Origin of the sequence: Nocardia arizonensis (genome assembly GCF_001310275.1) — a bacterium.
GTDB lineage: Bacteria > Actinomycetota > Actinomycetes > Mycobacteriales > Mycobacteriaceae > Nocardia > Nocardia arizonensis.
In genome coordinates this window covers 172,722-230,392 of sequence record NZ_LGYZ01000088.1, presented here as the reverse complement: position 1 = coordinate 230,392, position 57,671 = coordinate 172,722, and the positions used below count along the sequence as shown (strand labels likewise).

Genomic DNA, 57,671 nt, shown 5'->3' with positions numbered 1-57,671 from the left:
TATCGAATTGATATCGTCGGCGTGTCGCGGGCACGTGTCGCGCGGATTACGCGTGCGCTGGTCGTAGCGTAGGTGATCACAGTTACGTGTGAGACGCCTGCGTCACGACGAGGACGGCGCCGCCCCGGCCGCGCCGTCACGAACCCTGATCGGCGTCATCGAGGAGTTGATGATGGGAGCCTACTCGACCACCCCGCAGCGCTCCGCAACCCCGCAGCGGCCCGAGAACCTCCATGACCCGGTGGATTCGGACGTCGAGGCGCCGGTCGCGGAGTTCGGCCCGCCCGCCGAGGCGGCGCCCGCCCGCACCCTGTCGGCGATCGCGTCGAAGGCGTCGGCCTGGCTGTTCTTCGTCGGCGGCATCGTCGGGGCCGTGCTCGGCATCGCCGGACTGCACGTCGAAATAACCGTCGCCGGACTGATTCTGGCCTGCACCGCCGGACTCGTGCTGCTCAAGCTGCGCACCGAGGGCCAGAACACGACCACCGACTGACCCGAAAGGGCTGGCGCACACCGCATTCGACGCGCGCTACGGGGAAATCCGCACGGGCGTGCGCATAGTGTGGTCGTATGCGGATCGCGATCACCGACGACATCGCCGAATTCGGTCGGCGCGCCGAACCCCTCCTGCGCCGGGATCCATTGCGGCACACCGTGCTCGCCACCCTCATCGCCAATTATCAAAGCGCGCCGGACAATCCGGTCGACTCGTCACAACTGCTCACCGTGCACGCCGGCGACGATTCGGTCCACGGCGTGGTCAGCAGACTCGCGGGCCGCGACATCTACGTGAGCGCGCTCCCGGAGGACGCCGTCGACGACGTGGTGCGCGCCTTGGCCGCCGGTACGCCGCGTCCGGGCGGGGTCGAGGGCGCGTCCGATATCGCCCCCGTCTTCGCGAGTCGCTGGGGTGCGCTGTGCGGGGTCGGGTACCGGCGCGCGTTCGTCAATCGCCTGTACCGGCTCGACGCGCTGAACGTTCCCGCGGTCGCCGGATCACCGCGGCGTGCGACCGAGGCCGACACCGCGCTGTGCGCGCGATGGGCGCACGCCATGCGGGTCGACGCGGGTATCGGGGGGCCGGGCTGGGACGCGGTGACGGTGCGCCGCCGGATCGCCGCGGGTCGCTGGTGGCTCTGGGAGCGCGACGGTCGCCCCGTCAGCCTGGCCGCCCACCAGATCCCGGCGCACGGCTGGGTCCGCATCGGACCGGTCTACACGCCACCCGCCGAACGCGGACACGGCTACGCCTCGGCCGTCACCGCCCACGTCGCGCATTCGCTGCGGACCCGCGGCCTCGGAGTCTGCCTGTTCGCCGACGTCGACAACCCCACCTCCAACAAGATCTACCGCGCCCTCGGGTTCCGGCCCGCGGGCGAGTACCCGCACTACAGCTTCGGCTGAGCGGGACGCCGGATCACCCATTCGAAGGCCGCGGCCTCCGAGCGCGCGCCCTCGGCCGTCCGCGAGCGGTTGGGTTCGTCGAGTTCGGCGAGCAGGCCCTCGGTGAGATCCACCATCGCGGCCAGCGTCGCGGGGGTGAACCACGGCGGCCGGGTGGCGAAGAGTATGTCCTCGCTGGAGGTGTTGCCGCCGGCCCCCGGCGCGAACGGGCAGCCGCCGAGTCCGCCCAGCGAACCGTCCACCATGTCCGCGCCCGCCGCGATCGCCGCGAGGGTGTTCGCGACACCCATACCCCAGGTGTCGTGGCCGTGGAAGACGATGCGTCGCGCGGGGGTGCTCGCGGCGACCGCCGAGATCAGCGCGGACACCTGCGCCGGATGCGCTTGGCCGAGGGTGTCGGCAAGGACGATGTCGTCCGCGCCCTCGGTGCGCGGATCGCGCGCAATCGCCAGCACCCGCTCCGTGTCGACCGGCCCCTCGAACGGGCAGGTGAAACTGGTCGCAAGGCACAGCTGGATCGCGCCACCCACCTCCCGCGCCGACCGGATGGCATCGGGCATCGCGGCGACGCTCTCCTCGGCGGTGCGGCCGATATTGGCCTTGTTGTGCGCGTCCGACACCGACAGGCAGTACTGGAAATTGCGCACACCCGCCGCGGCGGCCTTGTCCACGTGACGCGGCGTCGCGACCCAGACCCAGCAGCGGCTCAATTCCTCCGGGGTGAGCGCGTCGATCAGCTCGAGGGTATTGGACATCGGCGGAACCAGATCCCCTCGCGCCATCGAACCGATCTCCAGCTCCGGCACGCCCAGCGCGAGCAGGGCGCGGACCAACTCGACCTTGCGCGGCACGGGCAGCGTCTTGCCCGTGAGTTGCAGACCGTCGCGCAGGGTCACATCGCGCAGCACCGTCATTTCTCCTCCCGCGCCTGCCGGGGCACACACATCACGCCCGCCCACGCCTTGCGGTTGGTGCCCGCCGGATTCGGGTGCACCGTCGGCCGCCGCGGCGACGGGAACCGCGGCTCCCACCGGCCCCGACCCTGCGGCCTGCGCTGTTCGGGACGCCGCCGCCTCATGCCGGCTCCAGCACGGAGTCGATCTCGGCCTCGCTCATACCGAGCACCTTCGACAGCACCTCGCGGGTGTGCTCGCCCAGATCCGGTCCGACATTGCGGATCGGCAGCGACTTGCCGCCGATCACCGGCACGATGCCCGGAAATCCGACCACCTTTGGCTCGGCCGCGCCGACATCCACCGAGAAGGGCTGGATCATGTCGCGCGCACGGTACTGCTCGTCGGCGACGATATCGGCGGCGGTGTAGATCGGGCCGCACGGAATGCCCGCGCTCTCCAGAATTGCCAGCGCCTCGTCCCTGTCGTGGCGCACGCTCCACTCGGCGATCGAGGCGTCGAGGCGTTCGCGGTGCCGCCACCGGCCCGCGTTGTCCTGGAGTTCCGGGTCGGCGGCCAGATCGGGTCGCTCGATGACCCGCATATAGCGCTGGAAGATGGCGTCGCCGTTGCCGCCGATGATGATGCTCGTGCCGTCCGCGCACGGATAGGCGTTACTCGGCGCGATGCCCTCCATGCGGCCACCGACCCGCTCGCGATTGATTCCGTAGGCCAGATAGTCCGGCACCAGCGATTCCATCACCGACAGGATCGCCTCGTTGAGCGCCACGTCGATGACGCGCTCGGACAGCGCCAGTGGATCGCCGCCGCGCCGGGTCCGCTGGAACAACGCCATCACCGTGCCGAAGGCGGCGTAGATGCCCGCGATGGAATCGCCGATGGACACCCCGACCCGCACCGGCGGGCGATCGGGATCCCCGACGAGTTCGCGCAGTCCGCCGACCGCCTCGGCGACCGCGGCGAAGCCGGGACGATCCGACAGCGGGCCGGTCTGGCCGTAGGCCGAGATGCGGGTGATCACGAGTTCCGGATTCGCCGCGTCGAGCGCCTCCGGGCCGAGGCCCCATTTCTCCAACATGCCGGGACGGAAATTCTCCAGCAGGACATCGGAGTGCCGGATCAGGTCGAGGGCGATGTCACGCCCGCGTTCGGTGCGCAGATCGAGGGTGATCGACTTCTTGTTCCGGTTGATGGTGCGGTACAGCATCGAGGTGTCGCCGCCGTACAGGCGCCAATTGCGCAGCTCGTCGCCCGCTCCGGGCCGTTCCACCTTGATGACTTCGGCGCCGAAATCGCCGAGGATGCGTCCGGCGGTCGGCGCCGCGATGTAATTGCCGAGCTCGAGGACGCGAACTCCGTCCAACGGGCGAATACTCATGGGACCAGTGTGGACTATCCGGTCCGCGCCGCCGGTGCGCGCCTCGCCGCGTCGGGACGGCGCGGCGGCCGCGGTGATCTTCGCCACGACGATGGCGGATTGTCGTCCGGCCGATCGGACGGGTGCGCGGCCTCAGCCGACGTGCGCGCGCAGGTAGGCCAGATCCTCGGCGATGCCTTCGGCCGGAGTCTCGAGGACGACCGGCGCGTCGGCGGTGCGGCATACCTCGACCAGCAGTTGCGGATCGATGGTGCCGTCGGCGAAATTGGCGTGCCTGTCGGCGCCGGAGTCGAATTCGTCGCGCGAGGAGTTCAGGTGCACGAGATCGATGCGGCCGGTGATGGCCCTGATCCGTTCGACAACGCCGACCAGTTCCTCGCCGCCCGCCCAGGCGTGACAGGTGTCGAGGCAGAATCCCGCGCCGAAATCGCCGACCGCGTCCCACAGCCGCGCGATCGAGTCGAAATGCCGCGCCATGGCGTGATTGCCGCCCGCGGTGTTCTCGATGAGGATCGGCACGGCGAAACCGCCCTTGTCCTGCTGGCGCTCGAACAGCTTGCGCCAGTTCACGATGCCCTCGTCCACCTCGGCGTCGGACCGCACGTGCCCGCCGTGCACGACCAGGCCGAAGGCGCCGAGATCGGCCGCGGCCTTCGCCTGTTGGGCCACCGCGTTGCGCGACGGTATGCGCAGCCGATTGTTCGGACTCGCGACATTGATCTGATAGGAGGAGTGCACCACCACATCGATGGGGCTGGTCAGGATCTCCTCGGTCCGCGGATGCGGGGTCGGTTTGTCCCAACTCTGCGGATCGATGACGAACATCTGGATCAGGTCGGCGCCGAGTTTCTCACCGAAGCCGATCGGATCGCTGTCGAGCCGGACGTGTGCTCCAATGCGCATGGCCGCCAGACTAGTGACCGCCACCGACATCTCGCCGGAGACCGGGAATCGCGCATCGTCGGGCCGGTACGGGGATGGATAATGAAATGTTGCGTCCCCGTGGTCCGACGAGATACATCGGTAGGATCCACGTGCTCGACCTCGAGGGGGGTGAACTCCACCGTGTTGCGAACAGGCGAGACCTTCGCCGGATACCTGATCAAGCGTGTGCTCGGTCAGGGTGGCATGGGCACCGTGTATCTCGCTCAGCATCCGCGGTTGCCGCGGCTCACCGCGTTGAAGCTGCTCGAGCGCGATCTCTACGGCGATGTCGAGATCAGATCCCGATTCGAGCGCGAGGCCGATCTGGTGGCCCGGCTCGACCACCCCAATATCGTCACCGTCTACGACCGCGGCGCCGAGGACGACCAGCTGTGGATCTCGATGCAGTTCGTGCCCGGATCCGATGCCGCCGCTGTCGACGTGAACGTGCTCGCGCCGTGGCGGGCGGTGCAGATCATCGCCGAGACCGGCGCCGCCCTCGACTTCGCGCACGCCAACGGCGTGCTGCACCGCGACGTCAAACCCGCGAACATCCTGCTGGCCAAGGCCCCGATCGGACAGCCGGAACGGGTGCTGCTCACCGATTTCGGCATCGCGGGCATGCGCGACAGCGACACCACCCTCGGTTCGGCGGGCACCATCACCGCCACGTTGGCCTACGCATCGCCCGAACAGCTGAGCGGCCACACCCTCGATCACCGTTGCGACCAGTACTCGCTGGCCTGCACGCTGTTCTGGATGCTGACCGGCACCGCGCCCTTCAACGGCGCCAGTCCGGCCGCGGTCATGAACGGGCACCTGTACGGGCAGGTGCCCGCACTTGGTCCGCTGCGCGCGGGCATTCCGCCCGCCCTCGACGCGGTGCTGGCCAAGGCGCTGGCAAAACGCCCCGAGGATCGTTTCGACACCTGTACCGAATTCGCCCGTGCGGCGCGCCGTGCGCTCGCGCCGACCGGCCCGCAGCGGGCGCCGACCGGCCCGCAGCGGGCGCCGACCGGCCCGCGACCGGTCGCGCAGCCGCCCCGGCCCACCGGATACCCCTACGCCCCTCGGCAATATCCCGGTCCCGGCCCGGTATACGGCCTACCGCCGACCGGGCATCCTCCCGTGCCCCCGCCCGTCCGGCCGCAGCCCGCACCGGGACCCGGCAATCCGCGAACCTCCACACCACGCGGCCCGGTCCAGCGGCCACAGGCCCCCGCGCCCACCGGCGCGATGCCGCCGGGATACGGCGAACCGCCGCGACATGGTCCGCCGCCGCGTCCGACGCCCCATCCCGCAGCCCCTCCGCCGGGTGTCGCGCCGACGAGTGGTACGTCGCACAGTGTCGTTCCGCCGCATCCGGGGGCGGTTCCGTCGAGTGGCGCCCGGCCGTCTCATGGTGGGCCGGGTGTCGCGCCGACGAGTGGTACCTCGCATAGTGTCGTTCCGCCGTATCCCGGACCCGTTCCGCGTCATTCGAGCGCGACCAGACACGGCACCGTGCCACCGCCGCACTCGCCACCGGTTCAGCCTCAGCAGTCACCGCCGCCGCAATCACCGCAGGTCCAGCCGCCTCGGGTTCGGCAGGCGGGTTCGGCGCCGACGAGCGAGCCGGTGTCGCCCCCCTCGCGGGCGGGCGGTGCGTCGCATGCCGTCGTCCCGGACTCGCGCGCCGCCGATGTCGAGGGCACGGTTCCGTACGGTTCGCGAAGTGCGCGGGCGCCGTCGCCCAACCGGCGCGACCTGCCGTTGTCGCCGGAGTACGCGGAGCCGACCATCCAGGGCGAAACGGTCGACGCCGAGCCGACCGTCCAGGGCACGACGGCGTCCGACACGCAGGAAGCGGCCACGCCGTCCTCCGATTCCGCGGGCGCACGGGGTGATTCGGCGCCCGTCGGCGCCGCGCGTCCGGTGGCCGGGAAGCGGCCGGTTCGGCCGATCACGATCGATCTGCCCGAGCCGAGGAGCCGCCGGGTTCCGCCCGCGGGCGGTTCGACACCCGGTGGCAGGCCCGCCGCCGATCCTCATCCGCCGCCCTGACGTCGAGCGCGGATGTCGCACGCCCGATGTCGGATGTAACGGGCGACCCGGGAGCATGCGACTACTGCTAAAGTTTCGATGTTTTCCGTGGTCGGGCATTGCTCGGGCGCGTTCTTATGCTGTACGCCTGATCACCGGTGGGTCCCGGTGACGGCGGGAAGTGGAGCAGACAATGCTGGCCAGCGGTGACGTGTTCGCCGGCTATGTCATCGACCGGCAATTGGGCCGCGGTGGCATGGGCTCGGTGTATTTGGCGAAACATCCGCGGCTGCCGCGGATGACGGCGCTGAAGCTGTTGAACCGGGAGATGTTCTTCGACAAGGAGGTGCGGGCTCGATTCGAAAGGGAGGCGGATCTGGTCGCACGCCTGGATCACCCGAATATCGTCACGGTCTACGACCGGGGTCTCGACGACGAGCAGCTGTGGATCTCCATGCAGTACATCGACGGTATCGACGCCGCCTCGGTGGATCCCAAGACGCTGCCGCCCGAACGCGCGGTGCAGATCATCAAGGAGACCGCCGACGCGCTCGACTACGCCCACGGCATGGGCGTGCTGCACCGCGATGTCAAACCGGCCAATATCCTGTTGGCCCGCTCCGGCGGCGGCCGCGGTGAACGAGTATACCTCACCGACTTCGGCATCGCCCGCCTGCGCGACGACACCGGACATCTGACGCAGACCGGCACCTTCACCGCCACGCTCGCCTACGCCTCGCCCGAACAGCTCACCGGCGCGGCCCTCGATCACCGTTCCGACCAGTACTCGCTGGCCTGTTCGCTGTTCTGGCTGTTCACCGGCAGCGGCCCGTTCGCCGCCACCAATCCGGCGCAGGTGATCCAGGGTCATCTCCAGTCGCCGCCGCCCGCGCTGAGCAGCGTGCGGCCGGGGCTGTCCTACGCGCTCGACGGCGTGCTGACCAAGGCGATGGCCAAGCGTCCCGAGGATCGCTACTCCTCCTGTTCGGAGTTCGCCGCCGCCGCGCAGCACGCGCTTTCCAATCCCAGCGCGCCCGCCATGCCGGTGGTCGGCGGGCCGGTGACGGGTCCGCCCGTTCCGGTGAGCGGCCAGAATCCGCTGACCGGTGCGCCGTATCCGATGACCAGCGGTCCGCATCCGATGGCAGGCCCGACCATGGCGAATACCTCGACGCCCAACAGCATGGCGCCGCACACCGTGGGACCGAGCACCGCCGCAACTCCGATGGCGCCGTACCCCACCGGGCCGACCACTCAGCAGCCCGCGCCCACTTCGCCCTACGGCCAGAACACCGCCTACGGCGCGCAGCAGAACACCTACGGATTCGCCCAGCAGCCGCCCGGCCCGCCCACGGCGGGCGGCGGGCCGTACGGCCCCGTACCGCAACCGCCCCGCAAATCCAATACCGGGCTGATCATCGGCATCGCGGTCGCCGCGGTGATCCTGGTCATCGTGGTGCTCGGCATCGTCGGCGCCGTCGCGAGCGACAGCGGCTCCGACACTCCCACCACCACGGCGGCGGCCTCTGGCCGTCCCTCGTCGAGCGCGCCGACGAGTCCGGGCGCGAACAACTCCGGTTCGGTGACACCCGACGCGGACGCCATCACCAAGGAATTCCCGCGCATGGTGCCCGCGTCCAAGTCCGGTGACACCGGCTACAACGGCGCGACCTGCGGCGCGTACAGCTCGAGTTCGCCGTCCACGCCCACCTCCGGCACCCCCGACTTCGGCAACTGGGTCTACCAGTGGGATTGCTTCGGCGGCGGCGGCAACGACGATCCGTTCTACACCTTCTATATCTACCGCTCGTCCTCCGACGCGCAGAACGCACTGCACAATCTGCCGAGCGACGCGGTGAAGTCCACCGACAGCAATGGCGGCAAGAGCTACACCAACTACAAGTTCAACGATAGCGGTCCGAAGATGGTCACCGTCTTCACCGGCGACAGCGGCCGCGGCCAGATCCTCATGTACACCGACGGAATCGTCGGCAGCATCGATGAGGTGCTGCGTTGGTGGCGTTCGGCTCCGCTGAACTGACCGACCGCGCAACGGCATTCGGCCCCGCCCGGGAAGATCCCCGGCGGGGCCGAATCGTGTGGCCTTGCCTTGCCTTACAGCAGCCCTTCGACAGCCGCCCGCAGTTCGGGCGCCTCGGGGGCGGTGCGCGGGCGGAAACGTCCGGCGACCGTGCCTGCGCGGTCGATCAGGAACTTCTCGAAATTCCACTGGATATCGCCCGCGGCGCCTTCGGCGTCGGGAGTGCCTACCAGTTCCTTGTAGAGCGGATGCCGGTCGTCACCGTTGACGTCGGTCTTCTCCAGCAGCGGGAAGTCGACACCGTAGGTGGTCGAGCAGAACTGCTGGATCTCCTCGGCGGTGCCGGGCTCCTGACCCATGAACTGGTTGCACGGAACCCCCACCACACTGAAGCCCTTGGGGCCGTAAGTCTGCTGCAATTCGACCAGACCCGAATACTGGGGCGTCAAACCGCATTTCGAGGCGACGTTGACCAACAGCACCACATTGTCGCCGACCAGTTCGGCCAGGGTGGCCTCGTCGCCGGACAGGGTGCGCAGCGGAATATCGCGAATGCTCACTCGTCTATACCTGCAATTCCGGATCCCCGTGATCCGTCCCCAACCTACCGGAGGGTCTGTCGACATCCCCCGGTAAGACTCGGGGCAATCCCCGATGGCGCAGCGCGCCGCGTCCCGTAAGACTGGAGGGCATGACTTCGCACGCAGTGGGTACCGACCTCGCCGAACCGGTGGTTCCAACCGACGTCGCTGCCCGCGCCATCGACGTGAGCAAGATTTACGGATCGGGAGACACGCAGGTCACCGCGCTGGACAAGGTGTCGGCGGAGTTCGCGGCGGGGGAGTTCACCGCGATCATGGGCCCGTCGGGCTCGGGTAAGTCGACACTCATGCACTGCCTGGCCGGACTGGACAGCGCGAGCTCGGGCACCGTCAAGATCGGTGACACCGACCTGACGAATCTCACCGACAAGCAGATGACCAAGCTGCGCCGCGACCGCATCGGCTTCGTGTTCCAGGCATTCAACCTGGTTCCGACGCTGACCGCGCTAGAGAACATCACGCTGCCGCTGGACATCGCGGGCCGCAAGGTCGATCAGGAGTGGCTGGACACGGTGCTGTCCCGCCTCGGCCTGACCGACCGGTTGGCGCACCGGCCAAGCGAACTGTCCGGCGGTCAGCAGCAGCGCGTGGCCTGCGCGCGGGCACTGGCGGGCAAACCGGAGATCATCTTCGGTGACGAGCCCACCGGCAACCTGGATTCGCGCGCCTCGGAAGAGGTGCTGTCGATCCTGCGCGCCGCGGTGGACGAATTCCACCAGACCGTCGTGATCGTCACCCACGAACCGCATGCCGCCTCCTTCGCCGACCGCGTGGTCTTCTTGGCGGACGGGCGGATCGTGTCCGAACTGCGCGATCCCACCGCCGATTCGGTGCTGGATCGGATGAAGTCGCTGGAGCAGGTGTAATGGCGGCCAATCCGATGCGCAAGGTCGCCTTGCGCAACCTCGCCGCGCACAAGGTCCGGCTGGCGCTGACCCTGCTGTCGGTGGTGCTCGGCACCGCCTTCATCGCGGGATCGTTCGTCTTCACCGACACCTTGCAGCGCACCTTCGACGGCATCTTCGAGAATCAGGCCAGAGGGGTCGACGTCCGGGTGAGCCCGGAGGGCCAGCAGTCCTTCGGCGTCCCGCTGGCGGTGGTCGACCAGATCAGCCGCACCGAGGGCGTGCGGGCCATCGCGCCGAGCGTCAACGGCCCGCTGGTGCTGCTGAACCAGGAGGGCAAGCCGGTGCAGACCGGCGGCGCGCCGAGTTGGGGCGAGTCGTATCTGCCGCCGGATCAGGCCATCGCCGAACCACAGAAGTTCGTCGAGGGCGCGCCGCCGTCGCAGCCGGGACAGATCGCCATCAACAGCGGCGGCGCCGAACGCGCGAATCTGAAGGTCGGCGACCGGGCCAAGGTACTGATACCCTCGCGCAGCACGCAGCAGAGTCCGACCATCGAGGTGACCGTCTCCGGCATATACACGGTCGCCTCCGACACCGGCGGATTCATCGGCCTGCTGTTCGAGAATTCCCAGGCCAAGCAGCTTTTCACCGACGGCTATCACGTCGCCTACGTCGATATAGCCGCCGCGCCGGGTTTGGCGGCCGACGATCTGCGCGACCGTATCGCGGGCGAGCTGACCGGATTCAAGGTTCAGAACGGCGATCAGGTGCGCGCCGACCTGAAATCCCAGGTCTCGCAGGCCCTTAACTTCATCAACTACTTCCTGCTCGCCTTCGGCGCGATCGCGCTGATCGTCGGCACGTTCATCATCTACAACACCTTCTCGATGATCGTGGCGCAGCGGTTGCGCGAACTCGCCCTGCTGCGCGCCGTGGGCGCGAGCAGGCGCCAGGTCGGCAATACCGTGGTCTCCGAGGCGCTGGTCATCGGATTCATCGGCAGCGCGATCGGCCTCGCGGCGGGCGTCGGTTTGGCCTTCGGGCTGGCCTCGCTGCTCAACGCCTTCGATCTCGGCCTGCCGACCGGTTCCATGACCGTGCTGCCTCGCACCATCATCGTCGGCCTGGTGGTCGGTCTGCTGGTCACCGTGGTGAGCGCCTACGCCCCCGCGCGGCGGGCCGCCAAGATCCCGCCGGTCGAGGCGATGCGCGAGGAGTTCGCCTCGACCGGCGAATCGCTGCGGACGCGCACGATCGTGGGCGCGGTACTGGCCGTGCTCGGCATCGTCCTGGTCGTGGCGGGCGCCCGGAACACCGGCGGGTCCGCCGCCGCGACGGTCGGCGGTGGCGCGCTGGCGCTCATCCTGGCGGTGCTGCTGGCCTCGCCCGCGTTGTCGCGGCCCGTGGTCGGCGCGCTCGGCCTGCTGGTGCGCCCGTTCGGCGCGATCGGTCGCATGGCCCGCAACAACGCGGTCCGCAATCCGCGCCGCACGGCGGCCACGGCCTTCGCGCTGACCCTCGGCCTCATGCTGGTCTCGGCCATCGGCATGCTCGGCGCCTCGGCCAAGACGAGTGTCGGGGTGCTGGTCGACAAGGGCGTCAATGCCGACTACGTGCTGTCCGGGCCGCAGCAGTCCCAGCTCATCGGACTTCCGCTCGGCGTGCCCGACGCGGTGCGGCAGTCGGTGCCCACGGTGGCCGACGCGGTCGGATTCCGCGGCGCGGCCGTGCGGGTCGGTGACGACCAGCTCGCGGGCGTCTCTCCTGACCGCCCGATGGACGGTGTGCTGAACTACGACATCGTCAGCGGCACTAATACCCTCGGTGAGCACGACATCCTGGTCGAGGACACCGAGGCCGCCGATCGCGGCTGGCACGCCGGTCAGCAGGTCGAGCTGACCACGCTGGACAAGAATCAGAAGGTGCCGGTCACCATCGCGGGCATCTTCGCGAAATCGCCGCTGCTCGGCAAGATGGTGTTGTCGCCCACCGTCTTCCAAGAGGTCACGCCGGTCGCTTTCCGGAACAACTTCTACGTACTGGTCAAGGCGAAGCCCGGTACCGATCTCACGGCCATGCGCACCGATCTGGAGCAGGCCACCGATCGGTTCGCGGTCGTGCAGGTCCAGGACCGCGAGGAGTTCAAGGGCGCGCAGGGCAAGCAGATCAATACACTGCTGGCCATCCTGTACGGTCTGCTCGCGCTCGCCGTGGTGATCGCCATCCTCGGCATCGTCAACACGCTCGCGCTGTCGGTAGTGGAACGGCGACGGGAGATCGGCATGCTGCGCGCGGTCGGCGCTATGCGCTATCAGGTGCGCCGCACCATCTATCTGGAATCCATGCTGATCGCGATCTTCGGCGCGATCGTCGGCGTGATCCTCGGCATCGCTCTCGGCATCGGATTCCTGCGCACCCTGCGCGATTTCGGCATCGACCAGATCACCATCCCGTGGACGCAGCTGGTCGCGGTGCTCATCTCCTCGGCGGTGGTGGGTGTGCTCGCCGCGGTGTGGCCCGGCGTGCGGGCGGCGAGAACGCCTCCGCTGGCGGCCATCGCGGATCTGTAGCTCACGGCCGCTGTCGTCGCCTCAGCAGTAGCGTTCGAGCCAGTGGGCGGCGGGTCCGCCGCGATCGTTGCGCGGCGGATTCGGGCCGAATTCGAGGCAGTAGTCGGCGGCGAGGCGATCGATGGCGGCGCGCGCGTCGAGCCCGCCGCGCCAGGCCGTCGGGATCGCGTCGACGCCGTACATGGCCCCGAGCAGACTTCCCGCGATCGCCCCGGTCGAATCGCTGTCGCCGGAATGGTTGACCGCCAACAGGATTCCGTTGCGCACGATCCGCTCCGGCGACCCGCCCGCGGCCGCCGCGGCCGATGCCGCGAAGACGCCGATCGCCAGCGCTTCCGGTCCGATCCAGCCGCGGCCGAGTTTCTCGATCTCGTCCGGCGCGGGCAGGCCGCCGCCCGCGCGCTGTGCCGAGCGCAGTGCGTCGGCGAGTGCGGTATCGGTCTCCTCGTGGGCGGGGTAGCGCCGCAGTTCCGCGCGTGCGGCGGTGACGGCGGAATCGAGATCGCCGCCGCGGCACAGTCGGTAGACGATGGCGGCCAGCGTGCCAGCGGGCAGCCAGCCGCTGGGGTGGCCGTGAGTGAGCGCCGCCGCGTCACAGCCCAATTCGAAGATGTACTCGAGCGCCGTGCCCGACCGGTCCGCGGCATAGCCGAATCCGCACGGGGCCGAACGCACCACCGCGGCACAGCCCTTGGAATCGTTTATCGGTTCGGTACGGGTGCCGAGCGGACGTCCCGGATCGCGCCGGTCGGCCGCCTTCCGCAGCGCGGTGATGGCGGACTGGGCGGTGCCGCGATAGCTCATGAGCTCCGGATAGCCGGTCAAGGTGCTGTGCGGACCGCCGGGCTGATCGGGAAGCTCGAAACCCTGTCCGCGCAGCCAGACCAGGAATCCGGTCTGCATGAGTCCGAGTGTGGCGCCGCCGGTTCCGCGCGCTCGCGCCCGGACCGACCCTCGGATCAGCGCCTCCGTCGTGAACAGGGTGAGCTGGGTCTCGTCGGAGATGCGGCCTTCGAATTGCTCGGGCGCACCGGTCACCCCGGCCGGTCCGTAGCGCAGGCGGATGTGGTGCAGCAGCAGATTCTCCACCGGCGACCCGAGTGCGTCGCCGATCGCGCCGCCGTAGAGGCAGCCGTGCACGATCTGCTCCCGGGTCGGCGCGGCGTCGACCACCGGACGCGGCGGCACCGGCGGTCGCGGGCCGATGATCGTGCGGTGGGTGCGCACCGCGTTCGCGGCGGCCGCCGCGAATTCCGAACAGGTGGGGTAGCGCCGCGCGGGGTCCTTGGCCATCGCCCGCGTGATCACCGCATCCAGTTCGGCCGGCAGATCGGGTCGCGCGGTGCGCACCGAGGGCGGCGGGGCCTGTAGATGGCTGACGACCATCTCGCCCACATGCGATGTCTCATACGGTGCGAGACCGGTGAGCAGCCGGAACAGGGTGCAGGCCAGCGAATACTGATCCGACCGGTGATCGAGGGCGCTTGTGGACAGTTGCTCGGGGGAGGCGTACGCCAGGGTCGCGGTCAGCACTCCGGTGCGGGTGAAACGTTCGTTGCCGTCGAGTAGTTTGGCGATGCCGAAATCGGTCAGCACCGCCCGTTCCTCGAATCCGGCGGGTACACCGGCCAATCGGGACAGCAGGATATTGGCGGGTTTGACATCCCGGTGCAGCACGCCCGCCCGGTGCGCGTAATCCAGTGCGCCCGCGATCTGCACGATGATCTGCACCGCGCGCATCGGGGTCATGGCCGGACCTGGCACCGATGCGGTGTCCACCCCGTCCACGTACTGCATGGATATCCACAGTTGATCGTCCTCGACCCCGCGATCGTAGACGGCGACGATGTTGGGGTGGTCCAGCCGCGCGACCAGATCGGCCTCGCGTTCGAAGCGCTGGCGGATCTCCTTGTCGTCGAACAACTCCCGGTGCAGCAGCTTCAGCGCGGTCAGCTTCGGCAGTCGCGGATGTCGCGCCGCGTACACCGAGCCCATGCCCCCGCGACCCAGTTCGCGTTCGATCACGTACCCGGCGAAGACATCACCACGGCGCATCATTCTGCGGCCCCCTTCAGCGAACGACCATTCGCAGCCTAGCGAACCGCCGCCGCGGCATCGCGAGGACGCGGAACGCCTATCCGAGCTCGCGGTCGGCCCACGCCCCGACATCGCCGCGGTCGAGCGCCGTGGCCAGCAGGTCCGGGAATCTGTCCGGTGTGCAGGCGAAGGCGGGCACATCCAATGCGGCCAGGGCCGCGGCGTTCTCGTGGTCGTAGGCGGGCGCCCCGTCGTCGGACAGCGCCAGCAGCACCACCACCTGTACCCCCGCCTCCTTCATGGTGCGTACCCGCCGCAGCATCTCCTCGCGGATACCGCCCTCGTACAGGTCGGAGATGAGGACGAACAGGGTTTCGGCCGGCCGGGTGATCAGGGTCTGGCAGTAGGCGATGGCGCGATTGATATCGGTGCCACCGCCGAGTTGGGTGCCGAACAGCACCTCCACCGGATCATCGAGCCGTTCGGTGAGATCCACCACCTCGGTGTCGAAGACCACCAGCGAGGTCCGCAGCGATCCCATGGACGCCAGCACCGCCCCGAACACCGAGGCGTAGACGACACTGGCGGCCATCGAACCCGACTGGTCGATGGCGAGCACGACATCGCGGCGCACGGCTCGCGACCGGCGTCCGTAACCGATCAGCCGCTGCGGGACCACCGTGCGGTGCTCGGGCAGATAGTGCGCGAGATTGGCGCGAATCGTGCGGTCCCAGTCGATATCGCGTGGTCGCGGCCTGGCCACGCGGGCGGCGCGGTGCAGCGCGCCGGAGACCGCCGCCTCGGTGCGCGCGGCGACGCGCCGCTCGATCTCGCGCACCACCCGCTCGATGACCGTGCGCGCGGTGGCCTTGGTGGTCTCGGGCATCACCTTGTTCAGGCCGAGCAGGGTGCCGACCAGGTGCACGTCGGGTTCGACGGCGTCGAGCAGTTCCGGTTCCAGCAGCAACTGGGTCAGGTTCAGCCGCTGCACGGCGTCGCGCTGCATCACCTCGACCACGCTGGACGGGAAATAGGCGCGGATATCGCCGAGCCAGCGCGCGACCCGCGGCGCCGACCCGCCAAGCCCGGCGGACCGTTTGCCCGCCGGTTTCTCGCCCGCGTCGTAGAGACTGCCGAGCGCGCGGTCCATGGCCGCGTCCCGCGGTGTCACGGCCGCGCCCAGTTCGGATTCGGCCGCGTCGCCGAGGACCAGACGCCAGCGCCGCGCCTGATCGTCGCCGGAAGTTGTTGCGGTATCGGTCATCTCGGTACTCCGAGTATGTCGGCGACGGTGCGCAGGGCGAGCACGCCGCGGTCGGTGTCGAAATCGGGGGTGGCGAGGACGGTCGGCCCGGTGTCGCGTACGGCGCGTCCGATGGCGCGGCGTTCACCGGATTCGAAGGCGCCGAAGGTGCGGCGCAGCAGGGGCAGCGTCTCCACGAAATCCCGCTCGCCAAGACCCGCGAGCCAGGTGTCGATCAGGCGCAGCAGTTCGCGATCGTGGACGAGCAGCAGTCCGCGTCCGCCGAGGAAGCCGTCGATCCAGGCCGCCTTCGCGGCGGGGATGTTGCCCACCGACAACGCGGCCGAGAGTCTGCGGGCCGCCTCGGCGTCGTCGATGACGCCCGCGTCGGTGAGCAACCGCACCGCGCGCCCGACGAGTCCGCCGTGCACGTCGGCCCGGTCGGCCAACTTGCGCAGCGCGGCCAGCCACATCCGCGCGGACGCGGCGTCGTCACGGGTGTGGACAGCGGTGTGCGCGGCGTCGAGCAGGGTGCGCAACTCGCCCGCCGCGTCGGTGTCGAGTCCGGTGACCGCGCCGGGCATACCCGCGCAGATCCGCACCAGCAACCCGTCGGCGACATGTGCCAGCGCCTTGGTGTCGGTGCCGCGCACATCGCCGTAGCGCAGGGTGTCGGTCACACCCGGCAGTGCCGCGAGCAGATGCGTGACATCGTGATCCAGCGCCGCGACCGATGCCAGCCGGTCGATGAGTCCGTCGGTGGCCGCGCCGAGATCGGCGAGCAGGGCGGCATCCACCGCCTCGGTCAACTCGGCCAGCGTGACCCGCGGCTGTGCCGTGGCGTCGAGGATCTTGGCCTCGGCCGCGATGCGCAGCGTGGGACCCCAGCGCGACGCCTCGATCACCGCGACCGCGAATTCCGGTCTCCAGCGCAGGGTCCAGCTCTCCCGGAAGGTTCCGGTGGTACGCACCTCGCCCGTCGTCGGCACGCCCCAGTCGATGCCGAGCAGTCGCAGCCGGTGCAGCAGCCGGGAGCGTTCGAGTTCGCGCTCCTTGCGCAGGTCGAGATCGACCGTCTTGGCCTTGGGCTCCTGTTTGAGGCGCAGGCTGCGCACGGTGGCGCGCAGATCGGCGTCGAGCGGCACCGTCGGCACGTCCTCGGGTACCGCGCCGAGCGCCTCGCCCACCACCAGTTCGGCCACCACCAGCCGCACCAAGGTCTCGTCGCCGCCGCACAGTACCGCGCGCACGGCGTCGGTGACCTCCGACAGTCCCGCCAGCGGTCGGTCACGCAGTGCGGCAAGGGTTTCGGCCAGCCGCACGGCCTCGATGACGTGGGCGCTCGACACCGGCAAGTCGTGGGCGCGCAGCACTCCGGCGACCTTGGTGAGCCAGCGCGCCACGGGCCGATCGGTCTCGGTGAACAGGTGGTGGTACCAGCCCGGGGAGGTGATGCCCGCACCGTAGCCGGAGGAACTCGATAGTCGCGAATGGGTCCAGGGCACCCAGGTCAGCATGGCCTTGACCTTGGGCATGCCCTTGAGCAGGCGCTGATCGGGCGCGGCGGGTCCGAGGGGCCCGCTCAGCGCGGGCGCGTGCCAGGCGCCGCAGACCACGGCAAGGCGGCGCGCGCCCGCTTTCAGCGCCGCCCGCATGGTCTGGCGCATATACGCCTCGCGTCGCAGCGTGTGCGCGTCGATGCCCCCGACCCGGTCGCCGTCCGCGGTTTCCCGCAGCGCCGACATGGCCTCGGTGATGGCGTCGAAGGCCGCGACGGTGTCGTCGTCGGAAACCGTGGCGTGGCCACGGGATTCGACGACCGCGTCCCACCAGCGCTCGGCGTCGTCGTAGCCGCCTGTGGCCGCGAGTTCGGCCAGCGGGTCGCCGCGTTCGCCGTCGTCGTCGGTGGCGGCGAGGGCGTGCGCGGCGGGCAGATCGCAGAAGCGCACGGCCACCGCGTGTTCGGCCGCGTACCGCAGCGCCTGCCATTCGGGGGAGAAGGCGGCGTAGGGCCAGAAGGCGGCGCGGGCGGGTTCGGCGGGGACGTAGGCGAGCAGGGCGACCGGCGGGCGCATATCCGCGGTGTCGACGAAGGCGACCAGCGGATCGGCGTCGGCGGGACCCTCGATGAGTATGGTGTCCGGGGCGAAGGCGACCAGGGCGGTCCGCAACGAGCGCGCCGAACCGGGACCGTGGTGGCGGATGCCGAAAATCCTGGTCACGGCGTCGGCGGTGGGTGCGGCACTCATCCGGTGACGCACCGGCCGCGCGCACGGGTGGCCGGGCTCATCCGGTCACCTCGCGGCAGGCGCGGTAGAAGTCGGCCCAGTCGGGGCGCTCGCGCACCACGGCCTCGAGATATTCGGTCCACACCACGGTATCGGCGACCGGATCCTTGATGACCGAGCCGAGCACCGCGCCCGCGATATCGCCCGCGCGCAGGGTGCCGTCGCCGAAATGCGCCGACAGCGCGAGTCCGTTGGTGATGACCGAGATGGCCTCGGCGGTGGACAGCGTGCCCGATGGCGACTTGAGTTTGGTTCGCCCGTCGGCGGTGACCCCCGAGCGCAGTTCGCGGAAGACCCGCACCACCCGGCGCACCTCCTCGGCGGCGGCGGGCACGGCGGGCAATTCCAGTGCCGCGCCGAGCTGTTCGACGCGGCGCACGACGATCGCCACCTCCTCGTCCTCGTCCGCGGGCAGCGGCAGCACCACGGTGTTGAACCGGCGACGCAGCGCGGAGGACAGGTCGTTGACGCCGCGGTCGCGGTCGTTGGCGGTGGCGATGACGTTGAATCCCTTGGCGGCCTGCACCTGCGTGCCGAGTTCCGGTATGGGCAGTGTCTTCTCGGACAGGATCGTGATGAGCGCGTCCTGTACGTCGGAGGGGATGCGGGTCAGTTCCTCGATGCGGGCGACGGCACCGGTGCGCATGGCGGTGAGCACCGGGGAGGCCACCAAGGCCGCGTCGCTCGGACCTTCGGCGAGCAGCCGTGCGTAGTTCCAGCCGTATCGGATGGCCTCTTCGGCGGTGCCGGAGGTGCCCTGCACCAGCAGGGTCGACGATCCGCTGACTGCCGCGGCCAGATGCTCGGAGACCCAGGTCTTGGCGGTTCCTGGCACACCGATCAGCAGCAGCGCCCGGTCGGTGGCCAGTGTGGCGACCGCGACCTCGACGAGGCGGCGCGGGCCGACGTATTTGGGGGAGATGACGGTGCCGTCGTCGAGGACGCCGCCGAGCAGATAGGTGACCACCGCCCACGGTGAGAGCCGCCACGAGGGCGGGCGCGGGCGATCGTCGGACGCGACCAGCGCGGCGAGTTCGCCGCTGTATGCCTGTTCGGCATGCGGGCGCAGCAGATTCGGATTCGGGTCGATGGTCGTCACTGCAACTCCTCGAGCATCATCGAGCGGTGGGTGAGATCGCGGGCGAGCCGGTCGAAGGCGTTCTCCCAGGCCGGATCGTCGCAGCGGCGCGCGAGCGCCGTGAGGGCGGGCGCGGCGGTGACGGGCAGGTGCACCGCCGCCGCGGTGAGCAGCGAACGATGCGCCCCCGGCCCCGCGCCGTGCGCGCCCGACTGGTGCGCGGCGATACGCGCGCGCTCGGACAGCACACCGATGAGATGGTGCGCCACCGGGTCCGGCCACGGATGGTCGAGGGCGGGCAGCAGCGCTTCGATCTCGGAGAGCCAGGAACCGTCCAGCCGCAGCAGATGGCGCGCGCGGTCCTCGGCGGGCAGTAGCGCGAACAGTTCGCGGCGGCGCAGCAGCGCCGTGTCGGAGGGCACGCCGGTCTCGAACAGCGCCCGCGCCCAGTGCGGATCGCGTTGCGCCAGCGCGGCATCCACCCAGCCGTCGAACAGCGGCTGGCGGAAGCGGTCTTCCACCCCGATACCGGTCAGCTCGCGCGGGGTGAAGGTGTACGCCGCGCCGAATCCGTTCTCCCAGTGCCGCAGCGGCGTCGCCGCCACCAGTTGGCGCAGCAGACCCGCGGTCTCGTCCGGCGCGCCCGCCCAGCGGTAGGCGAATTCGCCCGTGCGGGCGACGATGCCGTCGCGCCGGGTCGCGTCGTCGAGCGGCTCGGGCAGGTCGACGACGAGGTGGATACGGGATTGCTCGCCCTCGCCGCGCAGGCGGATCGGCCGTATCCACGCCGCGGCGCGGGCGCTCATGCGCCGGGCGAAGGCCGAATCCGGGAGCAGTGCGAGCAGTCCGGCCGCGGCCCGGCGGACATCGCCGCGCCGGTCGTCGAGCGCCGCGTCGAGGAATTCCTCGTCGGCCGTTGATATTCCGGCTTCGAGGGTGGCGAGCAGCTCGGCCCGCAGCGCACCGGATTCCTTGGCCCACGCCGCGACCAATGTGTGCCGGGCCGCTCCGGGATCACGGTCGCGCAATGCGGCCAGCCATCGCGTGCGCGCCTGCGCGCCGCCGAATCGCCAGGTATCGCCGCGTGCCGCCTCGGAATCTTCGTCGGGGACGCCGAGACCGCGCCACCGGGGGTTGGCCGCGGCGAGCCAGCGCCCGCGCGCGCCCGCCAGCCGCAGCAGCGGGGCGCGCCACCGGGTACTCGCGGCGGCCTGGTCGAGAAGCAGTGCGCACAGCGCGTCGGGCGCGCGGAAGTCGAATGGTTCGGCCGCGGCGAACCATTCGGACAGGAAATGCGAATTGTCGGTCACCATCGCCGCCAGCCTGCGCGCGGCGGCGGCGGGCAGCAGCCTGCGATCGTCGTCCTCGGCCGGCGCGGGCAGCTTCCGTACGGCACTCGCGCTCACCCCGGCGCGTACGAAGGCGTCGCGCAGCGCGGCGGATTCCAGCAGGACCCGCGCGGGCGCCGAGCGCAGGGCGCCTGCCGCGGCGGCCACCGGCGCCGCGAGCCGGGTCGGGTCGGGTGCGCGTCGTGCGGTGCCGAGCAGGGCCGTCGAGGTCAGTTCGTCGCCGGGGGCGGCGGACGCGGCGGTGCGCACCGGAACCCGTTCGCTCGCGACATCGAGTACCTCACCCGCGACCAGCGCCGAGATGGGCACGAGTCCGGCCCGCGTCCACTCGGCGACGAGCGTGACCGGATGTCCGCCCGATATCCCCAGCAGTCGCCACGGCTGTTCGGTCCGCGCGATCGGCAACGCCATCCCTTCGGCATCGACCACGAGCAGGCGATCTTCGTCCACCACCGGCACCGCGTCGCGCAGCAGTACCGGCCACGAGCGCAACCAGGGATCGGCGCCGAGGGCGCGGGCGTGCGCGTCGAGCGCATTGGACACCGTGCCGTCGCCGGTCGCATTGGACACCGTGCCGTCGCCGTCCGCATTGGACACCGTGCCGTCGCCGGTCGCGCCGGACTCGCGCGGCACGGTCGTGAAAGGCTGTGCGGCCCCGTGTCGTTCGCCCCACAGGGCGCGCAGTGGCGCGGCGGCCGGGTAGAAGTGCAGCGACGCTTCGGCCGACAGGCCCGGTGCCGGTATGTCCTCGGCGAAATCCGGTGCGCCGAAACTGTGTTCGAGTATCAGTGCCCAGCGGTGGGTGGCGCGCCCGCGCAGCCAGGTGCGGCGGGTGTGCAGCCTATCCTCCTCGCTGACCCGGCGGCCCAACGACATCCAGTGATCGCGCACCGCCGGCGTGGCGCGCACCGAATCGGCGGTGGTCGGATAGCCGATATGGGTGCGCACGCTCGCGCCGAGCGGTTCGGGCAGTTCATCGATGCGCCGGTGCGCGGCGACCAGCAGGTGCAGGCGGGCGTATTCGCCGAGAACCAGATCGGGCCAATCCGCGCGGGTGGCGATGACGGTGGGGATCTGGCGCAGTGCCGAGGCCACCGCGGGCGCCTGCGCGTCGACCATGCGCGCCGCGATGGCCTCGTAGGCGCGATAGGAGCGATCGGTCTGTGCCAGACCGGTGCGCACCTGATCGCCGAGCCAGATATCCAGTTCTTCCAGACCCGCCGTAACCCGGGAGCGGCGCCGTACGGCCGTGGCCGGATCGGGGGTGCGGGGGGAATCGTCGCGTGGCGTGCGCGCCGCGCGGCGCTCGAGCCAGCCCGCGGCGAAGTCGGGGATCTCGGCTGTCTCGGGGACCGCACCCGCCGACCAGCGCAACAGTAGTGACAGCGCGTGCTTGCAGGGAAATTTCCGGCTTGGACAGTCGCAGCGGTACGCGGGATCGCTCACGTCCACGACCGTCTCGTACGGTTCGGCCCCGCTGCCCCCGCACCGCCCCCACAGTGCGGTTCCCCGATATCCGGCGGTGCGCCAGCGCGCGGCAAGCCCGCGTGCGGCGGCGAGCGCCTTCGCATCCGGGGCCAGGGCGCTGACCTGCGCGTCGGTCCACGGCGTCGTCATCGGGTGGCTCTCGTTCTGCGGTCGGTCACGGTATCCCCCTGTTCGGCTGTCGAACGGATTTCTACCGCAGACCACCGACAGTAGGCGCCGTGCCCGGCGCCGGAGGGCACGACCGGTCGCCGCCGCGACCGGAGGGCCGGTTCGGGCGAGGTTGTCTTGCGGGCCGCCGTGCGCTGTCGAGCCTTGACCGATGGGCATACGGACGCCGTCGGCGTCCAGCGGGTGTGCGGCGATCGAGTGCCTTGAGAATGATCCGGTGCCGGGAGTTCGCGCGGGGCTTACAGGATTCTCACGGCGGTATCGATGGACCTCCACCGCATTCGCCCGAGCGCTGGTCAGCGAATATATCGGGCCACGCGACCTCGGAAAACCGCTGTGTCTGTGGCGGATTCGGTCCGTCGCGCGGGTTGCGCATTTCACCCGGTGCCGGCATTCTGACCTGTTCGGCCCGTCCGAGCCACCCAAATCGGGTGCTACACGTCGAGCTGCCCGCAGGGGTGGGCGAGGGGTGGACATCGAATGCGGCCGAACGCGCTCGATGGCCATTCCATCCCCGCGGGCAGGTTCGCACTTCTCCCGGCGCCCGGCACCGTAATCGACACCGCCGGTGGGGGATCTCGCGGCGATCGGGTACCGTTTCGCTCTAGCTTTCGACAGGAACACCGGACGTGAGGCGGGCGGGGCGGGCGCGCTTCGGTGGTGAAGGGGTTTCCGTATGCGCGTGAATCCCGCGGCCGAGCCGGCCACGGAGATCCCGCCGCGCCTGCCCGATGTGGTGGCCCGGCGGCTGGCCGAGGATCCGACCGTCACCCGCGATGTGGTGAACGCCGTGCTCGGCGCCCTGCGAAGAGGTGAGACAGCGCAGGGCGCGGGCGAATTGGACGCCGAGGGCATCTTCCTGCGCGCGGTGCGGGTGCGCGGCTTCCGCGGCATCGGCCCCGAAGCCACGCTGGAACTCGCGCCGGGGCCGGGACTGACCTTGGTGGTCGGGCGCAACGGCAGCGGCAAGTCGAGTTTCGCCGAGGCCGCCGAACTGGCGCTGACCGGCGGCAATCGCCGCTGGGACGGCCGTTCGGCGGCCTGGCGGGAGGGTTGGCGCAATCTGCACGCGGGCGCCGCGCCGCGGATAGAACTGGATCTGCTCACCGCGGGCGCGCAGCCCGATCTCACCATCGCCAAGGAGTGGGCCGCGCGCGCGGAGCTGGGCGAGGCCGAGTGGACCGAGCGGCGCGGCGAGGGCGGCGGCGCGTTCGACGTCGGTCGCTGGGCGGGCGTACTCGACCTGTACCGGCCGTTCCTGTCCTACAGCGAACTCGGCGCGCTGGTCGACGGCCGACCCAGCGACCTGTTCGACGCGCTGCACCAGCTCCTCGGTCTCGACGAATTGACCGTCGCCCAAGAGAGTCTGCGCAGCCGCCGTCTCGAACTCGAACGCGCCGTGCGTATTTCGCGGCGGGAGCGCACCGAGCTCGTCGCGGACATGCAGCATCTGGCCGATGAGCGCGCGGTCGTCATGACCGAACTGCTGCGCGCCCAGCAACCCGATCTCACCGCGGTCGGCAGACAGATGTTCGGCGCGCTCGGCGATCCCATCGGCCCGGACGGTCTGCGCGCCATCGTCCGGCTGGCCCTGCCGAGCACCGCGGAGGTTGAGGCCGTGGCGACCCGGCTGGAGACCCTGGGCGCGGCGGTCGAACGGGACACCACCGTCGACGCGGAAGCCGACATGCGGGTGCTGGAATTGCTGCGCCGCGCGCGCGAGCACGCGGACGCGGTCGGCGCGTGCGCGTGTCCGGTCTGCGGCCGTTCGGAATTGGACGCCGAATGGGCGCGCACGGCCGATGTCACCATCGCCGATCTCGCGGCCAGGGTCGAGGCATTGACGACCGCCCGCACCGAATTGCACGCGGCGGTGCGCGCGGCCCGCGCGCTGCCCGAGCGGGTGCCGCCGGAACTGGATTTCCACCCGCGCACGCCACCGACCGTCGATACCGCGGCGGTCCGCGTCGCGTGGGCGGAGTGGGCGGCGCTCACCGAGGCCGAATACGCCTCGGACCTGGGGGAGCGCCTGCGGTGCGCGCATACCCGGCTGGTCGACCAGCTCGAATTGTTGCAGCAGGGCACGCGCAAGGAACTCGACCGTCTCGACGAGGTGTGGGCCCCGCTGGTGCCGCGTATCGCCGGCTGGTTGGAGCGGGCGCGCGAGGTCTCCGTGCGGGCGGGCGAACTGCGCACCCTGCGCCGCGCCGAGGACTGGCTGAAATCCGCGACGGCCGGTCTGCGCGGTGAGCGGATGGCGCCGCTGGAGACCACGGCCCGCTGGGTCTGGCGGACGCTGCGTCAGCAGAGCAATATCGAACTCGGCGCGATCCGCTTGCAGGGCAATGCCGGAACCGCGCGCCGGGTGCTGCTCGATGTCACCGTGGACGAGGTCGACGGCGCGGCGTTGGGCGTCATGAGCCAGGGCGAGCTGCACGCGCTCGGGCTGTCGCTGTTCCTGCCGCGTGCCACGGTCGAGGACAGTCCGTTCCGGTTCGTGATGATCGACGATCCGGTGCAGGCCATGGATCCGGCCAAGGTCGACGGGCTCGCGATGGTGCTCGCCCAGGTCGCGTGGAACCGCCAGGTGATCGTGTTCACCCACGACGAGCGGCTGGCCGAGGCGGTGCGCCGCATGCAGTTGGACGCGCGGGTGCTCGAGGTGCAGCGGCGCGAGCGGTCCGTGGTGGAGGTGCGGGTGGCCGGTGATCCGGTGCGTCGCTACCTCGACGACGCCAGATCGCTGGTGCGCACCCCGCAGTTGCCGCCCGCGATAGCCGACGAACTCGTCGCCACCTGTTGCCGCTCGGCGGTCGAGGCCGCCGCGCAGGCCCGCGCGCGCCGCGACCTGCTGGCCGCGGGTCGCCATCACCGCGAGGTCGAGGGCTACGTGGAGTCCGCGCACACCACGCGGGCCATGGTCGCGCTCGCGGTCATGGGTGTGGACTACAACGTGGACGATCTCAACGATTTCCTGGTACGCGACGGCAAATGGCTGGTGCACGCCCTGCGCAACGTGACCGCGGGCGCGCACGTGCCCATCGACCGCACCATGCGCGAATTGATCTCCGACACCGAGCGTTTCATCGCCTGGCTGGTCCGGTGACCGGCGAGCGCCGCAGCCGCGGCGGTCGCGGCAAGGGCGGCGGTCCGCGGCGGCGACCCGCCCGTCCGCGGCTGCCGCGGCTGCCCCGGCCGACGGTGGTGGAGCGCTTCGAGACCGTCGACCGGCTGCTCGACGGCGAGGTCACCGACGCGGGCGGAGTGTGGTCGCGGGCAACGGCGTGGATTCTGCGCCTGGCGCTCGAACAATCGGTGGACGAACTGTGGGCGCGCTCGGCGCCGGAGCTGATGCGCTGTCCCATGCGCGCGCAACTGCTGGCGCTGCGGGTCTTCACCGGCGCCGAGACCGCCGCCCAGGTGGCGACGCTGTGGTCGGCGCTCTCGCGCGCGGCCCACCACCACGACTACGAGCTCGCGCCGAGCGTCACCGAATTGCGGCGCTGGCGCGAACAGGCCGAGGCGATCGACGTCCTGCTCTCGCGGGTCGCCATCCGCTGAGCGCGCGCAGGCGTCGGGGAGAATCGGGTCATGTCGCGATCCCATCCGTGTCCGTGCCGTCGTGGCGACAGCTACGCCGACTGCTGCGGTCCGCTGCTGGCGGGCGCACGGCCCGCGCCGACCGCGGCGGCGCTCATGCGCTCGCGTTACACCGCCTTCGCGCTCGGGGACATCGGCTACCTGCGGCGATCCTGGCACTCCGGCACCCGCCCCCGCGATATCGAGTTGGACGCCGACCAGCGCTGGCTGTTCCTGGAGATCGTGCGCACCGAACGAGGCGGCCCCTTCGACGACACCGGAACCGTGGAGTTCGTCGCCCACTACCGCGGGCCCGGCGGGCGCGGCGAATTGCGCGAGGTCAGCCGGTTCGTCCGCGAGGACGGCGCATGGGTGTACCTCGACGGTGTCGTGCGGCACTGACCGCCCGCGCCGCCGTCCCTGGCGGTACCGTCGGCGCATGCCGCGTATCGCGATCGAATACTGCACCCAGTGCCGCTGGATGTTGCGCGCGAGTTGGATGGCGCAGGAACTGCTCGCTACCTTCGGTACGGATCTGGGCGAGGTCGCGCTGATACCGGGAACGGGCGGGGTCTTCCGCATCACGATCGACGGCGAGCAGGTCTGGGAGCGCAAGGCCGACGGCGGCTTCCCGGAGATCACGGTGCTCAAGCGACGGGTGCGCGACCGAGTCGCCCCCGGTCGCGATCTCGGTCACGCCGACCGGCACGAACCCGCCGCCGACTGAGCGAGGAATCGATCACATTCGCCGCCGATCATGCGGTCGCTCACCCCGGCCGGCGGGCGCCCGGGTCGTCCGCGCGAATCAGGCGCAACAGCCCCCGCCGCAGCAGCCGCCGCCGCCCGCGGGCGGTGCGGGCGCGGGTGCGGGCGCACCGCCGTTCCCCCGGCTGACCGTGGCGAACGTGGTCAGCAACTTGACCGTATCGGTGTGTCCCCGCGGGCACGCCGCGGGATCGGAGGACTGCGCCATCGGACGATTCACCTCGAAGGTGTCACCGCAACCGCGGCACCGGAACGAATAGCTCGGCATCGCGCCAGCGTATCGCGCGAGCGACGAATCGTGCGTCTTCCGTACCCGCCCTCGCGCCGCGACGTACCCTCGAAACAAAGATCAGGACGTGCCGGCCCGGAGTAGCAACATTCCAGCGCACTTTCGGGTCTCGGTAGGAGGTGCGGAAAATGAGCGAGCACGCCGAATGGAGCTCGGGCACAGCCGCCAAGGCAGCCGCCGTGCATGCCGTCGACACCGCCGACATCGGACGCACACCCGTCGCGCGGACCGAATACGGCAAGGTCAGCGGATTCCTGGACGGGTCGGTAGCGGCCTGGTACGGCATACCGTATGGCGCGCCCGTCACCGGCACCCGGCGCTTCCGCCCGCCCGCCCCGCCGCAGCGCTGGCCGTGGGTGAAGGAGTGCACGACCTTCGGCGACCTCGCCCCGCAGACGATGGGCGCGATGGTCCCGGTCGACTCCGACCTGCGCATGGGCGAGGACTGTCTGTGGCTGAACGTGTGGACCCCGCGCGGCGGCGCGGTGCGCGAGGACGGTGAGCCGCGGCCGGTCATGGTCTGGCTGCACGGCGGCGCGTACTGTCTCGGCACCGCGGCACAGGCCGTCTACGACGGGCGCAGGCTGGCCGAAACCGGCGATGTCGTGGTTGTCGGGGTCAATTATCGGCTCGGCGCGCTCGGCTTCCTCGATCTGTCCTCGCTGTTCCACGGCTTCACACCCAATCTCGGGCTGCACGACCAGATCGCCGCGCTGGAATGGGTGCGCGACAATATCGCCGCGTTCGGCGGCGATCCCGGCAATGTGACGCTGTTCGGCGAGTCCTCCGGTGCGGGCTGTGTGACCGCATTGCTGACCGCGCCGCGCGCAGCCGGGCTGTTTCATCGGGCGATCGCCCAGAGTCCGCCCGCGACAACGGTTTTCGGTCAGCAGCGGGCCGCGGGCGTGGCCCGGCGTTTCCTGGAGCTGATCGAGCTGCCCGCCGCACGCGCGCTGGAACTGATCGATATGCCCATCGACCGGATCGTGCAGGCCGCGGGCGTGCTGCTGGACGAGGTGCCGCTGCGGGAACCGGGCCGGCTGGGCGCCGCGCCGGTGGTGGACGGTGACCTGCTGCCCGCCTATCCGGTCGACCGCTTCCAGGCGGGCCGCTCGCATCGCGTGCCGTTGATCATCGGCACCAACAAGGACGAGGCGTCGCTGTTCCGGGTGTTCCGGTCGCCGATCATGCCGGTGACCCCGGAAGCGGTCAACCTCATGCTCGAGGACGTGGCCGCCAGCCACCCGGAGGTGTCGGCCGAGCGGATCGCCGAGATCACCTCCGCCTATCCGGATCTGGCCAAGACCCGCGGCGCGCTGGCCATGTCCACCGACGCGGCCTTCCGCATGCCCGCGCACTGGGTCGCCGACGGTCACGCCCAGCATTCCCCGACCTGGACCTACCGTTTCGATCACGCGACCCCGATGCTGCGCGCGGCCCGGGTCGGCGCCGGACACGCCACCGAATTGCCGTACGTCTTCGGCAATTTCGGCACCCTCAACCACGACCCGACCTTCTGGCTCGGCGGGCGCAAGGCGGCAACGGAGGTATCGGGTCGGATGATGCGGCGCTGGCTGGCCTTCGCCACGCACGGCGTGCCCGCGGCCATCGACGGGTCCAAGCACTGGCCGCCCTACCGTCCCGGCACCCGATCCACGCTGCTCATCGACACCGTCGACCGCGTGGTCGAGGATCCCGACGCCCACCTGCACACCGCCTGGGGTGATCAGGCGGTCGGCTTCAGCTGAGGATCACACCGGTTCGGCGGCGCGCGCGGCGTGGCCGAGGCGAACCGGCAGCCGTTCGAACCCGTGCAGGGTGAACAACTGTCTGCGCGCGGGCGTGCCGTCGAGTGCGAGATTCGGGAATCGTTCGAACAGCGCCCGCAGGGCGTGGGTGGCCTCCATACGGGCCAGGCTCGCGCCGAGACAGACGTGGATGCCGTTGCTGAAGGACAGGTGCTCCTTGGCATTGGCCCGGGTGATGTCGAAGCGGGCCGGATCGGCGAACACCTTCGGGTCCCGGTTGGCCCCGGCCAGCGACAGGATGATCGTGTGCCCGCGCCGGACCACTTGGCCGTCGAGTTCCACGTCCTCGAGCGCGGTGCGCGCGGTGGTCTGCACCGGTGAATCGATGCGCAGGATCTCCTCGACCGCATTCGGCCACAGGTCGGCGTCGGCGCGCAGCCGGTCGAGCTGGTCGGGGTGGGCGAGCAACTGCACGACGCCGTTGCCGATGAGGTTCACCGTGGTCTCGAAGCCCGCGCCCATGAGCAGGCTGGCATTGGCCTTGAGTGCGTAATCGTCGAGGTCGCCCGCGGTGACGAGCGCGCTGAGGATGTCCTCGCCGGGTTCGCGGCGCAGGCGCGCGAGATGGTCGTCGAAATACTCGTTCATCACTTCCATCGCCTTCAGCGCGCGATGGTGCACGCGCCAGGAGATGCCGATGTCGAGCAGCGGCGTCATGGCGTCGCCCCACCGCAGGAACATCTCCCGATCGGCGTCGGGCAGGCCGAGCATCTCGGAGATGATCGCGATGGGGACCTGGGCGGCGAAGGCGGAGACGAGATCGGCCGAACCGTCCGAGGGCAGCGCGTCGAGCAGTTCCTCGGTCACCGCCTCGACCCTCGCGCGCAGCCGTGCGATGGCGCGCGGGGTGAAGGCGGAGGCCACCGGCTTGCGCATCGCCGTGTGCACCGGCGGGTCGATGACCAGCATGGACGGCTGCTCCACCGGGTTCGGCGGCAGCGGTGAGCGCTGGGCGAGCAGCTTGAGCGGTTTGGGGATGTCGAAGCTGTCCGGCGTGCGCACGCCGAACCGGTTGTCGCGCAGGATCGTGCGGCACAGTTCGTGGTCGAAGCTGGCCCACGACAGCGCGGTGCGCACCAGCCGTCGCTCGCCGCGCAACTGCTCGATGAGCGGGTACGGATCGCTGATGCCCGCGGGACCGCCGAGTAGTGCGGCGAACGGGTCACCGCGGCGTGCCCGGGTGCGCAGCATCAGACGCGGAGCGCCCTGCTGCGAGAGCCATCGGAACAGGTAATGCGGCCGCATATCCACCAACCTCACTGTCGTGTGATATCCCCAACGGTACGGACTCGGCGGCGTATGTGGAACGATCTCAGGTCGGACTCCGTCCCCTACCGTGGTAGGAGAACGGCTACAACCGCCGCGCGGTGACCCGCTCCGAGGCGATGCGCCGCTCGGCCAGCGCCGGATCGGGATGCACCACCTGCACCAGCGACGCGCCGACGGCCAGCACCGCGACGAAGCCGTCGATCAGTTCGGCCGGGGTCTCCCACGGCGTACTCGACAGCACGCGGTCGCCCTCGGCGAAGCCCTGGCGCGCCGCGGACTTGCGCGCCTCGGCAAGCACCTCGGCCACCGGCGCGCCGTCCAGCGCGACCCCCGCGCCGCCGGGATGGAACTGGTCGCCGTGCACGCGCACAGCGGTGGCGAAGTCGGTCACGCCAACGGGCAGATCCCGCACCGGGGTGCCCATGGCGTCCAGGGACAGCGCGGCGACCTCGGGCACGCCGTCGGCCTCGTCGAGGCGATCGGGGGTGACCAGCGCCAGGTCGGCATGCGGATCGGGGCGAAGCACCACCTCGGTGCCCGCCCACCAGCAACCGAGCAGCACCGCGGCGGTCTGCCAGTGCGCGGGCAGCAGCACCGCCACCCGCGCGCCCGGGGTGAGCCCGAACTCGTCGCGGACGAGGTTGCCGGTCTTGGCCGCCCAGTTCGCCAACGTCAGACCGGACAACTCGATGCGGGCGCCGGTGCCGTCGTCGTAGTAGGTCACGCGCGGGGCGGCGGGCTCGCGCGCGAGGATCGGATCGAGCACCGCCTCGGTGAGGGTGAGTGCTTGGTCTTGATCACGCATTCTTGGATTCACGATCGCTAGCTTCGGTGGTGGTCAGTTCACGCATGTCGGTCCGCCCCGGCCCGCGTCGATCGGCGGGGCCGGTGGAACGGGCGTCGGAGAGGTCGAGGTTCCCGAGAAGTCGAACACCGAATTCGCCGCCGAGCCCGGACCAGAATAATCGCTCGCCAGGACGACGCCGACCGAATCGGCCGACATCGTCGGATCGGCGACCACGGTGAGTCCGCCGAGCGCCTTGGCCACCGCGCGCGCCCCCGGATCGGAGGAGTCCGCGGCGAGTACTCGGCTGCCGCTGACCGCCGCGCCGGTGTAGTTGCCGACCGTCCCTTCCCGAAAACCCTTGGCGCTCAGCGTCCGCGAAACCTGGGCGGCCAACCCGCCGATCCCGCCCGCGTTGTACACGCTGACCGTGACCCGCCCCGGATCGACCGAATCACTTTCGGCGTGTCCGGTTTCCGTTTCCGCGCCGACGAGGGCCGCCACCGACGTGCGCACCGACTTCGGGTCCACCTTCACCACGGATTCGCCGTCGCCGGTGGTGGCATTCAGGTCGATCACCGGAATGGTCTCGAAGCGGACCTGTCCGCCGGTCAGATCCTTCAGTTGGTGCAGGAAGGCGAGGACGTCCCAGTCCTCGTCCAATACCACCGTGCGCCCGACCGCTTCGCTGAGTTGACGGAGTTTCGACGGATTGGCAAGGGTTTTCGCGGTCAGCGCCTGACCGACGAGCTGGGCCATGAACACCTGCTGGCGCACGATGCGATCGAGGTCCCCGCGCGGCAGATCGTGCCGCTGGCGCACGAAACTCAAGGCCGCCGCGCCGTCGAGACGTTGGCGGCCCGCGGGGAAGTCCGCGCCCGACATCCATTCGTCCACCGGGTTGTCCAGGCACACCTCGACACCGCCGACGGCATCGGTGAGCAGCACGAAGCCGAGCAGACTGACCTCGGCGTAATGGTCGACGGTGATGCCGGTCAGATTCGCGACGCTGTTGATCAGCGCCTTGCGCCCGGCCTGGGTGGACTGTCGGTCCGCCTCGGCCTGCGACAGGCCCTTGTCGATGAGTTTCAGCCGTTCGCTCTCCTTGGTCGCGCCGTAGGCCGAATTGATCTTGCCCGTGCCGATACCCGGAATGTCGACATAGGCGTCGCGCGGGATGGAGATGGCGATGGCCGACCGTCCGTCGTTGGGGACGCGCACCAGCACGATGGTGTCGGTATTGGTACCGACCTCGTCGCCCGCGTGCAGCAGGGCGCGCTCGGCGGCGGTGAGCGCGTTGCCGTGCGCGTCGGTGCGGCTGTCCACACCGACGAGCAGGATGTCCACCGCGCCGTCGCGTCCGCCGCCGAGTCCGAGATCGCCGATGCGCTCGATATTGGCGATCAGCGCGTCCACGCTGTGCCAGGCGAATCCGGTGGCGACGACGACCAGCGCCGCCAGGGCCGCGACGACGATGCGACCGGGTCCGAACGAATCGGGGCCGCCAGTTCCGTACGGTCGCGCTATGGCCTGCAACTCCAGCATCCTCTCGACGTACCCTACGTATTCGATTCGGCCTCAGTGGTATTCGGTCACCGCCACCGGTGGCGTCCGGTAGCGCCGACCGGCTGTATCCGGTACTGCCGACCGGCTGTATCCGGTACTGCCGACCGGCTGTACCGGCGGCGCCCGTTCGTGCTTCTGCCTGTGCGGGACGTGCGATCCGTCCGCCTCCCCGTGCCCCCGACCCTGCCCGCGGCATGCGCCCGCCGGAGAAAGTCCACATAGGCTAACCAATGGCAACCCCGGTGGCGGGCAACCGCGCGGTCACGGCGTGCCAGACTTGCGGCCGTGACCGCAGTGACCCCGCCGTCCGCCACCCGTCTCGTCGTCACCGGATCCGGTGGCCAGGTCGGCACGGAATTGATGCGCCGCGCGCCCGACGCCCGCGGGTATACCCGCGCCGAACTCGATATCACCGACGCCGCCGCGGTGCGCGCCGCCGTCGCCGCGGGCGACGTGGTGCTGAACTGCGCCGCCTACACCGCCGTCGACCGCGCCGAATCCGATGTCGATGCCGCCTTCGCCGTCAACGAGACCGGTCCGGCGGTGCTGGCCGAGGCATGCGCGCGGGTCGGTGCCCGGCTCGTCCACCTGTCCACCGACTACGTCTTCCCCGGCGACGGCGAGCGGCCCTACGCCGTCGACGATTCCACCGGACCCGCCACCGTCTACGGACGCTCCAAACTCGCGGGCGAACGGGCGGTACTGGATCTGGCCCCGGCGGCGCACGTGGTGCGCACCGCGTGGGTCTACCGGGGGACCGGCTCGGATTTCGTCGCGACCATGCGCAGACTGGAAGCCGAACAAGAGACCGTCGATGTCGTCGACGACCAGCGCGGATCGCCCACCTATGCCGCCGACCTGGCCGCGGGCCTGCTGGAGTTGGCCGCGCGCCCGGACGCGCCGCGGGTGCTGCACGCCACCAACGCCGGTGCGGCGACCTGGTTCGAGGTCGCGCGGGCGGTCTTCGAGGAGATCGGCGCCGACCCCGCGCGGGTGCGGCCGACCGATTCCGCGGCCTTCCCCAGACCCGCACCGCGCCCGGCCTACTCGGTGCTCTCGGACCGCGCCTGGCGCGCGGCCGGGCTGACACCGCTGCGGCCGTGGCGCGAGGCGCTGCACGGCGCGCTCGCCGGATACCGGGCCGCGCGTCCGGCCACCGCCTGACAGCGTCCGTAACGGGTTTCGTCCTGCGGTTTTTCATCGATGTCGGCCGGTTGCGGACCGAAGACGCGCGGCGGTGCCGATCCCGCTAGGCTGGGCGGTCGTGAGTGAGCGCAGCGAGCGAACCGACAACCAATCCGCGGCTCTTGCCGTCGTCACGGTGACCTACTCACCGGGCGAGCACCTCGAACACTTCATCACGACGCTGGCGCACGCCACCAGTGAGAAGCCGCAGGTGATCCTGGCCGACAACGGGTCGACCGACGGTGCGCCGGAAATGGCGGCCGAGGCCAATTCGCACGTGCGACTGCTGCGCACCGGGGGCAATATCGGCTACGGCGGCGCGATCAACCGCGCGGTCGCCGAGATCGATCCCGCCATCGAATTCGTCGTCATCGCGAATCCCGACATCCGCTGGGGCACCGACTCCATCGACGAGATGCTGGCCGCCGCGCGGCGCTGGCCCCGCGCGGGCGCGATCGGCCCGAAGGTGCTCGAACCGGACGGCAGCGTCTATCCCTCGGCCCGGTCGGTGCCGGGTCTGCTGGACGGCGCGGGTCACGCGATCCTCGGGTCCATCTGGCCCGCCAACCCCTGGACCAGGCGTTACCGGCAGGAGAACGAACAGATCAGCGAGCGCACGGTGGGCTGGCTGTCCGGATCGTGCCTGCTCGTGCGGCGCAGCGCCTTCGATTCCATCGACGGCTTCGACTCGCGCTACTTCATGTACATGGAGGACGTGGACTTCGGCGACCGCATGGGCAAGGGCGGCTGGCACAACGTCTTCGTGCCGAGCGCCGAGGTCACCCACGCCAAGGGCCACGCCGCGAGCAGGCACCCCGAGATCATGTTGCCCGCCCATCACGCCAGCGCGTACCGCTTCCAGGCGGATCGGCATCCGCACTGGTGGCAGGCGCCGTTGCGGCTGGCGCTGCGGGCCGGACTTGCGATTCGCTCCCGGATTGCGGTTCGATCTGCGCTGCGACAGCAGGCGCGCGGCTGACCGGCGCGCACACCGCGGAACGATCCATTGCGAACAGGGGAAACTCGATGGCAGGACATGCAGGCACCGACGCCGTGATTCTGGTCGGCGGCCAGGGAACGCGGCTGCGCCCGCTGACCCTGTCGGCCCCCAAACCCATGCTGCCGACGGCCGGGCTGCCGTTTCTCACCCACCTGCTGGCGCGCATCGCGGAGGCGGGCATCACCCACGTGGTGCTCGGCACGTCCTTCAAGGCCGAGGTCTTCGAGGAGCATTTCGGTGACGGCTCGGATCTCGGCCTCGATCTCGAGTACGTCACCGAGATCGAACCGCTCGGCACCGGCGGCGGCATCCGCAACGTGCTGCCCAAACTGCGTGCCGATACCGTCATGGTCTTCAACGGCGACGTTCTCGGCGGCACCGATCTCGGCGCCGTTCTCGACACCCATGTATCGACCGACGCCGACGTGACGCTGCATCTGGTACGGGTCAGCGATCCGCGGGCCTTCGGTTGCGTGCCCACCGACGATCAGGGCCGGGTCACCGCGTTCCTGGAGAAGACCCAGGACCCGCCGACCGACCAGATCAACGCGGGCTGCTACGTCTTCCGCCGCGAATACATCGAGAAGATCCCCACCGGGCGCCCGGTGTCGGTGGAACGCGAGGTGTTCCCGGCTCTGTTGGCCGAGGGCGCGCGCGTGCAGGGTCACGTGGACACCTCTTATTGGCGCGACATGGGCACCCCCGAGGATTTCGTGCGCGGTTCGGCGGATCTGGTGCGCGGCATCGCGCCTTCGCCCGCCCTGCCCGGTCAGCGGGGTGAATCGCTGGTCCATCCCGGTGCGGGCGTCGCACCGGGCGCGGTGCTCATCGGCGGAACCGTCGTCGGGCGCGGTGCGGAGGTCGGCGCGGGCGCGCGGCTGGACGGCGCGGTCGTATTCGACGGCGCGGTCATCGAGGCCGGGGCCACCGTCGAGCGCTCGATCATCGGTTTCGGCGCCCGCATCGGTCCGCGCGCGCTGGTCCGCGATGGCGTGATCGGCGACGGAGCCAATGTCGGCGCCCGCTGTGAACTGCTGCGCGGCGCGCGCATCTGGCCCGGAGTCGAGATCCCCGACGGCGGCATCCGCTTCTCCACCGACGTCTGAGTTCGTACCCGATCGGCCACGCGGCGCGCGGCGTTTCCCCGCGGTGCGCCGGGCCGCCCGCCTCGGGCGGCGCAGTTGTCGGGTCGACGGCGGTAGCGTGGTGGCATGGCTGAGGTTGTGATCGTCGGGTCCGGGCCGAACGGGCTGGCCGCGGCGGTGCTGCTGGCACGGGCCGGGGTGTCGGTCCAGGTGTACGAGGCCGAGTCCACCGCGGGTGGCGGCTGCCGCACGGGCGAGCTCACGCTGCCCGGATTCCGGCACGACATCTGCGCGGGCGCGCATCCGATGGCCTCGGCTTCCCCGTTCTTTCGAGCATTCGACCTGGCCGCGCACGGGGTCGATCTCCTGGCCCCCGAGGTGTCCTACGCCCATCCGCTCGACGGCGGCCGCGCCGGACTCGCCTGGCGCGATCTCGACCGCACCGTCGACGGCCTCGGACCCGACGGGCCCGCGTGGCGCGGATTGTTCGCGCCGATGGTGGCGAAGTGGGAGTCGGTCGTCGGCGTCGCCATGTCGGATCTGCGCCGCCCGCCGCGTGATCCGCTGACCGCGGCGCGTTTCGGTCTGCGTGTGCTCGAACAGGGTTCGCCGCTGTGGAATGCGCGCTTCCGCGACGAGGTCGCCCCCGCTCTGCTCACCGGCGTCGCCACCCATGCCATCACCTCGCCGCGCGCCATTCCCGCCGCGGGCGCGGGCATGCTGCTGGCCACCCTCGCGCACGCGAGCGGATGGGTGGTGCCGCGCGGCGGAAGTCAAGCCATCGTGGACGCGCTCATCGCCGAGATCGAACGCCTCGGCGGCAGCGTCGTGACCGACCATCGCATCGATTCACTCGACGAATTCCCCGTCGAGCAGAAGATTCTGCTCGATCTGGCTCCCGCCGAATTCCTTCGTATCGCGAGCCATCGGCTACCGACCCGCTATGCCGACCATCTCGCCGCGTTCCGCTACGGCGGCGCGGCCTGCAAGGTCGATTTCGCCCTGTCGGGCCCGGTACCGTGGTCGGCACCCGGCTGCGACCGCGCGGGCACCCTGCATCTGATCGGCACCCGCGCCGAGGCCGTCGCCGCCGAATCCGCCGTCGCGGGCGGCCGCCACCCCGATCGGCCCTACGTCCTGGCCATCCAACCCGGTGTAGTCGACGAAACCCGCGCACCTCGAGGCAGTTACACGTTCTACACCTACGCCCACGTACCCCATGGCTCGCCCCGCGACGTCAGTGCGGCCGTGATCGCCCAGGTGGAACGTTTCGCCCCCGGCTTCGCCGATCTCATCCTCGCCCGACACGTCTACACCGCCGCCGAACTGCCCGACCACAATGCCAATTACGTGGGCGGCGACATTTCCGCGGGCGCGATGACCCTGCGCCAGTTCCTCTTCCGACCCACCGCCCGCTGGAACCCGTACGCCACGCCACTTCCCGGCGTCTACCTGTGCTCCTCCTCGACCCCGCCCGGCCCGGGCGTCCACGGTATGTGCGGCCTGCACGCCGCGACCCGAGTCCTGCGCACCCACTTCGGCATCCGCGCCGATCCCCTCGACCTCCTGCGAACCGCGGGGGCCAGGTAGTCCATCGGGAGCACCGGGCTCTCGATCTCCCGGAACGTGGCCGTCACGGGTTACCGGTGGTGACCACTCCGAACCAGTCTCAGTATGGGTTTTCGGCACAGGGGTTCGTTGGGGCGGGTGAGTTGGACTGTCGGGCGGTCCCTTTCGTAGTCGCGGCGAATTCGATTCCACAGGGCGCGGGGGATGGCGTCGAAGCAGGCGCCGAGGTGGATGCCGTCGAAGTGGGTGGTGTGGCCGCTGTCGTGGGTGACCGAGACGAGGTTGATCACGCCGCCGCTCACGAACCAGCGTGCCACCGCGTCCTGTACGCGAGTGGCGCGGAGTTCGCCGCGGGCGCTGAGGTAGAGGCGTTCGTTGGGCAGGCGCGGGTGATCGGCGGTGCGCGGGAGAATGGCGGCGGCGTCGACGTAGTGGCGGCGGTTGTGGTCATCGATGAATGTCAGCGCGGCGGTACGGCAGGCGAGAAAGTCGAACCGTATGCCGTGCAGGAAGATCGACAGCTGGACGTCGGGTTCGTGCGGGCGCGGCGACGCGCACTGGCGACTCATGACACGGCGCGATGGACTTCGCGCCGCGGCTCGCGTTCCGCGACCGTATCGGTGGCGTCGAGCACCGATACGCCCGATGGGCGGAAAGGGCTGTGCGCGGGGGTGATCCACGCGCGGTAGCCGGGATCGGTGTCGGTCGGCGACGGCAGCGCGATCAGCCCGCCGTCCCCGACGAGTTGGATTCCGCGCCGGAACAGGGCGGCGAAGCCGGCAAGGCGCGCGGTGGGGATATCCGAGCGCACCAGGAAGCACCAGGTGCCGCTGCGCGGATGCGAGACGATCGGCCCGCCGCCGCGCCCGCCGCGCTCCAATTCGAATTTCACCCGCTGTCCCAGCTCCGACGGCATCATCAATCCCCACACCAGACCCGCGCGGAAGGTGATGCCGCCGTGTCGCGGGTCGACCACGGCGGGCAGTTCGCAGACCTTGCGGTAGTAGTCGCAGCGCGCGCGTGGCGTATCGGCGAATCCGAGCGGCTGTGAATCGGTCACGGCGTCTCCTGGACGGGCAGGTGGGGATGGACAACGGCGAGTCGCCGACCACACCGACGTCGCGGCAATCCTCGAGAAACTGGTGGCGCGGCGCCCCGCCTTTCCGAGCGCGTATTCAGAAGAACATCGACCGGTCGGTGGCGGGAAGCGATCTCGGCCCGCAGTACCCGAAAATCCGCCGCGGTTCCAGTCGGGATTCGTGTCGGGTTGCGGACGGAACCGCGACTGTCGTGGAACACCGGTACGGAGGGAATCGCGGACTACCGGTATCCGCTCGATGAGAGAGTTGGCCGCGGCCACGTCGTGACGGCAGCGGAAAGGCCCCGCTGTCGCGGGGCCTTTCGAGGGCTATTGTCCGGCGGTCGGGCGCAGAAGCCGGTGGGCGTGTGCTTCTCGGACGGCGGTCGCGCGCTGGCTGCGGATGACAGCGGCGATCCGGTTCAATCTCGCCGAGGGGACATCGGCGGTTTGCGACACGAAGGGATCGGGTTCACGGGTGGACGGCGCTCTCCGGTCCCGTGACTCGAGCGCGCGCTCGTTCTCGCGGCGCGCTCGATCGGCCGACGGTCCGGGTCGGGGCGCGGTCGGTTTGGGAAGCGATTGCGGCCGCCCCGTATGGTTGCGCGGGAGCGTGCCGGGTAGAGCTAGGGGAGTCGGTGCGTTGATGGGGGGGCATCGTCATCCGTTTCCGACTCGTTCCCGAACGGGATGTCTCGACCCGATCGAAATCGAACCAGTGTGAGTGGGCAGGCCTGATCCGTCGCGTTGGGTCGGCGGCGCTGCCGTACCGAACGGTGACGAATCCGTTTCGGCTGATTCCGGTGTCCTGACGTAGTGCTGCGTTTTGCGCGCGATACCATCTTCTCCGTTGTCCGGTCGCACCGTCTGTCGGGCGAATACCCGACAGATGGTTGGTAACCGATCTTTCTAGAATTCATCAGCGGCGATCAGGCCGTCGCTGATCGCCCGCGCGACCAGTGCGGCCTTCGTCGGCGCGGGCCGTCCCACCGCGGCGTACCTGGTCCTGATGCGCTCGAGGTAGGTGTCGATCGAGCTCACGCTGAGAAAGAGCTTCTGTGCGACAAGTACTTTGGACTCCGACTGAAACCAGGCCAGCAGCACCTCGCGTTCCCGTTCGGTCAGCCGCGGACGGTCCGCGGTCGCGTCGCTGGTCATCATCTTCGCCATGGTGGGGCCGCCGTGGTAAGGACGATCGCGGGCGGCGGCGCGGACCGCGTGGATCAGGTGTTCGTCGCCCTCGCCCTTCGAGAGATAGGTCACCGCACCCAGATTGAGACAGTGCCGGACCAGACCCGGCTCGGTGTGCTGGGAGTACACGACGACCCGGTGCGCGTCGTCGCTGAGCCGCTGCACGGCGGTGGTATCGGGTTCGCGAGTGCCGAACTGGAGGTCGGCGACGACGACATCCGCGCGGGCGAGCGCATCGGGCGCGTCGAAGAGTTCGTCGGGATGCTCGAACCAGGCGATCACCTCGATCGGTGGTTCGGCATCGGCACACCAGCTCCGAATGCCCGCGACGATCACCGGATGGTCATCGACGATGGCGATACCGACCACGACCGCTCCCCTTCCTGCGCAGACGAGTAGTGCAGTCGCACCCAGATGAGATTGTCGGTGATGTCGATGTCCGTGCGGACGAGATCGCTGTGTTCGTCGACCCCGGCCGCGGCGCCCGCCTCGACACCGGAGACCAGAATGCTGATCGTGGTCTCGTCGGAGTCGTCGGTGAGGACGATGCGCACCTTGCTCGCGCTGCGCTGTAACAACATTCGCGCGGTCGCCAGGATATGGGCGTGCACCTCGTCGGCGGGAGCGCGCGGCGCCGCGGTCACCTCGACCGCGACCGTGGTCCCGCGTCGTTCCGCGGATCGAATGGCGGGCAACAGATCCGCCACCACAGGGTGGTCGTAACTGTCGGCCTGGTCGAGTAGGCGTCGCAGCTGGGCATATTCGTTCCTGGCCTCGGCGCGCACCTGCGGATCGTGCGGAGAGCGGGAGCCGTCGGCGAGTGCCCGCAACAGCGGAGCGAAAGATTCGAACAGCTCTCGGTACTGGGTTCGGCACTGTTCCTTCAGTATTCGCGCGACCGCCGTCGCGGCCAGCGCCTCGGCGTACGCGCGATTGGTCTGCGCGGCCCGCTGGATCACCCGATCCAGTGACGCGCCGAACCAGGCCGCGAGCAGTTGCAGCAGGAAGACGCTGCTGCTGTGCAGGCCGAGGATGCGCACGACATTGCCCGCGTCGGCATGCAGCAGGGCCACCGCGCAGGTCGCCCCCCACCACACCGACAGACCGATCACGCTCAGCGCCAGCCGGTGTCGCAAACCCAGCGCCACGATGCACCACCCTGACGCGCCGATCGCCCAGTTGCCGGTGCCGAGCACCTGATCCGGCGGCAGCAGGAAGCCGAAGACGATCGAGCCGACCACCACCTTGGCCATGAGGATCGCCGTCGCCGCGGTCGAGCGAACCGGAACCGCGATGGAGGTGATCATCGCGACGGCGACGATACCGATGAGCAGCAGGTCGATGGGCCAAGCCGGCGGCGTCCCGGACGGGATCTGCGACTGCTGCACGATGATATCGACGCCGATATAGGCGACGAGCACGTAGACGATGTGATCGGCCAGGCGGCGCACACCCTGCGCGGCGACCGGAACGTCGTCGGTGGGCCGCTGCGGCGGCGGTGGCGCGTCGGGCCAGGTCATCGTGACGCGGGTGCCGCGGCCCGGTTCGCTGAGCAGCACCGCGTCACCGCCGATATCGCGCAGCCTGCCCAGGATGGAGCGGCGCACACCGTGGCGCTGGCCCGTGTTGGCGGCCAGTCCCGAACCGTTGTCGGAGACCGTGAGACGGCGCCGCTCCACATTGATGCGCACCTCGGTGGCCTCGGCGTGCTGATCGGTATTGGTGAGCGCCTCGCGGGTGGCGGCGGACAGACAGTGCGCGATCTCCGAGCGCACCGGCAGACTCGGCAGTCCCTCGATGACCACCGGGGTCCGGCACTGTTTCGCCAGGGTCTCCAAAGTGGCCACCAGATCGCGGCTCTCGGCCTCGTCCTCGATCGGTACGCCGGCGCCGAGCACGTCGAGGTCGCGGCGGGCCTGTTCGGCGACGCGGTCGCTGTCGGTGACCGCGCCGTGCCCAACCATCAGCAGCGTGGAGGCGACGGTGTCGTGCAATAGCGCCCACTGTTCGCGTTCGTACCGGCGTTGTACCGCCGCGGTTTCCGCCTCGGCCCTGGCGGTATTGGCGGCGATCAGCGCGCGATCGTGCAGACCCGCGGCCCGCATGAGCATGTGGCGCAGCAGCGCCGCGTGCGCCCACTGGACGATCAGATACGCGACGGCCGCATCGGTGAAGAAGCCGACCGGGTCACCGCCCGGCGCGTCCCGGCCTGCCCAGTAGAGCACGAGCATCGTGCCGACGGTCGCGGCCGCGGAGATCACGGCCGATTGCGTGAAGGCCAGCGAGATCAATGTCGCGGCGACTATCTTCCGTTGTGCCAGACTGTCGCTGAGCGTGATCGGACTTGCCGCCGTCACCGTCGCCAACAGATAGCACTGCACCACCACGAGATCCGCGACCGACCACCCGGTGCCGTGGCGCCGACCGACCAGTCGCATCCCCGACCAGAGGATGAGGCAGATCACCGCCTCCGCCGCGGCCGACGAAAGCCGCGGCCCGGTGAGCAGTTCGACCAGCCCGACCAGCACGCAGGTGGCATGGAGGAATATGGTCGCGACGCTGTCGCTGGTGCGAATCACCGACGCGCGAGTGGGTTTCGGATCCAGCGCCACTATTTCACAGTAACGACACGGTAATTGGACTGCTACCGGAGATATCTCGCCCCCCTACTTCCGGGGCTAGGCGGTTCCGGCGCGCTCTCGGTACAGATCGGGTTCGAGGTAGATGACGCGGGCGGCGGGTACGGCGGCGCGGACCCTGGCCTCGGCCGCGTCGATGGCCGAAGCGATGGCCGCGATGTCGAGGCCGGGGACGAACGCCACTTTGGCCGCGACCAGAATCTCCTCCGGACCGAGGTACTGGGTCTTGAGATGAATGACGCGGTCGATGTGTTCGCCGTCGACCAGATTGGCCCGAATGAGACCGTCCTCCTTCGGCGTGGCGCCCTCGCCGATGAGCAGACTCTGCATCTCGACGATGAGAATGACGGCGATGACGCCGAGCAGGGCGCCGATGGCCAGCGTGCCCACACCGTCCCAGACCGGGTCGCCGGTGAGCATGGTCAGGCCGACACCGGCGAAGGCGAACAGCAGACCGACGAGCGCCCCGGTGTCCTCGAGCAGCACCACGGGCAGTTCGGGACTGCGCGAGGTGCGGATGAACCGCCACCAGCTGCCGGCGCCCTTCAACGGCCGCGACTCCTTGATCGCGGTGGTGAAACTGTAGGTCTCCAGCCCGATCGCGATCAACAGGATGACGACGGCGACGATCGGCGAGGACAGTTCCTCGGGATGCTGGACCTTGTGCACCCCCTCGTAGAGGGCATACACCGAGCCGAGGGTGAACAGAACGAGCGCGACGACGAAGGAGTAGAAATAGCGGTTGCGGCCGTAGCCGAAGGGATGCAGCTCGTCGGCCTCCTGCTCGGCACGTTTCTGCCCGAACAGCAGCAGACCCTGATTCGACGTATCGGCCACCGAGTGCACCGCCTCGGCCAGCATCGATGCCGAACCGGTGATCGCCGCGCCGACGAATTTCGCCACCGCGATCCCCGCGTTCGCCGTCAACGCGGCGATGATCGCCTTCTTGCCACCGCCAGCAGACATGTCCGCAATGTCCTCTCTCGTCGCCTCGACCTCGGGAAAAGATAGCGTGTCGTAATACCCGGTCGCGCCACGGGGAGATCGAGAACCGGCCCGGATCAGTCCGAACCGCCGACGCACGCGCAGAAGAACTGCGCGGGACCGTCCACCGCCTGCGCCCGAATATCGTTGTCGGCGGCCGATATCCACGCCGCGCCGCCCCGGCCGACCAGTAGTTCGGCGCCGTCGTGCAGCAGCCGGACGGTGCCCGCGGTACACAGCACGATGCACGGGCCGTCGTGCAGCGGCACCCGCGCCGCGCCCGCGGTCAGGTCGAAGCGGTGCAGCGCGAACTCGGGTGCGGGCGTGCGGTAACGCACCGAGCCGTCGCCCGCGGGTTCGGGCAGTATCACCGGCAGGTCGATGGGTTCGAAATCCAGCACCCGCAACAGTTCCGGCACGTCGACGTGTTTCGGCGTGAGCCCGCCGCGCAGCACGTTGTCGGAGTTGGCCATGATCTCCACGCCGAGGCCACGTAGATAGGCGTGCAGATTCCCCGCGGCCAGGAACAGACCCTGCCCCGGTTCGAGGGTCAGACGGTTCAGCAGCAGCGCCGCGAGCACCCCCGCGTCACCCGGATACGCCTCGGCGAGTTCGAGTGCGGTGCGTGCCTCGGCGTTGAAGGCGCGGTCGCCCTTCGCCGACAGATAGCGCACACAGCCGTCGAGCACCGCGGGCAGCAGGGTCGCCAACACATGCTGCGGCAGGGTGATCCACGTGGTGAACAGGGTCCGCAGGCCGGCCGAATCCGGCTGGGCGGCAAGCAGGTCGGCATAGGACCGCAGCGGGGAGACGTCCAGCGCGCGCAGCAGGTCGACGGTGCGCCGCGGATCGCGGAACCCGGCCAGCGCCTCGAAGCGGTCCAGCGCCACCACCAGCTCCGGTTTGTGGTTGTCGTCGCGGTAGTTGCGCATCGGGGAATCCAGCGGAACCCTCGCCCGATTCTCCTGTTCGAAGCCCGCGCGGGCCTGAGCGGCGCTGGGATGGGCCTGTAACGACAGCGGTTCCTCGGCGGCGAGGATCTTCAGCAGGAACGGCAGTTTGCCGTCGAATGCGCCTGCCGCCGGACCCAGTTCGCGATCCGGGTCGTCGGCGACCAGTTGCAGCAGTGAGGTCGTGCCGTCGAGCGCCCGCACGTGGGCCGGGTCGGCCGGATGCGCGCCGAACCACAGTTCGGCCTCGGGATGAGCCGAGGGAACGGGCCTGCCGCACAGCTGAGCGAGTGCGGTACGCGAACCCCATGCGTAGGAACGCAGTGCACCAACGAGTTCGTGCACTAGTAGCGTCCCCCGTCGTACCGTTCGTCGGCGGCCGGGGCGCCGCCGCGCCATCCGATCAGCCGGAGGTAGGCGGCGGCCATTTCGATTCTGAGCGCGAGCACGGCGAGCTGCTCCAGTTCGGTGCTGTGGGTGGCCGATACGGGCAGCGGGACACCCGTTTCGTCGGCGGCCCGTGCCGGGGTCGGGGTCGGGGCCGACGGATCGCGGAGCGCGCTCTGCAACAGGTCGACATCGGCATTGACCAGATCGGCGTCGACCAGGCCCGATCCGCCGAACGTCGCGATCCGGCGGCGCGCGGCGGCTTGATCGGCGTCGGTGCTGAGCACGAAGACCCGCATCCGTTCCACCGGAGCGGGACCGTCGAGTTCCTCGTCGTGGAACATCGGATCGAAATCCGGGGCCGATCCGCCCGCGGCGTCGAGCATCACCGCGTGCGCGGCCACCGCCTCGTGCAGATCGACGGCCGTCGCGACCCGGCCCGCGGCATGCAGCAGCACCTCGGCCCCGTGTTCGGCGAGTTCGGCGGTGGCGGGTGAATCGCCCGAGAAGACGATTCCGCGCTGCTGCATGCGCGCCGCCAGCGTCTTGGCGGGATTGTGGAAGACCTCGTTCTGCGGTGCGTCGCGCAGCGCTTCCGCGTCAAGCACATCGGCCAGCGCCGTGAGATCGGGTGCGGCCGCACCGGAACGCGCTGGGTCGATGGCGTGCAGCACGGCGATTCCGGCGGCCAGATAGCGCAGCAGGCGGTTGTGGTCGAGAACCGGCACTCGCGGCTCCAGCAGGGCCGCGCGGCGCCCGGCGGCGGTACGCAGCGGACCTTCGAGCGGCGCGGCGATCACCACCTCCGCGCCGCGGCGCTGACCGCGGTCGACGGCTTCGATCAGGCGCGGATCGCCCGCGTCGTCACCGGCGACCACGACGACGTCGAGCGGACCGACCCAGGGCGGTAGCGCGGGCGCGGGCACGATGGGCAGACCGGCCCGTTCACCGACCGCGGCGACCAGGACGCCCGCGGCGCGCGTCGCGCGCCCGGGACCGGTCACCAGCACGAGACTGCGTGGACGCAGATCGACGAGCCGAGCCAGCGCGTCCTCACCGACGGCGGCGGCCGTCGCGCGTACCTGTGCGCCGCCGGAGGCCGCCGAACGCAGGGCGCCACCGCTGTCTGCCGCCTCGAGCGACGCGGCGTCGTCGAGGTCGAGAACCGGAGTTCCAGCGATCATCGGGCGTCCCACCTCCCCTCATCGCGCTGTAGCTGATCCGTCCCGAACTCGGCCCGGATCGTGCACAACGAGCCCGGGTCGGGCGAATCCAAACTCTGTGATTCCACTATTCCAGTCAGGCGCGGACGATGCTCAGGATCTCGGTCACGAGTGCGTCTACTTCCTCCTGCGACCGGGCTTCGACGTTCAACCGCAGCAAGGGTTCGGTGTTGGAGGCCCGCAGATTGAACCAGGCGTCGTCGGCGAGCTGCACGGTCACGCCGTCCAGCCTGTCCACGGCCAGCGCGCGGTCCTCGAACGCCTCGAGCACCGCCGCCGTGCGCCCCGCGGCGTCGGCCACGGTCGAGTTGATCTCCCCGGAGGCGGCGTACTTCTGGTAGGCCGACATGAGTTCGGAGACCGGCCGGTCCTTCTCGCCGAGCGCCGCGAGCACGTGCAGCGCGGCGAGCATGCCGGAATCCGCGCCCCAGAAATCGCGGAAGTAGTAGTGCGCGGAGTGCTCACCGCCGAAAACCGCGCTCGTAGCGGCCATCTCCTGCTTGATGAACGAATGGCCGACCCGGGTGCGCACCGGCGTGCCGCCCAATTGTTCGACCAGTTCCGGTACCGCGCGCGAGGTGATCAGATTGTGGATGACGACCGCGCCGGGCTCCTTGGCCAGCTCCCGCTCGGCCACCAGCGCCGTGATCGCCGAGGGCGAAACCGGATCGCCGTGCTCGTCCACCACGAAGCAGCGGTCGGCGTCGCCGTCGAAGGCAAGGCCGATATCGGCCCCGGAGGTACGGACCAGCCGCTGGAGATCGACCAGGTTGGCCGGATCGAGGGGATTGGCCTCGTGATTGGGGAAGGTGCCGTCCAGCTCGAAGTACAGCGGGACGATGGTGACCTGGGCCAGCGTCCCGAGCACCGCGGGGACGGTGTGGCCGCCCATGCCGTTGCCCGCGTCGACGGCGACCGTGAGCGGCCTGACGTCGTCGAGCTTCACCAGCCCCCGCAGGAAGGCGGCGTAGTCGGCGAGCAGGTCGACCTCGGTGACGTCCCCGCGCGGGCCGTCGAAGGCGGGCACGCCCGTGACCAGTTCCCGCTTGATGATGGCCAGGCCGGTGTCCTGGCCGACCGGCAGCGCATTGGCCCGGCACATCTTGATCCCGTTGTAGCGGGCCGGGTTGTGGCTGGCGGTGAACATCGCGCCGGGGCAGCCGAGATGGCCGGAGGCGAAGTACAGCTCGTCGGTGGAGGCGAGCCCGATGTGGGTGACGTCGAGACCCTGATCCCGGACGCCCTCGGCGAAGGCCGCGGCGAGTTCGGGGGAGGAGTCGCGCATATCGTGTCCGATGACCACGCGGGAGGCGCCCTCGGCGCGCATGAGGCGGGCGAAGGAGGCCCCGATATCGCTGACGAATCGCGCGTCGATCTGTTCACCGACGACACCGCGAACGTCGTATGCCTTGATCACCGCGTTCACGAATTCGGCAGAGCGCGTGGCTGTCATGGGCACCACCCTAGTGGTTCGGCCCGACGGGCTCGACGGGGTCCTACCCTCGATCCGCGCGGGCGGTGTTACCACGGTGAGTCGCGGGCGTTGCCGCCGCGGGTCGCGGGCAAGGGTGAACGGGTCGCCGGATCAGCTGGGCGGGTCGGGCAGGACCCGCAGGTGGCCGCGCCTGCCGGTTCTGGTGACCCGCGGCGGGGGCGGCGGCGGGTAATCGCGGTAGCCGCGCTGATCCGGTTCGGGGGGTCGCCTGCGCAGCCCGGCCTCGCGCACCGCCTCCGCCAATGCCGTCAGATCATCGTCGTCCGGTGTGCTGGAGGAGAACCCGCCTTCGTGGCGGACCATGTCCCAGCCCTTGGGAGCGGTGATGCGGGAGGCATGTGTTTCGCAGAGGTCCCAGGAATGCGGTTCGGCGACGGTGGCCAGCGGTCCGACGACGGCCGTCGAGTCCGAGTACACATACGTGAGCGTCGCGACGGCCGGATTCTTGCAGCCTGGTCGGCAGCAACGACGCATGGGAATCACGCCGATGAGCGTAACCCCCCTGGCGTCCGTACGCGGCCAGACACGCGGTAAAGGGGCATGGCTCACGTCGCCGTGCAGGCGTTATTCCGGCTCGGGGTCGATGACGTCGGGGTCGACTCCGAGGTAGGTGGCGATCTGCTGGACCAGGACTTCGCGCAGCAGGTCGACGAGGTCGTCGGGATCGCCCGCGCGCAGTTCCAGCGGTTTGCGGAACAGTACGACACGGGCGCGGGTGGCCGCTCCGTGGCGGTCGACGCCCGCGGGCACCAGCCGTGACAGCGGCACCGGGCCGTCGGCCACGACCTCGTCCGGCCAGGTGACCGTATCGGGGTGCAGCGGGCGGATCTTGGGGACATCGTCGACGGCGATGTCGAGTTTGGTGAGCCGGTCGTGCCACCGGCTGTCCAGCGGTGCGAAGGCTTCGAGCACCAGTCGGTCGAACTGCTGGCCCCGGGTTCGCCACGCGGGCACGGTGGGGGGCAGCATGGGCCCGCGCACGCCGCGACCACGGCGGATCACTGACCGCGCGGTCGGCGGTCGTCGATTGCGAGAGCGTGACATGGAATGAATCTATGCCATACGGAGAAGGACGGGTGAACTCGCACCGACCTCCCGGTGGAGGCCGGTGCGGCGCCCGAACTAGCCGATTCCGCGCTTGAGGCGACGACGCTCCCGTTCGGAGAGGCCGCCCCAGATGCCGAAGCGCTCATCGTGCGCGAGTGCGTACTCCAGGCACTCGTCGCGAACCTCGCAGCCCAAGCAGATCCGCTTCGCCTCGCGGGTCGAGCCGCCCTTCTCGGGGAAGAACGCCTCGGGATCGGTCTGGGCGCAGAGGGCACGTTCCTGCCACTGCTCCTCGATGGATTCGAACATCTCATCGAAACCTGTCACGACAAGGCTGAGTCGCGGCGACGACATGTCCTCACCCGCGCCCTCCCGATCGATTCGGCCGATGTCTGCGCAGACGCCACGAGCTGCGCCTGCTGTGGAATCGGTTGGCGTGACCATATCGTCGGCCATCGCTCCGCCTCCTCACTGTGTGTTAGCGCAGAATGATTATTTCCGTCGGGCCAACACGGACACCGACGGCCCTACCCCGCGACGTTGTCCCGCGGACATCCCCGAACTCGTCATCCCTATGCGAACATCTGTTCGAGAAACTGTTCGCGCCTTCGACTCGCGCGCGAACCCGGAATGACATGTCTGTGATTAGACACGCCGGATGTAGGGATGGTCAAGCCGCCGTCGCTATTCCGTTACTATCCGCCGCCGATTTCTCCGTTGATCTTGCATGTGCAATAGCAAATGAATAGCAAATATGACCCGAACGACCGAGGTTCGATCAGCGCATAGGCTGTCTCGATGTGACTGGACAACAAGCTGACATCGCGCCCGCGAGCGGACCGAAGATCGCCGTGCTGGTCGGCGGAGTCGGTGGTGCGCGCTTCCTGCAGGGTGTGCGGGAACTGCTGCCGGACGCCGAGGTTTCCGCGATCGTCAATGTCGGCGACGACGTGTGGATGCACGGTCTTCGAATCTGTCCCGACCTCGATACCTGCATGTACACCCTCGGTGGCGGCATAGATACCGAACGCGGGTGGGGCCGGTTGGAGGAGACCTGGCACGCCAAGGAGGAGTTGGCTCGATATCACGCCGAGCCGGACTGGTTCGGGCTGGGGGATCGCGATATCGCCACGCACTTGATTCGAACCGAAATGTTGCGCGCCGGGTACCCGCTTTCCGCGGTCACCGAGGCGCTGTGCAATCGCTGGCAGCCCGGTGTGAAACTCATCCCGGCAACTGACGATCGCTGTGAAACGCATGTCGTTGTGAGCGATGCGGAGAACCCTGGCGAACGTCGCGCGATTCATTTCCAGGAGTGGTGGGTTCGGTACCGGGCGAACATACGGACCCATGGATTCGCGACAATCGGGGCCGAGGACGCCAAACCTGCCCCGAATGTGACGGAAATCATAGAAGCCGCCGATGCGGTTCTGCTGGCGCCGTCGAACCCCGTCGTGAGCATCGGCTCGATCCTCGCGGTACCCGGAATCCGCGGCGCACTGCGCACCACCGAGGCCGCCGTCGTCGGGGTCTCGGGGGTCATCGACGGCAAGCCGCTGCGCGGCATGGCCGACGAATGCCTCTCGGTAATAGGGGTCGAGACCACCGCCGAGGCCATCGGCAGGCACTACGGCGCCCGTTCGGCCACCGGCATCCTCGACAGCTGGCTGATCCACAGCACCGACACCGCCGAGGTGCCCGGCGTCGAGGTGCGCAGCGTGCCGCTGCTGATGACCGATCCGCCGACCACCGCTGAGATCGTGCGCGAGGCACTGGACCTGGCGGGAGTGAAATGGTGAGCGCATCCGAGCGGACGGCATTCGATCACGCGGCGCCGGAACTGACCATCCTGCCCGTCACCGGCCTGCCGGAATTCCGGCCGGGCGACGATCTGGCCGACCGTATCGCGGCCGCCGCGCCCTGGCTGCGCGACGGCGACATCCTGGTCGTCACCAGCAAGATCGTCGCCAAGGTCGAGGGTCGCGTGGTCGCGGCCCCGCTCGATCCCGACGCACGCGACGCGGTGCGCCGCAGGCTGGTGGACCAAGAGGCGGTGCGGGTCCTCGCGCACAAGGGCCGCACCCTCATCACCGAGAACAAGCTCGGCATCGTGCAGGCGGCGTCCGGTGTGGACGGATCCAACGTCGAACAGGGCGAACTACTGCTGCTGCCCAGCGATCCCGATGCCAGTGCCAAGGCGCTGCGCGGCGCACTCGCGCAGCGGCTCGGGGTCACGGTCGCGGTACTGATCACCGACACCATGGGCCGGGCCTGGCGCAACGGTCAGACCGACGTCGCCATCGGTTCGGCCGGGCTGCGGGTGCTGCACGATTACGCGGGCCGGGTGGACGGGCAGGGCAACGAACTCCAGGTCACCCAGGTCGCGATCGCCGACGAACTGGCCGCGGCGGCGGATCTGGTCAAGGGCAAACTGGGCGGGGTCCCGGCCGCGGTGGTGCGCGGACTCCCGGTCGCCGACGACGGCTCCTGCGCGACCGATCTCCTGCGTCGCGGCGAGGATGACCTGTTCTGGCTCGGCACCGACTACGCCATCGCCCGGGGCAGGCGGCAGGCGCTGCTGCTGCGGCGCTCGATCCGGCAGTTCGCCGACAAGCCGGTCGACCCGGAGCGTATCCGGTCGGCCGTCGCGACCGCGCTGACCGCGCCCGCACCTCATCACACCCGTCCCGTGCGCTTCGTCTGGTTGCGCACCCCCGAGACCCGCGCGCGATTGCTCGAGGCCATGGCCGAGGCGTGGCGCGCCGATCTCACCGCCGACGGCCTACCGCCGGAGCGGGTGCGGCGCCGTATCGCGCGCGGCCGGATCCTGTTCGACGCCCCCGAGGTGATCATTCCGTTCTGTGTGCCCGACGGCGCGCACGACTATCCCGACGACCGCCGCCGCGCGGCGGAGCGGACCATGTTCACCGTCGCGGTCGGCGCGGCGGTGCAGGGACTGCTGGTGGCGCTGGCCACCGAGGGCGTCGGCAGTTGCTGGATCGGGTCGACGATCTTCGCCCCGGAGGTCACCCGCGAGGTGCTCGGACTCGAATCGGACTGGAATCCGCTCGGCGCCGTCGCCGTCGGGTATCCGCTCGAGGAATTGACGCCGCGTCAGGTCTACGGCCCCGGACCCGGACTGGTGGAACTGTGAGCGCGCGGTCGCTGAACGCCTCGGCCACCGACCTGCTCGCCACGTGGCGTCCGGCCCATGACGGCGAGCGGTCGCTGCGCGAGGCGATGCTCGCCTTCCTCGGGTCCGCGCCGCGCGGGTGCCTGCGTGAACACGCGCCCGGACATATCACCGCCTCGGCGGTGGTCTTCTCCCACGACGCGAGCGAGGTGCTGTTGACCCTGCATCCGCGCATCGGGCGCTGGGTCCAACTCGGCGGGCACTGCGAGGAGGCGGACAAGACCGTCACCGACGCGGCGCTGCGGGAGGCGACCGAGGAGTCCGGTATCGCGGACCTGGCGCTCGAACCGGAGCTGTACGCGGTCCAGGCGCATCCGATCACCTGTTCGCTCGGCGTGCCGACCCGTCATCTGGATCTGGTCTTCCGTATCACCGCGCCGCCGGGCGCACTCGCGGTGCGCAGTGCGGAGTCGACGGATCTGCGCTGGTGGCCGGTCGATGCCCTGCCTGCCGACGCCCACGTGCCACTGCGTTAACCGCTCCTGTCGTATCGAACGGGCCGTACCCACCTCGGGTGCGGCCCGTTCCTCGTTGTTCGGCGCCCCGGTGTTCGGCGGCGTTCCGTCACGGGACGAAAGGAACCTCCGAGTCTGATTTTTACAAAGTCGGTAATTTGTCTAGACAAGAGACATATTAGGTCCTATTGTCGAGTTCAGATGTAGTGCGCGTCACACGCGCGGAGGAATGGAGACAACGATGTCGACGGATACCGGCACGCCGGGCCGCGAGAAGGCGACGCCCGCGTGGCGTGATCGCAAGAGGTACTGGTGGCTGTGGGGGCTGTTCGCGCCGACCGGACTGTTCACCATCGGTCTGCCGCTGGTCTGGGCGTTCAACGAACTCGGCTGGCACCGACTCGCGCAGGTGCCGTTCTGGCTCGGACCCATCCTGATCTATGTGCTGATCCCGCTGGCCGACATCGTCTTCGGCCCGGACGGGGACAATCCACCCGACGAGGTCATGGAGTATCTGGAGAACGACCGGTACTACCGCTACCTGACCTACCTCTACTTGCCGTTCCAGTACGCGACGCTGCTGATGGCCTGCTACCTCATCACGGCCGACAATGTGAGCTGGCTCGGCATCGACGGCGGCCTGCACCTTGTCGACAAGATCGGTCTGGCGATCACCGTCGGCATGATCGGCGGAGTCGGTATCAACACCGCGCACGAATTGGGCCACAAGAAGGTGAATTTGGAGCGCTGGCTGTCCAGAATCGCACTGGCCCAGTCGTTCTACGGGCACTTCTACATCGAGCACAACCGCGGCCACCACGTGCGCGTCGCGACGCCGGAGGACCCCGCGAGTTCCCGTGTGGGCGAGACCTTCTGGGCCTTCTGGCCGCGAACCGTCTGGGGCGGCCTGATCTCGTCGTGGCGACTGGAGCGCACGCGACTCGAACGCATGGGCAAGAAGCCGTGGACGCTGCACAACGAGGTGCTCAGCGCCTGGCTGATGTCGGTGGTGCTGTACGCGGCGCTGGTCGCGGTCTTCGGCATCGAACTGCTGCCGTACCTGGTCCTCCAGGCAGTGGTCGGATTCAGCCTGCTCGAAGCGGTGAACTATCTGGAGCACTACGGCCTGGTGCGTCAACGCGCGGCCTCGGGGCGCTACGAGCGGCCGGCGCCGGTGCACAGCTGGAACAGCGACCACATCGTCACCAATATCTTCCTGTACCACCTCCAGCGGCACAGCGACCACCACGCCTACCCGACCCGGCGGTACCAGACGCTGCGCAGTTGGGACGGCGCGCCCAATCTGCCAAGCGGATACGCCAGCATGATTCTGCTGGCCTACTTCCCGCCGCTGTGGCGACGGGTCATGGACAAGCGCGTACTCGCGCACTACGGCGGCGATATCACCAAGGCGAATATCCATCCCCGCCGTCGTGACAAGGTGCTCGCCCGCTACGGCGCGTCCGCCGAGGAAATGGCGTCATGAGTGCATTTCGTTGTCCAGTCTGCGATTACGTCTACGACGAGGCGAAAGGTGAACCGCACGAAGGCTTTCCAGAAGGTACGGCCTGGTCGGCCGTGCCGGACGACTGGTGCTGCCCGGATTGCGGTGTGCGGGAGAAGATCGACTTCGACGAGGTGGGAATGGACACATGAGTGAATACAAGCTGTTCCAGTGCGCGCAGTGCGGTTTCGAGTACGACGAGGCCGAGGGCTGGCCCGATGACGGCATCGCGCCGGGCACACGCTGGGACGATATTCCCGACGACTGGACCTGTCCCGACTGTGGCGCGGCCAAGGCGGACTTCTTCATGGTCGAGGTCGAACGGTCGTGAGATTTTGACTACGGCACAGGCCCGTGACAGTGTCGCGGGTATGCCGCGCAATGGATCGAGGGTTCCCTACCAGGAAGCGGCGCGGGTGTTGCTGCGCACATCGGTCCTCGACGCGATGCGCGAACTGCTCACCGAACGCGATTGGGCCAAGATCACCCTCGGTGATGTCGCGGCCAGTGCCGGAGTCAGCAGACAGACCCTCTACAACGAGTTCGGGTCGCGCGCCGGTCTGGCGCAGGGATACGCCCTGCGCTTGGCCGACGATCTCGTCGACCACGTGCACACCGCGATCGACGGGAACGTCGGTGACGCGCGCGCCGCGTTCCGGGAAGGGCTTGCGAGCTTCTTCCTGGACGCGGGCACCGATCCGCTGGTGCGATCGTTGCTGGCGGGTGAGGTCAAACTCGACCTGCTGCGACTGATCACCCTGGACGCCGCACCGTTGCTCGACCATGCCACCGACCGGCTGGCAACGGCCTTCCAGGACAGTTGGGTGGACGCCACGCGCGAGGAATCGGAGGTCCTGGCACATGCGCTGGTCCGTATCGCGCTGAGTTTCATCCCGACCCCGCCCCGCCCGGGGCGCAATGCGCCCGCCGAACTGAGCGAGTTGCTGGCGCCGTACGTCGAGGCCATCATCGCCGCCAAGGACCGGCGATAGCAGCGGTCGAGGCGGCCGCTGTCCGATAGCCGCGGATGCGCGGTGTGATCTGTCACTGTAGGGATGCCCAAGAACCGACCACGAGGCTTGTAAGCAATGCCACGTTTCTCGATCCAGGCGATGTGTAACAGTCCGAAAACCTGTATGTATTGTCCTGCAATGAAGTCAGGATAGAAAATTAGCGGGGCAAACGTGCAACCGGTTGGCAAACTGGCGGGGTCGCCCGATCCCAAACGCCACCTCTGGGTGTTCGGTCTGCTCGCCCCCGCGTCCGCCCTGCTCCCGTCGCAACTCGTCCTGCACACCGAACTCGAGGTCTTCTGGTGGATCGGGCCCATCATCGTGCTGATCGTCATCCCCGCGCTGGACTGGGTGATCGGCGAGGACGGCAGCAATCCGCGTGACGAGGACTACGAACTGCTGTCCAATGACCGCTACTACCGGTGGTGTACCTACCTGTTCCTACCCATCCAGCTCGTCGGGTTGCTGATCGCGGGCGCCATGTGGGCGGGCGACGAGTTGAGCGTGCTCGACAAGCTCGGCCTGGCGGCTACCCTCGGCTTCGTCAGTGGCATCGGCATCAACGCCGCCCATGAGCTCGGACATCGCGTCGAAAACCTGGAACGGTGGCTGGCCAAGATCGCGCTGGCCCAGTCCGGCTACGGACACTTCTTCGTCGAGCACAACCGTGGCCACCACGTGCGGGTGGCCACGCCGGAGGACCCGGCCAGCGCCCGGCTGGGGGAGTCGCTGTGGGAATTCCTCCCGCGCAGCGTGCTCGGCGGATTCCGCTCGGCGATCGTGCTGGAACGCAAACGCCTGGCCCGGCTGCGGCGCAGCTGGTGGAGTCCGCACAACCACATCCTCCAGGCGTGGGCGATGACGGCGGCGCTGTTCGGTGGGCTGATCGCGCTGTTCGGGATCGCGGTGCTGCCCTGGCTGCTGTTGCAGGCGGCCATCGGCGCGGCCCTGCTGGAGACGGTGAATTACGTCGAGCACTACGGGCTGCTGCGGGAGCGCCGCCCCAACGGGCGCTACCGGCGCTGCACGCCGCGGGACAGCTGGAACAGCGACCGCCTGGTCACCAACATCTTCCTGTTCCACCTCCAGCGCCACAGCGACCACCACGCCAATCCGGGCCGTCGCTATCAGACACTGCGCAGCTCGGCGCAGGCCCCGCAGTTGCCCGCCGGCTACGCGAGCATGATCGTGCTGGCCGCGCTGCCCCCGCTGTGGCGCGCGGTGATGGACAAGCGGGTGCTGGCGCACTACGGCGGTGACATCACCAAGGCGAACGTCCTCCCGCGTAAACGCCGCCGTTTGCCGACCGGACACCGGGCTGCCGCCTGATACGGCCGTGGCGCGGCGATTCGCCGGGGCGGGCGTCGATCCCCGCGCGCTGTGCGCCGCCGGAATCGGACGGACTAGCCTTGCATCGAAACGACATTCACCGAGAGGCTGAGCCAGGCGCATGACAACCTCAGAACTTCCCGCACGCACGTCCCTGACCGCCGACGTCCGCAATGGCGTCGATTACAAGGTGGCGGATCTGTCGCTGGCAGATTTCGGCCGTAAGGAGATCCGCCTGGCCGAGCACGAGATGCCAGGTCTGATGGCACTGCGCCGCGAATACGCCGACGTGGCGCCGCTGAAGGGCGCGCGTATCTCGGGCTCGCTGCACATGACGGTGCAGACCGCGGTGCTGATCGAAACCCTGGTCTCGCTCGGCGCGCAGGTCCGGTGGGCCTCGTGCAACATCTTCTCCACCCAGGACCACGCCGCCGCGGCGGTCGTAGTCGGTCCCGGCGGCACCGTCGACGAGCCCAAGGGCACCCCGGTCTTCGCCTGGAAAGGTGAGACCCTCGAGGAGTACTGGTGGGCGGCCGAGCAGATGCTGACCTGGCCGGACGAGCCGGCCAACATGATCCTCGACGACGGCGGCGACGCCACCATGCTCGTGCTGCGCGGCGCGCAGTTCGAGAAGGCAGGCACCGTGCCGCCGGAGGACGAGGACCACTCCGCCGAGTACAAGGTCTTCCTCGCCCTGCTGCGCGAGCGCTTCGAGTCCGACCGCGGCAAGTGGACCGCGATCGCCGAGTCGGTCAAGGGCGTCACCGAGGAGACCACCACCGGCGTGTTGCGGCTCTATCAGTTCGCGGCCGCGGGTGAGCTGGTGTTCCCGGCCATCAACGTCAACGACTCGGTCACCAAGTCGAAGTTCGACAACAAGTACGGCACCCGCCACTCGCTCATCGACGGCATCAACCGCGGCACCGACGTGCTCATCGGCGGCAAGAAGATATTGATCTGCGGCTACGGTGATGTCGGCAAGGGCTGCGCGGAATCGCTTGCCGGACAGGGCGCCCGGGTGCAGGTCACCGAGATCGACCCGATCAACGCGCTCCAGGCGCTGATGGACGGCTACGACGTCGTCACCGTGGAGAAGGCGATCGCCGACGCCGATATCGTCATCACCTCCACCGGTAACAAGGACATCATCACCCTCGACCACATGAAGGCGATGAAGGATCAGGCGATCCTCGGCAATATCGGCCACTTCGACAACGAGATCGACATGGCCGCGCTCGAGCGTTCGGGCGCAACGAAACTCACCATCAAGCCGCAGGTCGACCTGTGGACCTTCGGTGAGTCGGGCAAGTCCATCATCGTGTTGTCGGAGGGTCGCCTGCTCAACCTGGGCAATGCCACCGGACACCCGTCCTTCGTGATGTCGAACAGCTTCTCCAACCAGGTCATCGCCCAGATCGAGCTGTGGACCAAACCCGACGAATACGACAACGAGGTCTACCGCCTGCCCAAGCACCTCGACGAGAAGGTCGCGCGCATCCACGTGGAGGCGCTGGGCGGCGAGCTGACCAAGCTCACCAAGGATCAGGCCGAGTACATCGGAGTCGACGTCGAGGGCCCCTACAAGCCCGACCACTACCGCTACTGATCCGCCGCGCCTCGGAGGTCGCCGACGCCGAAAGGCGTTAGCGGCCTCCGGCTTTCCCGGCTACCGCCGGCGCTCCGCACCGGATCGGGCCGTGACCGGGGCCGCAGCGTCCGGTGCCGCCGGGCGGGCGGGCGGCCGGGTGCGGGTGCGCCGTGGGCTCCGCCTCGTCGGCGGGGTAGGTCGCGCTCCGTACTCGGCGGAGTATCCTGCCTGGTCATGGGAGTGCTGATAGCGGTCGAGGGACTCGACGGAGCGGGTAAGCGGACGCTGATCGACAGTGTCGTGACGGCCGTGCGCGCCAAGGGGCGGCGGATCGCGACCCTG

The 57,671-nt window shown here is 69.5% G+C and carries 50 protein-coding genes (1 of these 50 only partly in view); 25 read left to right on the top strand and 25 right to left on the bottom strand.

Going from position 1 to position 57,671, the window contains the following annotated elements; translation table 11 throughout:
- The first annotated feature begins 88 nt into the window (after nt 1–88).
- Complete coding sequence (locus tag APZ21_RS33220; protein WP_082393341.1) at nt 89–493, top strand: hypothetical protein; 405 nt, start codon at nt 89–91, stop codon at nt 491–493.
- 77 nt (nt 494–570) lie between these two features.
- A complete protein-coding gene (locus APZ21_RS21840; RefSeq protein WP_054815131.1) occupies nt 571–1,404 on the top strand; it encodes a GNAT family N-acetyltransferase in 834 nt (277 codons plus the stop codon).
- Here APZ21_RS21840 and APZ21_RS21835 read toward each other — a convergent pair.
- The 4 genes from APZ21_RS21835 to APZ21_RS21825 all read right to left on the bottom strand — a co-directional run bounded on the left by APZ21_RS21835 (nt 1,389) and on the right by APZ21_RS21825 (nt 4,599).
- The gene (locus APZ21_RS21835; RefSeq protein ID WP_054815130.1) at nt 1,389–2,318 is read right to left on the bottom strand and encodes a beta/alpha barrel domain-containing protein; all 930 of its coding nucleotides are present in this window, start codon (nt 2,316–2,318) and stop codon (nt 1,389–1,391) included. The genes APZ21_RS21840 and APZ21_RS21835 overlap by 16 nt on opposite strands.
- Nucleotides 2,315–2,482, bottom strand: coding sequence for a hypothetical protein (locus APZ21_RS34300; protein WP_156371250.1), 168 nt, complete (start codon nt 2,480–2,482; stop codon nt 2,315–2,317). The genes APZ21_RS21835 and APZ21_RS34300 overlap by 4 nt, the downstream gene beginning before the upstream one ends.
- On the bottom strand, nt 2,479–3,696 hold the full coding sequence (locus APZ21_RS21830) for a CaiB/BaiF CoA transferase family protein (protein WP_054815172.1): 1,218 nt from the start codon (nt 3,694–3,696) through the stop codon (nt 2,479–2,481). The genes APZ21_RS34300 and APZ21_RS21830 overlap by 4 nt, the downstream gene beginning before the upstream one ends.
- Nucleotides 3,697–3,828: 132 nt before the next feature.
- The gene (locus APZ21_RS21825; RefSeq protein ID WP_054815171.1) at nt 3,829–4,599 is read right to left on the bottom strand and encodes a deoxyribonuclease IV; all 771 of its coding nucleotides are present in this window, start codon (nt 4,597–4,599) and stop codon (nt 3,829–3,831) included.
- A gap of 162 nt (nt 4,600–4,761) precedes the next feature.
- Here APZ21_RS21825 and APZ21_RS21820 point away from each other — a divergent pair, with 162 nt between their 5' ends.
- Together APZ21_RS21820 and APZ21_RS21815 are read left to right on the top strand one after the other, a co-directional pair.
- Nucleotides 4,762–6,663 carry a serine/threonine-protein kinase gene (locus APZ21_RS21820; protein WP_082393348.1) on the top strand — a complete coding sequence of 634 codons (1,902 nt, stop codon included), beginning with the start codon at nt 4,762–4,764 and terminating at the stop codon, nt 6,661–6,663.
- 172 nt (nt 6,664–6,835) lie between these two features.
- On the top strand, nt 6,836–8,683 hold the full coding sequence (locus tag APZ21_RS21815; RefSeq protein ID WP_054815128.1) for a serine/threonine protein kinase: 1,848 nt from the start codon (nt 6,836–6,838) through the stop codon (nt 8,681–8,683).
- A 74-nt stretch (nt 8,684–8,757) separates the two neighbouring features.
- Here APZ21_RS21815 and APZ21_RS21810 read toward each other — a convergent pair whose 3' ends face one another.
- Nucleotides 8,758–9,243: a glutathione peroxidase gene (locus APZ21_RS21810; protein WP_054815127.1), complete on the bottom strand. Its 486-nt coding sequence runs from the start codon at nt 9,241–9,243 to the stop codon at nt 8,758–8,760.
- Between the two features lie 131 nt (nt 9,244–9,374).
- On the opposite strand from APZ21_RS21810, the gene APZ21_RS21805 reads away from it, so the two are divergent.
- Entirely contained in the window at nt 9,375–10,151 is a 777-nt protein-coding gene (locus APZ21_RS21805; protein ID WP_054815126.1) for an ABC transporter ATP-binding protein, read from the top strand.
- Nucleotides 10,151–12,703, top strand: a complete 2,553-nt coding sequence (locus tag APZ21_RS21800) for an ABC transporter permease (RefSeq protein WP_054815125.1) — start codon at nt 10,151–10,153, stop codon at nt 12,701–12,703. The genes APZ21_RS21805 and APZ21_RS21800 overlap by 1 nt, the downstream gene beginning before the upstream one ends.
- 21 nt (nt 12,704–12,724) lie before the next feature.
- Here the strand turns inward: APZ21_RS21800 and APZ21_RS35215 are convergent, their stop codons facing one another.
- The 5 genes from APZ21_RS35215 to APZ21_RS36550 all read right to left on the bottom strand — a co-directional run bounded on the left by APZ21_RS35215 (nt 12,725) and on the right by APZ21_RS36550 (nt 22,315).
- Nucleotides 12,725–14,761 carry an ADP-ribosylglycohydrolase family protein gene (locus APZ21_RS35215; protein ID WP_054815124.1) on the bottom strand — a complete coding sequence of 679 codons (2,037 nt, stop codon included), beginning with the start codon at nt 14,759–14,761 and terminating at the stop codon, nt 12,725–12,727.
- A gap of 76 nt (nt 14,762–14,837) precedes the next feature.
- Nucleotides 14,838–16,004 carry a VWA domain-containing protein gene (locus APZ21_RS21790; RefSeq protein ID WP_054815123.1) on the bottom strand — a complete coding sequence of 389 codons (1,167 nt, stop codon included), beginning with the start codon at nt 16,002–16,004 and terminating at the stop codon, nt 14,838–14,840.
- A complete protein-coding gene (locus APZ21_RS21785; protein WP_054815122.1) occupies nt 16,001–18,232 on the bottom strand; it encodes a DUF5682 family protein in 2,232 nt (743 codons plus the stop codon). Before APZ21_RS21785 ends, APZ21_RS21790 begins: the two co-directional genes overlap by 4 nt.
- 37 nt (nt 18,233–18,269) lie before the next feature.
- Entirely contained in the window at nt 18,270–19,370 is a 1,101-nt protein-coding gene (locus APZ21_RS21780; RefSeq protein ID WP_054815121.1) for an ATP-binding protein, read from the bottom strand.
- Nucleotides 19,367–22,315: a DUF5691 domain-containing protein gene (locus APZ21_RS36550; protein ID WP_054815120.1), complete on the bottom strand. Its 2,949-nt coding sequence runs from the start codon at nt 22,313–22,315 to the stop codon at nt 19,367–19,369. Before APZ21_RS36550 ends, APZ21_RS21780 begins: the two co-directional genes overlap by 4 nt.
- A gap of 715 nt (nt 22,316–23,030) precedes the next feature.
- Here APZ21_RS36550 and APZ21_RS21770 point away from each other — a divergent pair.
- From APZ21_RS21770 to APZ21_RS21755, 4 genes are read left to right on the top strand one after another with little or no spacing between them, the layout of a single operon-like run.
- On the top strand, nt 23,031–25,460 hold the full coding sequence (locus tag APZ21_RS21770; protein WP_054815119.1) for an AAA family ATPase: 2,430 nt from the start codon (nt 23,031–23,033) through the stop codon (nt 25,458–25,460).
- A complete protein-coding gene (locus tag APZ21_RS21765; RefSeq protein ID WP_371852320.1) occupies nt 25,457–25,915 on the top strand; it encodes a hypothetical protein in 459 nt (152 codons plus the stop codon). Before APZ21_RS21770 ends, APZ21_RS21765 begins: the two co-directional genes overlap by 4 nt.
- Nucleotides 25,916–25,945: 30 nt before the next feature.
- Nucleotides 25,946–26,335 (top strand): YchJ family protein, encoded by a 390-nt coding sequence (locus APZ21_RS21760; RefSeq protein ID WP_054815118.1) that lies wholly within the window; start codon nt 25,946–25,948, stop codon nt 26,333–26,335.
- Between the two features lie 37 nt (nt 26,336–26,372).
- Nucleotides 26,373–26,660: an Rdx family protein gene (locus tag APZ21_RS21755; protein ID WP_054815117.1), complete on the top strand. Its 288-nt coding sequence runs from the start codon at nt 26,373–26,375 to the stop codon at nt 26,658–26,660.
- Between the two features lie 78 nt (nt 26,661–26,738).
- On the opposite strand, the gene APZ21_RS21750 is transcribed toward APZ21_RS21755, so the two are convergent.
- Nucleotides 26,739–26,966 (bottom strand): FmdB family zinc ribbon protein, encoded by a 228-nt coding sequence (locus tag APZ21_RS21750; protein ID WP_054815116.1) that lies wholly within the window; start codon nt 26,964–26,966, stop codon nt 26,739–26,741.
- 149 nt (nt 26,967–27,115) lie between these two features.
- Here APZ21_RS21750 and APZ21_RS21745 point away from each other — a divergent pair, with 149 nt between their 5' ends.
- A complete protein-coding gene (locus APZ21_RS21745; protein ID WP_082393340.1) occupies nt 27,116–28,735 on the top strand; it encodes a carboxylesterase/lipase family protein in 1,620 nt (539 codons plus the stop codon).
- A gap of 3 nt (nt 28,736–28,738) precedes the next feature.
- Here the strand turns inward: APZ21_RS21745 and APZ21_RS21740 are convergent, their stop codons facing one another.
- The 3 genes from APZ21_RS21740 to APZ21_RS21730 form a co-directional block, all read right to left on the bottom strand.
- Nucleotides 28,739–30,040 (bottom strand): cytochrome P450, encoded by a 1,302-nt coding sequence (locus APZ21_RS21740; protein ID WP_054815115.1) that lies wholly within the window; start codon nt 30,038–30,040, stop codon nt 28,739–28,741.
- A 106-nt stretch (nt 30,041–30,146) separates the two neighbouring features.
- A complete protein-coding gene (locus APZ21_RS21735) occupies nt 30,147–30,869 on the bottom strand; it encodes a TIGR03089 family protein (protein WP_054815114.1) in 723 nt (240 codons plus the stop codon).
- Between the two features lie 33 nt (nt 30,870–30,902).
- Complete coding sequence (locus APZ21_RS21730) at nt 30,903–32,393, bottom strand: LCP family protein (protein WP_082393339.1); 1,491 nt, start codon at nt 32,391–32,393, stop codon at nt 30,903–30,905.
- Between the two features lie 306 nt (nt 32,394–32,699).
- Here APZ21_RS21730 and rfbD point away from each other — a divergent pair, with 306 nt between their 5' ends.
- The 4 genes from rfbD (at nt 32,700) to APZ21_RS21710 (ending at nt 37,274) form a co-directional block, all read left to right on the top strand.
- Entirely contained in the window at nt 32,700–33,578 is an 879-nt protein-coding gene (gene rfbD / locus APZ21_RS21725; protein WP_054815113.1) for a dTDP-4-dehydrorhamnose reductase, read from the top strand.
- 100 nt (nt 33,579–33,678) lie between these two features.
- Nucleotides 33,679–34,578: a glycosyltransferase family 2 protein gene (locus tag APZ21_RS21720; protein WP_054815167.1), complete on the top strand. Its 900-nt coding sequence runs from the start codon at nt 33,679–33,681 to the stop codon at nt 34,576–34,578.
- 47 nt (nt 34,579–34,625) lie between these two features.
- The gene (gene manB, locus APZ21_RS21715; RefSeq protein WP_054815112.1) at nt 34,626–35,705 is read left to right on the top strand and encodes a mannose-1-phosphate guanylyltransferase; all 1,080 of its coding nucleotides are present in this window, start codon (nt 34,626–34,628) and stop codon (nt 35,703–35,705) included.
- Nucleotides 35,706–35,810: 105 nt separating this feature from the next.
- Entirely contained in the window at nt 35,811–37,274 is a 1,464-nt protein-coding gene (locus APZ21_RS21710; protein WP_054815111.1) for a phytoene desaturase family protein, read from the top strand.
- A gap of 50 nt (nt 37,275–37,324) precedes the next feature.
- On the opposite strand, the gene APZ21_RS21705 is transcribed toward APZ21_RS21710, so the two are convergent.
- The 11 genes from APZ21_RS21705 to APZ21_RS21655 all read right to left on the bottom strand — a co-directional run bounded on the left by APZ21_RS21705 (nt 37,325) and on the right by APZ21_RS21655 (nt 48,556).
- Nucleotides 37,325–37,822 (bottom strand): hypothetical protein, encoded by a 498-nt coding sequence (locus tag APZ21_RS21705; RefSeq protein WP_054815110.1) that lies wholly within the window; start codon nt 37,820–37,822, stop codon nt 37,325–37,327.
- Nucleotides 37,819–38,313 carry a hypothetical protein gene (locus tag APZ21_RS21700; RefSeq protein WP_054815109.1) on the bottom strand — a complete coding sequence of 165 codons (495 nt, stop codon included), beginning with the start codon at nt 38,311–38,313 and terminating at the stop codon, nt 37,819–37,821. Before APZ21_RS21700 ends, APZ21_RS21705 begins: the two co-directional genes overlap by 4 nt.
- A gap of 927 nt (nt 38,314–39,240) precedes the next feature.
- A complete protein-coding gene (locus APZ21_RS21695) occupies nt 39,241–39,891 on the bottom strand; it encodes a response regulator transcription factor (protein ID WP_054815166.1) in 651 nt (216 codons plus the stop codon).
- Nucleotides 39,855–42,134, bottom strand: coding sequence for a sensor histidine kinase (locus APZ21_RS21690; RefSeq protein WP_054815108.1), 2,280 nt, complete (start codon nt 42,132–42,134; stop codon nt 39,855–39,857). Before APZ21_RS21690 ends, APZ21_RS21695 begins: the two co-directional genes overlap by 37 nt.
- A gap of 66 nt (nt 42,135–42,200) precedes the next feature.
- Entirely contained in the window at nt 42,201–43,127 is a 927-nt protein-coding gene (locus APZ21_RS21685) for a cation diffusion facilitator family transporter (protein ID WP_054815107.1), read from the bottom strand.
- Between the two features lie 95 nt (nt 43,128–43,222).
- On the bottom strand, nt 43,223–44,440 hold the full coding sequence (manA, locus tag APZ21_RS21680) for a mannose-6-phosphate isomerase, class I (protein WP_054815106.1): 1,218 nt from the start codon (nt 44,438–44,440) through the stop codon (nt 43,223–43,225).
- Entirely contained in the window at nt 44,440–45,666 is a 1,227-nt protein-coding gene (locus APZ21_RS21675; RefSeq protein WP_054815165.1) for a hypothetical protein, read from the bottom strand. The genes manA and APZ21_RS21675 overlap by 1 nt, the downstream gene beginning before the upstream one ends.
- Nucleotides 45,667–45,781: 115 nt before the next feature.
- On the bottom strand, nt 45,782–47,158 hold the full coding sequence (locus APZ21_RS21670; RefSeq protein WP_054815105.1) for a phosphomannomutase/phosphoglucomutase: 1,377 nt from the start codon (nt 47,156–47,158) through the stop codon (nt 45,782–45,784).
- Between the two features lie 132 nt (nt 47,159–47,290).
- Nucleotides 47,291–47,674 carry a DUF3499 domain-containing protein gene (locus APZ21_RS21665; RefSeq protein ID WP_082393347.1) on the bottom strand — a complete coding sequence of 128 codons (384 nt, stop codon included), beginning with the start codon at nt 47,672–47,674 and terminating at the stop codon, nt 47,291–47,293.
- A gap of 90 nt (nt 47,675–47,764) precedes the next feature.
- On the bottom strand, nt 47,765–48,244 hold the full coding sequence (locus APZ21_RS21660; protein WP_169812081.1) for a metallopeptidase family protein: 480 nt from the start codon (nt 48,242–48,244) through the stop codon (nt 47,765–47,767).
- Nucleotides 48,245–48,322: 78 nt separating this feature from the next.
- A complete protein-coding gene (locus APZ21_RS21655; protein ID WP_040709504.1) occupies nt 48,323–48,556 on the bottom strand; it encodes a WhiB family transcriptional regulator in 234 nt (77 codons plus the stop codon).
- A gap of 491 nt (nt 48,557–49,047) precedes the next feature.
- On the opposite strand from APZ21_RS21655, the gene cofD reads away from it, so the two are divergent.
- The 10 genes from cofD to APZ21_RS21610 all read left to right on the top strand — a co-directional run.
- On the top strand, nt 49,048–50,046 hold the full coding sequence (gene cofD, locus APZ21_RS21650) for a 2-phospho-L-lactate transferase (RefSeq protein ID WP_174553596.1): 999 nt from the start codon (nt 49,048–49,050) through the stop codon (nt 50,044–50,046).
- Nucleotides 50,040–51,401 (top strand): coenzyme F420-0:L-glutamate ligase, encoded by a 1,362-nt coding sequence (locus APZ21_RS21645; RefSeq protein WP_054815102.1) that lies wholly within the window; start codon nt 50,040–50,042, stop codon nt 51,399–51,401. Before cofD ends, APZ21_RS21645 begins: the two co-directional genes overlap by 7 nt.
- Nucleotides 51,398–51,916 carry an NUDIX hydrolase gene (locus APZ21_RS21640; RefSeq protein ID WP_054815101.1) on the top strand — a complete coding sequence of 173 codons (519 nt, stop codon included), beginning with the start codon at nt 51,398–51,400 and terminating at the stop codon, nt 51,914–51,916. Before APZ21_RS21645 ends, APZ21_RS21640 begins: the two co-directional genes overlap by 4 nt.
- 220 nt (nt 51,917–52,136) lie before the next feature.
- Nucleotides 52,137–53,381, top strand: coding sequence for an alkane 1-monooxygenase (locus tag APZ21_RS21635; protein ID WP_054815162.1), 1,245 nt, complete (start codon nt 52,137–52,139; stop codon nt 53,379–53,381).
- Nucleotides 53,378–53,551 carry a rubredoxin gene (locus tag APZ21_RS33215; protein WP_082393336.1) on the top strand — a complete coding sequence of 58 codons (174 nt, stop codon included), beginning with the start codon at nt 53,378–53,380 and terminating at the stop codon, nt 53,549–53,551. Before APZ21_RS21635 ends, APZ21_RS33215 begins: the two co-directional genes overlap by 4 nt.
- Complete coding sequence (locus APZ21_RS21630) at nt 53,548–53,730, top strand: rubredoxin (RefSeq protein ID WP_054815100.1); 183 nt, start codon at nt 53,548–53,550, stop codon at nt 53,728–53,730. Before APZ21_RS33215 ends, APZ21_RS21630 begins: the two co-directional genes overlap by 4 nt.
- A gap of 40 nt (nt 53,731–53,770) precedes the next feature.
- Nucleotides 53,771–54,391 carry a TetR/AcrR family transcriptional regulator gene (locus APZ21_RS21625; RefSeq protein WP_054815099.1) on the top strand — a complete coding sequence of 207 codons (621 nt, stop codon included), beginning with the start codon at nt 53,771–53,773 and terminating at the stop codon, nt 54,389–54,391.
- Nucleotides 54,392–54,583: 192 nt separating this feature from the next.
- Nucleotides 54,584–55,741, top strand: a complete 1,158-nt coding sequence (locus tag APZ21_RS21620) for an alkane 1-monooxygenase (protein ID WP_054815098.1) — start codon at nt 54,584–54,586, stop codon at nt 55,739–55,741.
- Nucleotides 55,742–55,862: 121 nt separating this feature from the next.
- Nucleotides 55,863–57,347, top strand: a complete 1,485-nt coding sequence (gene ahcY / locus APZ21_RS21615; protein WP_054815097.1) for an adenosylhomocysteinase — start codon at nt 55,863–55,865, stop codon at nt 57,345–57,347.
- 216 nt (nt 57,348–57,563) lie between these two features.
- Nucleotides 57,564–57,671 carry the start of a dTMP kinase gene (locus tag APZ21_RS21610; RefSeq protein ID WP_082393335.1) on the top strand. Its footprint extends 540 nt past the window's final position, so only the first 108 of its 648 coding nucleotides appear in the window; its start codon is at nt 57,564–57,566; its stop codon lies off the right edge, out of view.

Coding starts and splice junctions, on each gene's coding strand:
- APZ21_RS21840 (WP_054815131.1), top strand. CDS start 571: ATGCGGATCGCGATCACCGACGACATCGCCGAATTCGGTCGGCGCGCC.
- APZ21_RS21835 (WP_054815130.1), bottom strand. CDS start 2,318: ATGACGGTGCTGCGCGATGTGACCCTGCGCGACGGTCTGCAACTCACG.
- APZ21_RS34300 (WP_156371250.1), bottom strand. CDS start 2,482: ATGAGGCGGCGGCGTCCCGAACAGCGCAGGCCGCAGGGTCGGGGCCGG.
- APZ21_RS21830 (WP_054815172.1), bottom strand. CDS start 3,696: ATGAGTATTCGCCCGTTGGACGGAGTTCGCGTCCTCGAGCTCGGCAAT.
- APZ21_RS21825 (WP_054815171.1), bottom strand. CDS start 4,599: ATGCGCATTGGAGCACACGTCCGGCTCGACAGCGATCCGATCGGCTTC.
- APZ21_RS21815 (WP_054815128.1), top strand. CDS start 6,836: ATGCTGGCCAGCGGTGACGTGTTCGCCGGCTATGTCATCGACCGGCAA.
- APZ21_RS21805 (WP_054815126.1), top strand. CDS start 9,375: ATGACTTCGCACGCAGTGGGTACCGACCTCGCCGAACCGGTGGTTCCA.
- APZ21_RS21800 (WP_054815125.1), top strand. CDS start 10,151: ATGGCGGCCAATCCGATGCGCAAGGTCGCCTTGCGCAACCTCGCCGCG.
- APZ21_RS35215 (WP_054815124.1), bottom strand. CDS start 14,761: ATGATGCGCCGTGGTGATGTCTTCGCCGGGTACGTGATCGAACGCGAA.
- APZ21_RS21790 (WP_054815123.1), bottom strand. CDS start 16,004: ATGACCGATACCGCAACAACTTCCGGCGACGATCAGGCGCGGCGCTGG.
- APZ21_RS21785 (WP_054815122.1), bottom strand. CDS start 18,232: ATGAGTGCCGCACCCACCGCCGACGCCGTGACCAGGATTTTCGGCATC.
- APZ21_RS36550 (WP_054815120.1), bottom strand. CDS start 22,315: ATGACGACGCCGTGGACCGACGCGCAGGTCAGCGCCCTGGCCCCGGAT.
- APZ21_RS21770 (WP_054815119.1), top strand. CDS start 23,031: ATGCGCGTGAATCCCGCGGCCGAGCCGGCCACGGAGATCCCGCCGCGC.
- APZ21_RS21760 (WP_054815118.1), top strand. CDS start 25,946: ATGTCGCGATCCCATCCGTGTCCGTGCCGTCGTGGCGACAGCTACGCC.
- APZ21_RS21755 (WP_054815117.1), top strand. CDS start 26,373: ATGCCGCGTATCGCGATCGAATACTGCACCCAGTGCCGCTGGATGTTG.
- APZ21_RS21750 (WP_054815116.1), bottom strand. CDS start 26,966: ATGCCGAGCTATTCGTTCCGGTGCCGCGGTTGCGGTGACACCTTCGAG.
- APZ21_RS21745 (WP_082393340.1), top strand. CDS start 27,116: ATGAGCGAGCACGCCGAATGGAGCTCGGGCACAGCCGCCAAGGCAGCC.
- APZ21_RS21740 (WP_054815115.1), bottom strand. CDS start 30,040: ATGCGGCCGCATTACCTGTTCCGATGGCTCTCGCAGCAGGGCGCTCCG.
- APZ21_RS21735 (WP_054815114.1), bottom strand. CDS start 30,869: ATGCGTGATCAAGACCAAGCACTCACCCTCACCGAGGCGGTGCTCGAT.
- APZ21_RS21730 (WP_082393339.1), bottom strand. CDS start 32,393: ATGCTGGAGTTGCAGGCCATAGCGCGACCGTACGGAACTGGCGGCCCC.
- manB (WP_054815112.1), top strand. CDS start 34,626: ATGGCAGGACATGCAGGCACCGACGCCGTGATTCTGGTCGGCGGCCAG.
- APZ21_RS21710 (WP_054815111.1), top strand. CDS start 35,811: ATGGCTGAGGTTGTGATCGTCGGGTCCGGGCCGAACGGGCTGGCCGCG.
- APZ21_RS21705 (WP_054815110.1), bottom strand. CDS start 37,822: ATGAGTCGCCAGTGCGCGTCGCCGCGCCCGCACGAACCCGACGTCCAG.
- APZ21_RS21685 (WP_054815107.1), bottom strand. CDS start 43,127: ATGTCTGCTGGCGGTGGCAAGAAGGCGATCATCGCCGCGTTGACGGCG.
- APZ21_RS21675 (WP_054815165.1), bottom strand. CDS start 45,666: ATGATCGCTGGAACTCCGGTTCTCGACCTCGACGACGCCGCGTCGCTC.
- APZ21_RS21670 (WP_054815105.1), bottom strand. CDS start 47,158: ATGACAGCCACGCGCTCTGCCGAATTCGTGAACGCGGTGATCAAGGCA.
- APZ21_RS21665 (WP_082393347.1), bottom strand. CDS start 47,674: ATGCGTCGTTGCTGCCGACCAGGCTGCAAGAATCCGGCCGTCGCGACG.
- APZ21_RS21660 (WP_169812081.1), bottom strand. CDS start 48,244: ATGTCACGCTCTCGCAATCGACGACCGCCGACCGCGCGGTCAGTGATC.
- APZ21_RS21655 (WP_040709504.1), bottom strand. CDS start 48,556: ATGTTCGAATCCATCGAGGAGCAGTGGCAGGAACGTGCCCTCTGCGCC.
- APZ21_RS21645 (WP_054815102.1), top strand. CDS start 50,040: ATGGTGAGCGCATCCGAGCGGACGGCATTCGATCACGCGGCGCCGGAA.
- APZ21_RS21635 (WP_054815162.1), top strand. CDS start 52,137: ATGTCGACGGATACCGGCACGCCGGGCCGCGAGAAGGCGACGCCCGCG.
- APZ21_RS33215 (WP_082393336.1), top strand. CDS start 53,378: ATGAGTGCATTTCGTTGTCCAGTCTGCGATTACGTCTACGACGAGGCG.
- APZ21_RS21630 (WP_054815100.1), top strand. CDS start 53,548: ATGAGTGAATACAAGCTGTTCCAGTGCGCGCAGTGCGGTTTCGAGTAC.
- APZ21_RS21625 (WP_054815099.1), top strand. CDS start 53,771: ATGCCGCGCAATGGATCGAGGGTTCCCTACCAGGAAGCGGCGCGGGTG.
- ahcY (WP_054815097.1), top strand. CDS start 55,863: ATGACAACCTCAGAACTTCCCGCACGCACGTCCCTGACCGCCGACGTC.